General features: G+C 32.9%; 50 protein-coding genes and 3 pseudogenes (2 of these 53 running past the window's edge). 13 read left to right on the plus strand and 40 right to left on the minus strand.

The genetic code is table 11. From position 1 onward, the window contains the following. Both KA824_RS09860 and KA824_RS09865 read left to right on the plus strand, forming a co-directional pair. Positions 1-534 carry the 3' portion of a deoxynucleoside kinase gene (locus tag KA824_RS09860; protein ID WP_107385814.1) on the plus strand. 84 nt of this gene lie to the left of the window's left edge, so the window shows 534 of its 618 coding nt (coding positions 85-618); its start codon lies beyond the left edge, outside the window; it ends in the stop codon at positions 532-534. Then, positions 527-1,189, plus strand: coding sequence for a deoxynucleoside kinase (locus tag KA824_RS09865; RefSeq protein ID WP_107384018.1), 663 nt, complete (start codon positions 527-529; stop codon positions 1,187-1,189). The genes KA824_RS09860 and KA824_RS09865 overlap by 8 nt, the downstream gene beginning before the upstream one ends. Positions 1,190-1,388: 199 nt before the next feature. Here the strand turns inward: KA824_RS09865 and KA824_RS09870 are convergent, their stop codons facing one another. Continuing rightward, entirely contained in the window at positions 1,389-1,778 is a 390-nt protein-coding gene (locus KA824_RS09870) for a hypothetical protein (protein WP_107385815.1), read from the minus strand. A gap of 216 nt (positions 1,779-1,994) precedes the next feature. Continuing rightward, a complete protein-coding gene (locus KA824_RS09875) occupies positions 1,995-2,681 on the minus strand; it encodes an HAD family hydrolase (RefSeq protein ID WP_107385816.1) in 687 nt (228 codons plus the stop codon). Positions 2,682-2,846: 165 nt separating this feature from the next. On the opposite strand from KA824_RS09875, the gene KA824_RS09880 reads away from it, so the two are divergent. After that, on the plus strand, positions 2,847-3,362 hold the full coding sequence (locus KA824_RS09880) for a cupin domain-containing protein (protein ID WP_308811666.1): 516 nt from the start codon (positions 2,847-2,849) through the stop codon (positions 3,360-3,362). A 136-nt stretch (positions 3,363-3,498) separates the two neighbouring features. Here KA824_RS09880 and KA824_RS09885 read toward each other — a convergent pair whose 3' ends face one another. Continuing rightward, positions 3,499-4,575 (minus strand): branched-chain amino acid aminotransferase, encoded by a 1,077-nt coding sequence (locus tag KA824_RS09885; protein ID WP_107384022.1) that lies wholly within the window; start codon positions 4,573-4,575, stop codon positions 3,499-3,501. 549 nt (positions 4,576-5,124) lie between these two features. Further along, entirely contained in the window at positions 5,125-6,081 is a 957-nt protein-coding gene (locus KA824_RS09890; protein WP_107385818.1) for an NAD-dependent epimerase/dehydratase family protein, read from the minus strand. Between the two features lie 406 nt (positions 6,082-6,487). On the opposite strand from KA824_RS09890, the gene fusF reads away from it, so the two are divergent. After that, the gene (fusF, locus tag KA824_RS09895; protein ID WP_107385819.1) at positions 6,488-7,132 is read left to right on the plus strand and encodes a fusidic acid resistance EF-G-binding protein FusF; all 645 of its coding nucleotides are present in this window, start codon (positions 6,488-6,490) and stop codon (positions 7,130-7,132) included. A 191-nt stretch (positions 7,133-7,323) separates the two neighbouring features. Here the strand turns inward: fusF and KA824_RS09900 are convergent, their stop codons facing one another. Further along, positions 7,324-8,214, minus strand: a complete 891-nt coding sequence (locus tag KA824_RS09900; RefSeq protein ID WP_107504830.1) for a LysR family transcriptional regulator — start codon at positions 8,212-8,214, stop codon at positions 7,324-7,326. A 121-nt stretch (positions 8,215-8,335) separates the two neighbouring features. Here KA824_RS09900 and KA824_RS09905 point away from each other — a divergent pair, with 121 nt between their 5' ends. Further along, positions 8,336-9,517 (plus strand): MFS transporter, encoded by a 1,182-nt coding sequence (locus KA824_RS09905; RefSeq protein ID WP_107385821.1) that lies wholly within the window; start codon positions 8,336-8,338, stop codon positions 9,515-9,517. Between the two features lie 162 nt (positions 9,518-9,679). On the opposite strand, the gene KA824_RS09910 is transcribed toward KA824_RS09905, so the two are convergent. Then, positions 9,680-10,156 carry an SRPBCC domain-containing protein gene (locus tag KA824_RS09910; protein WP_181187653.1) on the minus strand — a complete coding sequence of 159 codons (477 nt, stop codon included), beginning with the start codon at positions 10,154-10,156 and terminating at the stop codon, positions 9,680-9,682. Between the two features lie 77 nt (positions 10,157-10,233). Beyond that, the gene (locus KA824_RS09915; RefSeq protein WP_181187652.1) at positions 10,234-11,616 is read right to left on the minus strand and encodes an amino acid permease; all 1,383 of its coding nucleotides are present in this window, start codon (positions 11,614-11,616) and stop codon (positions 10,234-10,236) included. Between the two features lie 829 nt (positions 11,617-12,445). Here KA824_RS09915 and KA824_RS09920 point away from each other — a divergent pair. From KA824_RS09920 to KA824_RS09930, 3 genes are all read left to right on the plus strand, one after another. Beyond that, positions 12,446-13,690, plus strand: a complete 1,245-nt coding sequence (locus KA824_RS09920; protein WP_107384029.1) for a Glu/Leu/Phe/Val family dehydrogenase — start codon at positions 12,446-12,448, stop codon at positions 13,688-13,690. A gap of 221 nt (positions 13,691-13,911) precedes the next feature. After that, complete coding sequence (locus KA824_RS09925; protein WP_181187651.1) at positions 13,912-14,856, plus strand: agmatinase family protein; 945 nt, start codon at positions 13,912-13,914, stop codon at positions 14,854-14,856. 60 nt (positions 14,857-14,916) lie between these two features. Continuing rightward, positions 14,917-16,092, plus strand: coding sequence for an Nramp family divalent metal transporter (locus KA824_RS09930; RefSeq protein WP_394859105.1), 1,176 nt, complete (start codon positions 14,917-14,919; stop codon positions 16,090-16,092). A gap of 71 nt (positions 16,093-16,163) precedes the next feature. Here KA824_RS09930 and KA824_RS09935 read toward each other — a convergent pair whose 3' ends face one another. From KA824_RS09935 to KA824_RS09955, 5 genes and pseudogenes are all read right to left on the minus strand, one after another. Next, positions 16,164-17,237, minus strand: coding sequence for a YkvI family membrane protein (locus KA824_RS09935; RefSeq protein ID WP_107385826.1), 1,074 nt, complete (start codon positions 17,235-17,237; stop codon positions 16,164-16,166). Between the two features lie 289 nt (positions 17,238-17,526). Then, a pseudogene (locus KA824_RS13025) lies at positions 17,527-18,845 on the minus strand (MFS transporter). Positions 18,846-18,877: 32 nt separating this feature from the next. Beyond that, positions 18,878-20,248: a flavin monoamine oxidase family protein gene (locus KA824_RS09945; protein WP_181187649.1), complete on the minus strand. Its 1,371-nt coding sequence runs from the start codon at positions 20,246-20,248 to the stop codon at positions 18,878-18,880. Positions 20,249-20,280: 32 nt separating this feature from the next. Next, positions 20,281-21,162 (minus strand): 4-hydroxy-tetrahydrodipicolinate synthase, encoded by an 882-nt coding sequence (dapA, locus tag KA824_RS09950; RefSeq protein ID WP_107385829.1) that lies wholly within the window; start codon positions 21,160-21,162, stop codon positions 20,281-20,283. A gap of 28 nt (positions 21,163-21,190) precedes the next feature. Further along, a pseudogene (locus KA824_RS09955) lies at positions 21,191-22,688 on the minus strand (aldehyde dehydrogenase family protein). A gap of 171 nt (positions 22,689-22,859) precedes the next feature. On the opposite strand from KA824_RS09955, the gene KA824_RS09960 reads away from it, so the two are divergent. Then, positions 22,860-23,720 carry a MurR/RpiR family transcriptional regulator gene (locus KA824_RS09960; RefSeq protein ID WP_107385831.1) on the plus strand — a complete coding sequence of 287 codons (861 nt, stop codon included), beginning with the start codon at positions 22,860-22,862 and terminating at the stop codon, positions 23,718-23,720. Between the two features lie 96 nt (positions 23,721-23,816). On the opposite strand, the gene KA824_RS09965 is transcribed toward KA824_RS09960, so the two are convergent. From KA824_RS09965 to eda, 8 genes are read right to left on the minus strand one after another with little or no spacing between them, the layout of a single operon-like run. Continuing rightward, positions 23,817-24,638 (minus strand): SDR family oxidoreductase, encoded by an 822-nt coding sequence (locus KA824_RS09965; RefSeq protein ID WP_107385832.1) that lies wholly within the window; start codon positions 24,636-24,638, stop codon positions 23,817-23,819. Next, the gene (gene uxuA, locus KA824_RS09970) at positions 24,638-25,669 is read right to left on the minus strand and encodes a mannonate dehydratase (RefSeq protein WP_181187648.1); all 1,032 of its coding nucleotides are present in this window, start codon (positions 25,667-25,669) and stop codon (positions 24,638-24,640) included. The genes KA824_RS09965 and uxuA overlap by 1 nt, the downstream gene beginning before the upstream one ends. Before the next feature lie 2 nt (positions 25,670-25,671). Then, the gene (gene uxaC / locus KA824_RS09975; RefSeq protein ID WP_107385834.1) at positions 25,672-27,078 is read right to left on the minus strand and encodes a glucuronate isomerase; all 1,407 of its coding nucleotides are present in this window, start codon (positions 27,076-27,078) and stop codon (positions 25,672-25,674) included. Between the two features lie 15 nt (positions 27,079-27,093). Continuing rightward, on the minus strand, positions 27,094-28,389 hold the full coding sequence (locus KA824_RS09980) for a TRAP transporter large permease (protein WP_107384037.1): 1,296 nt from the start codon (positions 28,387-28,389) through the stop codon (positions 27,094-27,096). Then, complete coding sequence (locus KA824_RS09985; protein WP_107385835.1) at positions 28,386-28,895, minus strand: TRAP transporter small permease; 510 nt, start codon at positions 28,893-28,895, stop codon at positions 28,386-28,388. The genes KA824_RS09980 and KA824_RS09985 overlap by 4 nt, the downstream gene beginning before the upstream one ends. Further along, on the minus strand, positions 28,870-29,907 hold the full coding sequence (locus KA824_RS09990; protein ID WP_181187647.1) for a TRAP transporter substrate-binding protein: 1,038 nt from the start codon (positions 29,905-29,907) through the stop codon (positions 28,870-28,872). The genes KA824_RS09985 and KA824_RS09990 overlap by 26 nt, the downstream gene beginning before the upstream one ends. Before the next feature lie 28 nt (positions 29,908-29,935). Next, positions 29,936-30,907: a sugar kinase gene (locus tag KA824_RS09995; protein ID WP_107517880.1), complete on the minus strand. Its 972-nt coding sequence runs from the start codon at positions 30,905-30,907 to the stop codon at positions 29,936-29,938. A 2-nt stretch (positions 30,908-30,909) separates the two neighbouring features. Continuing rightward, complete coding sequence (gene eda, locus KA824_RS10000) at positions 30,910-31,527, minus strand: bifunctional 4-hydroxy-2-oxoglutarate aldolase/2-dehydro-3-deoxy-phosphogluconate aldolase (RefSeq protein ID WP_107385838.1); 618 nt, start codon at positions 31,525-31,527, stop codon at positions 30,910-30,912. A 145-nt stretch (positions 31,528-31,672) separates the two neighbouring features. Here eda and KA824_RS10005 point away from each other — a divergent pair, with 145 nt between their 5' ends. Next, positions 31,673-32,617 (plus strand): LacI family DNA-binding transcriptional regulator, encoded by a 945-nt coding sequence (locus tag KA824_RS10005; RefSeq protein WP_107385839.1) that lies wholly within the window; start codon positions 31,673-31,675, stop codon positions 32,615-32,617. Between the two features lie 443 nt (positions 32,618-33,060). Here KA824_RS10005 and cidR read toward each other — a convergent pair whose 3' ends face one another. The 3 genes from cidR to isaB form a co-directional block, all read right to left on the minus strand. Continuing rightward, positions 33,061-33,936, minus strand: a complete 876-nt coding sequence (cidR, locus tag KA824_RS10010) for a cidABC operon transcriptional activator CidR (RefSeq protein WP_181187646.1) — start codon at positions 33,934-33,936, stop codon at positions 33,061-33,063. Positions 33,937-33,978: 42 nt separating this feature from the next. Then, positions 33,979-34,827, minus strand: coding sequence for a class A beta-lactamase (bla, locus tag KA824_RS10015; RefSeq protein WP_107385841.1), 849 nt, complete (start codon positions 34,825-34,827; stop codon positions 33,979-33,981). A gap of 340 nt (positions 34,828-35,167) precedes the next feature. After that, positions 35,168-35,755 (minus strand): immunodominant staphylococcal antigen IsaB family protein, encoded by a 588-nt coding sequence (gene isaB / locus KA824_RS10020; RefSeq protein ID WP_210133264.1) that lies wholly within the window; start codon positions 35,753-35,755, stop codon positions 35,168-35,170. 272 nt (positions 35,756-36,027) lie between these two features. On the opposite strand from isaB, the gene KA824_RS10025 reads away from it, so the two are divergent. Beyond that, entirely contained in the window at positions 36,028-36,333 is a 306-nt protein-coding gene (locus KA824_RS10025) for a monooxygenase (RefSeq protein ID WP_107385843.1), read from the plus strand. Positions 36,334-36,464: 131 nt separating this feature from the next. Here KA824_RS10025 and KA824_RS10030 read toward each other — a convergent pair whose 3' ends face one another. Next, entirely contained in the window at positions 36,465-37,304 is an 840-nt protein-coding gene (locus tag KA824_RS10030) for a sialate O-acetylesterase (RefSeq protein ID WP_107524079.1), read from the minus strand. Between the two features lie 203 nt (positions 37,305-37,507). Here KA824_RS10030 and KA824_RS10035 point away from each other — a divergent pair, with 203 nt between their 5' ends. After that, entirely contained in the window at positions 37,508-38,575 is a 1,068-nt protein-coding gene (locus KA824_RS10035; protein ID WP_107385845.1) for an acyltransferase family protein, read from the plus strand. A 155-nt stretch (positions 38,576-38,730) separates the two neighbouring features. Here the strand turns inward: KA824_RS10035 and KA824_RS10040 are convergent, their stop codons facing one another. The 13 genes and pseudogenes from KA824_RS10040 to KA824_RS10095 form a co-directional block, all read right to left on the minus strand. After that, a complete protein-coding gene (locus KA824_RS10040) occupies positions 38,731-41,247 on the minus strand; it encodes a glycosyltransferase (protein ID WP_107504782.1) in 2,517 nt (838 codons plus the stop codon). A gap of 11 nt (positions 41,248-41,258) precedes the next feature. Beyond that, positions 41,259-42,200, minus strand: coding sequence for an NAD-dependent epimerase/dehydratase family protein (locus tag KA824_RS10045; RefSeq protein ID WP_107385847.1), 942 nt, complete (start codon positions 42,198-42,200; stop codon positions 41,259-41,261). 470 nt (positions 42,201-42,670) lie between these two features. Next, positions 42,671-43,636 (minus strand): ornithine cyclodeaminase family protein, encoded by a 966-nt coding sequence (locus KA824_RS10050; RefSeq protein WP_107385848.1) that lies wholly within the window; start codon positions 43,634-43,636, stop codon positions 42,671-42,673. A gap of 9 nt (positions 43,637-43,645) precedes the next feature. Beyond that, positions 43,646-44,056 (minus strand): hypothetical protein, encoded by a 411-nt coding sequence (locus KA824_RS10055; RefSeq protein WP_107385849.1) that lies wholly within the window; start codon positions 44,054-44,056, stop codon positions 43,646-43,648. A 145-nt stretch (positions 44,057-44,201) separates the two neighbouring features. Then, complete coding sequence (locus KA824_RS10060) at positions 44,202-44,852, minus strand: 3-oxoacid CoA-transferase subunit B (RefSeq protein WP_107385850.1); 651 nt, start codon at positions 44,850-44,852, stop codon at positions 44,202-44,204. A gap of 1 nt (position 44,853) precedes the next feature. After that, complete coding sequence (locus tag KA824_RS10065) at positions 44,854-45,549, minus strand: CoA transferase subunit A (RefSeq protein WP_107385851.1); 696 nt, start codon at positions 45,547-45,549, stop codon at positions 44,854-44,856. 186 nt (positions 45,550-45,735) lie between these two features. Continuing rightward, positions 45,736-46,551, minus strand: coding sequence for an accessory Sec system protein Asp2 (locus KA824_RS10070; protein ID WP_308811668.1), 816 nt, complete (start codon positions 46,549-46,551; stop codon positions 45,736-45,738). Next, positions 46,458-46,691, minus strand: a complete 234-nt coding sequence (locus tag KA824_RS12910) for a hypothetical protein (protein WP_245335989.1) — start codon at positions 46,689-46,691, stop codon at positions 46,458-46,460. Before KA824_RS12910 ends, KA824_RS10070 begins: the two co-directional genes overlap by 94 nt. A gap of 25 nt (positions 46,692-46,716) precedes the next feature. Further along, a pseudogene (locus KA824_RS10075) lies at positions 46,717-49,057 on the minus strand (CDP-glycerol glycerophosphotransferase family protein). Positions 49,058-49,277: 220 nt separating this feature from the next. Beyond that, entirely contained in the window at positions 49,278-49,784 is a 507-nt protein-coding gene (locus KA824_RS10080; protein ID WP_107385933.1) for a GNAT family N-acetyltransferase, read from the minus strand. A 24-nt stretch (positions 49,785-49,808) separates the two neighbouring features. Next, positions 49,809-50,378 carry a GNAT family N-acetyltransferase gene (locus KA824_RS10085; RefSeq protein WP_181187644.1) on the minus strand — a complete coding sequence of 190 codons (570 nt, stop codon included), beginning with the start codon at positions 50,376-50,378 and terminating at the stop codon, positions 49,809-49,811. A 108-nt stretch (positions 50,379-50,486) separates the two neighbouring features. Next, positions 50,487-50,981: an AAA family ATPase gene (locus KA824_RS10090; protein WP_107385931.1), complete on the minus strand. Its 495-nt coding sequence runs from the start codon at positions 50,979-50,981 to the stop codon at positions 50,487-50,489. 185 nt (positions 50,982-51,166) lie between these two features. Beyond that, entirely contained in the window at positions 51,167-52,354 is a 1,188-nt protein-coding gene (locus tag KA824_RS10095; protein ID WP_107385930.1) for a glycine C-acetyltransferase, read from the minus strand. Positions 52,355-52,544: 190 nt separating this feature from the next. On the opposite strand from KA824_RS10095, the gene KA824_RS10100 reads away from it, so the two are divergent. Next, positions 52,545-53,717: a M20 family metallopeptidase gene (locus KA824_RS10100; protein ID WP_107385929.1), complete on the plus strand. Its 1,173-nt coding sequence runs from the start codon at positions 52,545-52,547 to the stop codon at positions 53,715-53,717. Positions 53,718-53,874: 157 nt separating this feature from the next. On the opposite strand, the gene tuf is transcribed toward KA824_RS10100, so the two are convergent. From tuf to rpsG, 3 genes are all read right to left on the minus strand, one after another. Then, entirely contained in the window at positions 53,875-55,062 is a 1,188-nt protein-coding gene (tuf, locus tag KA824_RS10105) for an elongation factor Tu (RefSeq protein WP_064264070.1), read from the minus strand. Between the two features lie 215 nt (positions 55,063-55,277). After that, a complete protein-coding gene (fusA, locus tag KA824_RS10110; protein WP_107385928.1) occupies positions 55,278-57,371 on the minus strand; it encodes an elongation factor G in 2,094 nt (697 codons plus the stop codon). A 118-nt stretch (positions 57,372-57,489) separates the two neighbouring features. Continuing rightward, a protein-coding gene (gene rpsG, locus KA824_RS10115; protein WP_019468564.1) for a 30S ribosomal protein S7 crosses the window boundary here: on the minus strand, positions 57,490-57,671 show its 3' portion. The gene runs 289 nt beyond the window's last position; the window shows 182 of its 471 coding nt (coding positions 290-471); its start codon lies beyond the right edge, outside the window; it ends in the stop codon at positions 57,490-57,492.

Genomic DNA, 57,671 nt, shown 5'->3' on the forward strand with positions numbered 1-57,671 from the left:
TATTATGAAGAAAAAGAAATTGTAAATGAAAATCCTTTTTTATCCGATTTTTATGAAGACATTTCCAAATGGAGTTTCCAAACAGAAATGTTCTTTTTATGTAATCGTTACAAACAATTTCAAGATCTTGAAGCAATTCATACGGGCATCGTAAGTGATTACCATATTTATAAAAATAAAATATTTGCAAATAATACTTTAACACCTTCTGAATTCGATAAATTTTCTAGAATTTACGATATTTTAACTGAAGATTTGGAAATGCCAAATGTGATTATCTTTCTAGATGCAGATTTAGAAATATTGAAAAAGCGCATCGCATTACGCAATCGTAGCTTCGAACATCAGATAGAAGACGACTACTTACTTAATTTAAAACGTGATTATAATGCATATTATCGTTCATTAAAAGCAGATGGTGAAAGTGTGATTCGAATAGATACGACTGATTTAGATTTCATGAAGCAAGAAAATGATTATAATTATATTTTAAATTTAGTGCAACCATTGATTGGAGGAAAAGATGATGAATAAATACGGTATCCCTCAAGATGCTGTGATAACAATCGCTGGTACAGTCGGCGTTGGAAAATCAACATTAACGAAAGCTTTAGCACAAAGATTAAATTTCAAAACTTCTTTTGAAAATGTAGATCACAATCCTTATTTGGATAAATTTTATAATGATTTTGAAAGATGGAGCTTTCATTTGCAAATATATTTTTTAGCTGAGCGTTTCAAAGAACAAAAACGTATGTTTGAATACGGTGGTGGTTTTATCCAAGACCGCTCAATATACGAAGATGTTGATATTTTTGCTAAGATGCATGAAGAACAAGGCACAATGAGCCCAGAAGACTTCAACACATATTCTGAACTATTTAATGCTATGGTCATGACACCCTACTTCCCAAAACCAGATGTACTTATTTATTTAGAATGTGATTATGATGAAGTGATTGATCGTATCAAACAACGTGGTCGCCAAATGGAAATTGAAACAGATCCAGAATATTGGCAAAAATTATTCAAACGTTATGAAGACTGGATTAGTGAATTCAATGCGTGTCCAGTTGTAAGGGTGAACATTAATGAATATGATTTACATGCAGATCCAGAATCTTTAAACCCTGTCATTGATAAAATCCGTCACATCATTGAAACTTATCGCAATGTAGATCAACGATAATATTTTCACTGTTTGAAAGTATTTAAAAAACAACAATACGTACGCTATAAAACAAATTTTGGAGCACACAATAAAGGGTCGGACAACGAAGTCATTTTAAATAAATTCATTCTGTCCCACTTCAACAAGATAACTCATTCACCTGAGTTAAAAGCCCATGCATAAGTCCCACTAACCCAACAAGTTGGGAAGTGGGACTTTATTCAATATGTTTACGATATATAATCTTTTCTATCTCATCTTCATCAACATATTTACTATAATAATATTCATCTGTTTGGTCGAGATCAAATGTACTTGCTTTATCTTCATCTTCAGTTCCAATATACAATTGACCCTCTACGTCTTGATATAAATCAAAAATAGCACCACTATATCTCGCTTCTTGATATAATTCATAAAGTTCATCAACATCGTCTCTGGCTACATTTTTATAATATAATGTATGCGCAGCGTGACGATATGTTTGTGCTTCAAAACCATGCTCTGTAGCTCGTTCATCTTCAGTAACTAACAATACCTCATTACTTACAATTTCTACCACTTTATATGTTTCCCCACGATAAGTTGCATATCTTCCATCAATCATTCAATCACCCCATATACGTTTTATACAAAAAGAGGCTGAGACATAATGGATTCGTACCAACCTCATTTCATATTGTCAGTAGATGACTGAACTGAAAATGCGCTTTAAATCAAATTTTTTCAATTCTAGTCATCCTTGCTGGGGTTGGACGACAAAATCTATTTAATATAATTAGATTTCTGTCCCACTCCCATATTTTGTGCATCATTTCTATTATTATAATATATCGACGACACTATTTGCAGTTTCAAAAATATAATCCGCTTGAGCAAAAGATTCTCTTAAGCCAACACCAGTTAAAACTGCAACTTTCAACCCTAATTTAGCATTGATGCCAGTTTGGATATCATTCGCAGTATCACCTATAATTGCTACATTTTCAGGTTCTACATTATATCTATAAAAAAGCGGATTCAACACTTCAGGATTTGGTTTTTCAACGGCATCCGCTTCAGTAGAAATTACAATATCGAAGTAATGGTCGAATTGTGTGTATTCCAAAAATTGCTCTACCCCTTTTTTAGAATCACTTGTCACAATACCTAATTTGTAACCTCTTTGTTTCAGCGTATCTAGTGTTTCGCTGATGCCTTCAACTAAAACATTTTCTGGCACCCTATTATCAACAAGTGTTTGACTTCTTTGTTGAGCCCAATTTGTTACATCTTGATTTGCAATTTTACAAAATGCCTCAATCATTTCATCTAATGCTCCTGACGCCATGATCGTACCTGGTTGAATTTCGCCATCTATGATACCTAAATACGCGTAACTTCCATCTATATCAGCAATCGAATCCTTATATGTTTCCATAAAGTCATCAACGAGTTGCAACCCTATTTTCATCCAACTGCGATCAAAATATATGATTGTGCCGTCTTTATCAAATAATATCCATTCCATGTTTTCAACAGCTCCTATGTTAAACAATATGTATCACTCAATTTACTACTTAATTTTAATATAAAAATCGTTCTTAAAACAAATAACTCAACTAACACACTGACTATGCACACCGTTTAAAAAACTAAAATTTAGGTTATGACGTATAGTAATACCACAAAAGAGGTGAATACATTGACGCCTAATCCTAATATTCAAATAGAAACCATTTCTTGCGACAGCGATGATTCGATTCCCAATAACTCCAGATATGCATTACTGCTATATAAAAATGTAATCAAGCCAAAAGAGAGCCCTCTAGATATTTTATCTAAGAACAATTGGTCAAATGCTTGGCGTGGTGGCATATTTCCAACACATCATTATCACAGCAATACACATGAAGTACTTATTGTTGTTTCAGGAAAGGCCACCGTACAACTAGGCGGTGAACTTGGCCCTCATGTAGATATACAACAGGGTGATGTCATTATCATACCAGCTGGTTTTGGCCATAAACTTGTTCATAGTCATCATGATTTTGCAGTAATTGGTGCTTACCCAAATGGTAATGATTATGATTTTTGTACAGGGAAACCTGATGAATGGCCACAAAATTTAGAGAACATCAAAAACATAAGTTTACCTGACACAGATCCAATATATGGCAAGGATGGCCCACTATATAAATATTGGCAATAAGTTGAAACATCGCTGTCTTAATGCTGATGGTTTTCAAACAAAAAAGAAGGAGCAAGACGCTGAAATCTTTGTTAAATTAGATTTCTGACTTGCTCCTTTTATTGTAATAACTATTGTTATCGATTTTTGAAAAAACTTAATATCTTGGTACAACTACTCTCCAGCCGTTCGGATCATCAAGTTTACCACTTTGAATACCAACATAATTATCATATAAATTTTGAGTTACTTCTCCTGTTTCATTATTATTGATAACTATTTCAGTATCGCCGTATTTCAATTGACCAACTGGTGAAATAACCGCTGCTGTTCCAGTACCGAATACTTCAGTTAATGCGCCATTATGGTGTGCTTCAATTAGCTCATCGATAGATACGCGACGTTCTTCTACCTCATAGCCTAGATTTTGCGCTAATTCAATGACTGTTTTTCGTGTAATACCTGGTAAAATACTACCATTTAATTCTGGTGTAACCACTTTGCCATTTTCTACAAAGAAGATATTCATACTGCCGACTTCTTCAACATATTTCTGCTCTACACCATCTAACCATAATACTTGATCATAGCCTTGTGCTGATGCATTTGTTTGTGCTAAAAGGCTAGCTGCATAGTTACCAGCAACTTTTGCATGACCAACACCGCCACGGACAGCACGCACATATTCATCTTCCACATAAATTTTTGTAGGATTTAAAGAGTCCCCGCCGTAATATGAACCTGAAGGTGATAGAATGATTAATAATTTATATGAATATGAAGGTCGTACGCCTAAAATACCTTCAGTAGCAAATACATAGGGTCTTATGTATAATGATTGACCTTCCCCCTCTGGCACCCAATCACGTTCGATATCTACTAATTGTTTTAAACCTTCTAACAAGGTATCTTCATCAACTTTAGGCATATCCAGACGTGCCAAAGAATTGTTAATACGTTTAAAATTTTCAGATGGTCGGAATAAATCTACCTCACCATCATGTTTGTAGGCTTTCAATCCTTCAAATACTGCTTGTCCATAATGTAATGCTTGGGCTGCTGGAGAAAGTTCAATTGGTCCATAAGGCACAATTTTCAAATCATGCCAACCTTGATCAATATCATAATCGAAACTGAGCATATAATCTGTGAAATATTCTCCAAATCCTAAATTACTTGGATCCGGTTTTTCTTTAAGGCTTTCACGCTGTATCAATTTAATTTTTTCTGACATGACTGTTTCCTCCAATGTTCTATTAATAGGTAATACATTAAATTATACCAATCAGAATAGTTTCGTTCAATAATTTTCAAAAAATTTAAAAAATAACAATATCTTTATGTTAGACTAATTAAATTTATTAAATCAAGCTTATCATTATATAAAAAAATAGTACATAAGTGGCTCTGATTAAAGTAAAAACATTCATATTTACTGATATACTTTAGAAATTCACATTTATATATCCAAATTTATTATTAGAAATTAAGCTTAAAGTTTTCATTGATCATATGTATTGAACAATGCGAAAAAAAGGCATATTTTTAGGGTTAAAACTTATCAATTGCATTAAATTGCCACAGTGCTACCGTTGACGTAAATAAGAGGAGTGACAGGCTTACGGGTGTGAAATATGTAACTCACATCCTAGACAAACATGTCCAATCAAAATTGTAAAAATTTAAATACAAAAGAACGCTAACCCACAATGGATTAGCGCTTTTATTTTGAAAAAAGATTATTATGTGTTAGTCACTGCTTCATCAATCATTGCAAAAATAATTATCTGACTTTATCTTTTCTTGAGATTTCTTTAAGCATCACTTCTGTCATTTTAGCCAAATCATATTTAGGGTTAAAGTCCCACTCTGCTCTAGCACAACTAGTGTCGATACTATTTGGCCAACTATCCGCAATTCCTTGTCTGTCTGGGTCAACTTCATAATTTAATTTAAAATCTGGGTAATGTTCTTGAATTGCCGCTTTGACCATTTCTGGTTCAATGCTCATTGCACTCAAATTATACGCATTACGATTAATTAATTTCACACCGTCTGCTTCCATTAGCTTGATAATTGCATCAACCGCATCTTCCATATACATCATATCCATAAATGTATCTTTGGCAATATAGCTTGTATACTGTCCTTCACGAACTGCTTTAAAATAGATATCTACTGCATAATCTGTTGTACCGCCACCAGGCTCTTTAATATGTGATATTAATCCAGGGAATCTAACACTTCTTGTATCTACACCAAATTTATCAAAGTAATATTGACATAATAACTCACCAGCAACCTTATTAACACCATACATAGAAGTTGGTCGTTGAATCGTAACTTGTGGTGTGTTTACTTTCGGTGTTGAAGGTCCAAATGCACCAATTGAACTTGGTGTAAAGAACTGTAAATCATATTCTCGAGCTACTTCTAAAGCATTTAAAAGACCACCCATATTTAAATCCCATGCAAATTGTGGATTTTTCTCAGCCGTTGCAGATAATAGTGCAGCCATATGCATTAAAGTATCTGGTTTAAAAGACTCAACGATTTCTGTCATTCTGTTTTTATCTGTAACATCTAAAATTTCAAATGGGCCATCAGCAATCGCTGAACCTGCTTCTGGCTCTCTAATATCTGTAGCAAGTACATTATCGTTTCCATATAACCCTCTACATTTTACTACAAGCTCCGTACCAATTTGACCTAAAGCACCTGTAATCATTATTTTTTTCATAATCAAAAACTCCCTTGTTTATTACAGAAAATGTAATGTATTTTTGTAGTGGACAAACACCTAGTATTTATAAATATTATACTATAAAAGCGCTTTTTTGTATACCACGAGTGTACATAAATCGATTTGTTATATTTTAATGATATTGTAGGCAAAAACTGAATATTGTTAAGTTTTTTATCTCAATTCACGAGAAAACTTTATCATATATTGCTTTTGACATTTCTTTATGAATTTGATATAAAACAAACAAATACATTACGTGGAGATGATGATATGTTGCATAACAATGCTTCATTATTAATACAAAGCAATTACTGTCTATAGTTTGATGCTTTGTTTAAAATTTCTTTTCACAAAGCATCTTTTGCTTTTAAGAATTATAATGTGAAAGGAATTTAAAAAATTGGAAAAACAACTTTATCCATATCAATTTAACTATATCAAAGAACGCATCGCACATTTACTTAATGCTTATAAATCTGTAAATGACTTAAATACAATTACTTCTATAAAAGAAACAACCAAAGAAGACATTTATCAACAGTTTCATCAAACAGACGATACGCTGATTGAAGCTATTGAAAAATTAATGAATATACGCATTTCTAAAGTTCAAGTAGATAAGATATTAGCAACTTTACAAACATATGTCATACCATTTGAACACCCTTCAAAGAAGCAAGTTGAAAAAACTTTTCGTAAAATTAAAAAGCTTAAATCGCCACTTATTAGTGATGAAATTCTTTTGGAAAGTACTTATATTGGATGGAACGATATCGCTTCAAACAGAAAATTCATCATCTATTATGACGAACAAGGATTACTAACTGGGTTTTATGGTGACATTGCTAACCAAACCGTTAAGGGTTATTGCGCAATTTGTAATAAGGAATCTAATGTCGCTCTATTTATGCGTAAAACTCGTACTTCTAGTGATGGACAATATACCAAAAAAGGTGACTATATTTGTTTTGACAGTATCAAATGTAACCAACAATTGTCAGACATTACACAATTTTATCAATTCGTCGATAAAATACAGTCATAAAATTTATATCTAAACTAACATGTTAGCCGTGCTAGGATATCAAGCACAAAATAAGGGGTAGTGAGACAGAAATCTAATTTTAATAATAAGATTTCGTCCTCCCACCCTTGTAGCGATGACTAAAATTGAAAAACGTAGCGCTCAAGCTCATGCATAAGTCCCACTTCTCAATTTATTGAGTTAGTGGGACTTTATTTTTTTAAATACTCAATAAAAGTACGAATTGTTTGTTCATTAACGCGATCAACATTTGTTAAAGCTGTAAAATAAATATAATAATCAAACGGCGAGCCAATGGGTAACATCTCAATTAAACCATTTAATATAAATGGATCATCTTCTAGCATCAAACTCGATACGATACTTACACCCAATCCTTCAGAAACTGTTTTAATCAATACACTTGGGTTATTCGTTCTAAACACAATTTTTAACGGCCCATTCTCATCTTCAAATGCTTTAAAATTATTATGATAAAAATTGCGATCATACAAGACAAAAGGAAACTGTTTAATCGATTCCATTTCAACCATGCTTTTTAAAGACAGTTTAGATTTTTTAGGTACAATTAGTTTAAAATCAGTAGATAAATTTAATGAATGTGGGACAATACGATGACTAAAAGTTTCATTTTCAGTTTTTCCTATAAGCCCGATGTCTATCTCATTATTTTCAATCATTTTTATAATCTCTTGTCTATCACTTTCAAACACTTCTACGTCAATATGCGCATAGTCCTTTTTAAAGTTTGATAAAGCTTTAGGTACAATTTTATTAAATAAAGTTGGTATGGTAGCTATTTTCAATGAACCTTTGATATTACTATGCAATGCTTCTACTTCAGATAATAAACCCGTCTGAGCTTCTAAAATATCTATAATCAAAGGTATAAGTCGTTTTCCAACTTCCGTCGGCAATGTCCCTTTGCGTGAACGATTAAAAATTTTATATCCTAACTCTGACTCTAAATTAGCAATGGACTGACTCATTGCTGATTGGCTAATATGCATAGCTTCTGAAGCATGAACAATAGATTCTAACTCATAAATCTTTTTTACGTACGATAATTGTTCAAAATTCATTATATCCCCCTTACATTAGTAAAGCTTATGTAAACTTAAAAAATTCTAATTATACATTAGTATATATTATCTATTATAATAAATCATGGTTAAAAATTTATATTAAAGGACGGTATTAAATATGTACGATAAACTCTGGTCAAAAGATTTTATCTTCATTACAATGACAAACTTTTTAATGTATTTAATACATTATACATTAATCGTCACTGTCACTATATTTACGATTGATAAATACCACGCCTCGGAAAGCATGGGTGGTTTAGCAGCTGGTATATTCATCATCGGTATGTTATTTGGACGTTTAGTATCGGGAAGAATTATCGATAATCTGCAACCTAAAAAAGTGTTAATATACGGTATTATTTTCTCAATCATCACTGTTGCTTTATACTTTGCAATCAACAGTCTTCTTATATTAATGATAGTAAGATTATTACATGGCATTGCTTTTGGTCTATCTTCAACTGCAACTGGTACAATTTCATCTAGAATTATTCCAGATAAACGTAAGGGTGAAGGTATTGGTTATTATGCATTAAGTGTAACGACCGCTTCAGCAATCGGACCATTCACTGGTATCATATTAAATCAAAGATTTGGTTTCGAATCTATTTTTATCGTTAGCTTGGCAGTCATTATTTTCGCTTTTGTTATCTCATTATTCATCAAAGGGTTACCAAAACCAGAACCGTCAACAACGGACAATGAATCTAAGCAAAAAGGGCTTAGTGCTTATATCCAAAAAGAAGCATTACCAATATCCTTTGTTATCATATTCGTTGGTATCGCATATTCTAGTGTACTATCGTTTTTAACTGTTTATACAGAACAAATCAACCTTGCTACGGCATCTAGTTTCTTCTTTATTGTATATGCAGTAAGTACCTTTGTTACACGTCCGTTTACTGGAAAAATTTATGATCATTTCGGTGAAAATAAGGTAATGTATCCAGTATTAATTAGCTTCATGGTTGGACTCATACTTTTAAGTGCAACACATACAAGTTTATTATTACTTATTTCAGCAATTTTTATTGGTATCGGTTACGGTACAATCATTCCAAGTGCGCAAGCGATTGCTATACAACAGTCTCCAGTAGAAAAAATTGGACTCGCAACTTCTACTTTCTATATGTTTGCAGATTTTGGTGCTGGTATAGGGCCATTTATTTTAGGTGTGCTTATCCCAATTATGGGTTATCGTAATTTATATATCACTATGGCTGCACTCGTTATTTTATCTATAGTACTTTATTTCATTCTACATGGAAAAAAAGTAGCTAAAAATACCAGTTATTAACGTTAAGCTTATGTAACCTAAACAAACCATTGATATACAAACGATTTCTTTAAATACAAAAGATCAGTTACAATATATTTTGTCGCACTAATAAGGCAAGCAAACGAAATTTGTTTCCGTTTGCTTGCCTTATTTTTTGATAAATTTTTAATGCATTTCACTTTAAATCACCGCTAAACTGGCTTCAATTTCAGTTTTCTTCGCTTCAAAATCACAATCCTGTTGCTCTAACGGCTTACCTGTTTCGGCAATATTTTTGATACTTTCTATTTGAAATTGCCATCCAGCAAAATCTAGTGTAATATGTGGAAATTCAAAAGGTAAATACTCATAAAAAATGAATTCTACATAGGATTGATGTTCATATAATTCAAATTTCACTTTCCCAATATCCCATGTAAAACCAATCCTTTTATTTGCTTCAAAATGTGTAATACGCATTTCTAAATCTTCACTATCATCTAAGTGAAACAACATTTTTCCACCTTCTACGCGTTCTTGAAATGACAATTGAGAAAACCATTGCTGTATCCCTTCCGTGGTACTTAAATAATCAAAAATACTATGTGCATCACTTTTGATCTTCAAATTTATTGTTTGATAAATACCTGATTGATCTTTAGCATACTGTATCGCCATTTTTCTCCTCCTAAAAAAATAGGAATATAACCTATAAGTAATCATTACTTTGGTTATATTCCCTAAAAATATTTTTATTATACTTTTTCTTTGGATTGTGATTGAAGCGCTTTTTCTTTTTTCGTGTAATTAAAATAGATGAGTCCCAATAAGATAAACCATATTGGCGACAACACAACACCCATTCTTGTGTCAGGTACAATAAATAATATCAACAACACAAAGACAAAGAATAATTGTACAAACCTTGCAGTGTGAATACCACCTGGTAACTTGAACTGACTTTCTTTGTGGTGGTTAGGATTTGATTTCGCATATTTTGCATAAGCATGCATGATGAACATCCATACAACAACTAACAAAATAGTTGAAATTGCAGTTACGTAGAAAAATACTTGTGTTGCATTTGGAATAAAATAATTTAAAAGTACAGTTATAGATAATAACGCACAAGTGACAAGTATTGCGACAGAAGGTACACCTCTATGATTCGTTTTCATTAGCAAGTGGTGTGTTTGACCTTTTTCCGACAGTCCAAAGAGTATTCTACTATTTGCAAAAATACCACTATTACAAGCCGATGATGCTGCTGTAAGTACTACAAAATTGATTAAACCAGCTGCAAATGGTACTCCAATTAATGCAAATAAGCTGACAAATGGACTGTTGTTCGGATCTATATCTTGCCAAGGAATAATTGACATCATAACGGCTAAAGCACCCACATAAAATAGTAAAATACGAATAGGTACACTATTGATCGCTTTAGGTATCGTTTTATGTGGATTTCTCGTTTCACCTGCTGTAATACCTAGAATTTCTATACCTGTAAATGAGAAAACAACCATTTGAAATGACATAAAGAATCCAGAAGCACCATGTGTAAATAATCCACCATTACTATAAATATTAGATATACTCGTTTTTCCAAATGGCGTTTGAATCGCAAATATAATCATCACTACACCCACAACTATGAGTGCCAATATCGTTACAACTTTAATAATGGCAAACCAAAATTCTAACTCACCAAACATTTTAGTACTCGTTAAGTTAAAAGTCATGAGTATCAAGATACAAGCTAATGATGTAATCCAATTTGGTAAATCTGGAACCCAATATTCTACATATTTCGCAACAGCTGTAATTTCTGCCATACCTGAAGTTATCCATGTTAACCAATACGTCCATCCTGTTACAAAACCAGCAAAAGGCCCAATTTGATCATGAGCAATATCTGCAAATGTTTTGTATTTCGTATTAGCAAGCAACATTTCCCCCATCGCGCGCATAAATAAAAATAAAACAAAACCTACAATAATGTAAGTGAGTAATATCGATGGTCCAGTCAAACTGATAGACTGACCTGCCCCTAAAAATAGGCCAGTACCAATAGCACCACCAATAGCAATAAGTTGAATGTGTCTATTGCTTAACTCTCTGTTTAATTTATTTGTCATAAATTTGCTCCAATTCCTTTGTTTTAAAACATAATCAACATATAGAACTTAAAATCATACCCCTTAACTTCAAGTTGCAAAATACTATAAATCAAAAATGTTTGATTGTATAATATTATTTATTTCTGAAAATTACAACTATTCCTCAAAATTATTTTAAATAAAATTGTGTTATTACACTATTATTTTATTTATACTATAAAGTTTATGAGTCATTTACTATATGATTTATTTCTATTTTCATTGTGCATTATGTTGATTTCATTCTATATCACTATTGCGAGGTAAAATCTATGTAAAATATAAATATTTAAGACGTATGTTTCTTCATTGTTCATAGCTATAGTAGAGAAGTCTAGTTATGACATAGTCCCAATATAGATGAGCAATACACAATGTAACGTGTCATAAAAAAATATAACTATTATAATAAATATATGGTCTTTAATCATGGCTAGCCATTTTCGTACACCATTAAAAATCACTTTTAACTATCCCATGAGCACTTATATTTTAGTAACATTAAATATAACTATCTACAACATCATTCTCCTTTCAATATCTATTAAGATTTAAGTATAATTAACCAATTTTGTAATGTTGATTTTCACCACTGTAATGTGTTTTCTTGGCGTCCTCTGCAATATTTAATCACTATTTAAGCTTAAAATGAAATATTTGTTCACAAAAAAATTATACACCTTTATATTAATTGAATTTTCTAACTTTTATAAAAATTCAGTTATTATGTATTGATTTTATATCTTATTATCGATAACATTTATATATAAGTAACTTATATATTGAAGTAATGATAGAGGAGATAAACATGACAGAAAATAATAACTTAGTAACTTCGACTCAAGAAATTATGAAGGAAGCCCTACATAAATTAGGTTTTGACGATGGTATGTATGAACTTGTCAAAGAACCTTTAAGGTTTTTAGAAATTCGAATTCCTGTACGCATGGATGATGGCACTGTCAAAACGTTTAAAGGATATCGTGCGCAACACAATCAAGCTGTTGGCCCAACAAAAGGTGGCATCCGTTTCCACCCTGACGTGAATGTAGAAGAAGTCAAAGCATTATCGATGTGGATGACAATGAAATGCGGTATCACAAACTTACCTTTCGGTGGTGGTAAAGGTGGCGTTATATGTGATCCAAGAGAAATGAGTAATTTAGAACTAGAACGTTTATCACGTGGTTATGTCAAAGCTATCTCGCAATTTGTAGGACCTGCCAGTGATATTCCAGCACCAGATGTATATACAAACCCCCAAATTATGTCCTGGATGATGGATGAATATAGTAAAATCAACCGTTCAAATGCATTTGCGTTTATTACAGGTAAACCACTTTCTTTAGGTGGTTCGCAAGGCCGTAATCGTGCTACAGCGCTAGGTGCTGTAATCACAATTGAAGAAGCTGCAAAACGTCGAAATATTAATATTGCAGGTTCTCGTGTAGTGATTCAAGGTTTTGGTAATGCCGGAAGTTTCATTGCTAAAATTTTACATGATAAAGGTGCTAAAATTGTCGCAATATCGGAAAGTCGAGGCGCTTTATATGATCCTGAAGGTCTAGATATTGAACACCTTCTAGCATTGAAGGAACAACATGGTCGTGTAACACCATTGTTTGAAGAAGTCCTTCCTAATGAAAAATTATTTGAACTCGACTGTGATATTTTAATTCCTGCAGCATTATCTAATCAAATTACAGAAACAAACGCACATTTAATTAAAGCTAAAATTGTGGCAGAGGCAGCCAATGGCCCTACGACACAAGAAGCAACTAAAATATTAACGCACCGTGACGTTTTAATCATACCAGATGTACTTGCTAGTGCAGGTGGCGTAACGGTATCTTATTTCGAATGGGTTCAAAATAATCAAGGCTATTATTGGTCTGAAGAAGAAATTATCACGAAACTTGAAGAAAAGATGGTTGAAGCATTTAATAAAATTTATGATTTGGCAGAAAATAGAAAAATGGATATGCGCTTAGCAGCTTATGTTGTAGGTCTAAAACGTACAGCTGAAGCAACACGTTTCCGTGGCTGGGCATAATACTTACTTTCTATTTTATGGCGCAAAAAGCTGATTCAAATTTGAATCAGCTTATTTTTTTACCTTAGTATTCATGATTTAATCAAATTTCAAAACTAAAATACTTTCCTATTGATATATTTACATTTTTAAAAGGTTTAAAAATAGAATTTTCTGAATTTGTTTGAAATTAAAAATTATCCAATATATACTTATTTACAACAAAGGGGAGGTTATACATTATGAAAAACAATATTTATGGTAATGTACCATGTTTTTTAAATGGTAAAAATCTTACATCCACAGATAATTTAGATACAGATGTTATTGTTTATGGTGCACCTTTTGAAGGTGAAAGTACCTGGGGTGACTATACTGGTGTTGAATTAGGTCCAAAACAAATTAGAGTTTGCTCAGCACGTTATAGTCAATATTTACCAGAGTTGAACCATATTGATATTAGCGAACATTTAACAATGGGCGATGTCGGTGATGTACCATTTGTTGCGCACAATAATCAACAAAGCTATGAAAACATTGAAAAATTCACTAAAAGGCTATGGGAAAGCGAGAAATTTTTAGTTGGTTTTGGTGGTGAACATGGTGTCACTTACCCTATTCTTAAGTCACTGACAGAAACGGGTAAAAAAGTGGGCATTATACATTTGGATGCGCATTATGACAACATGCCTGATTATGAAGGAGAAATTTACGCTCGTAATACCCCATTCATGAGATTATATGAAACAGATGGTATACGTAATGAAAGTATCATTCATACAGGTATTCATGGTCCTAGAAACAAACCAGAGACAGGCCGTTATGCTCAAGAAGCTGGTGCAGTAACACTTACGATTAATGATATTAGAGCAGCAAAAGATTTAAAACAATATGCTAGAGACATTTATGCTCAAGCGAGTAAAGATGTAGATGTCGTCTATTTAACAATTTGCAGTGATGTACTAGACTTTGCCTTTAATCCAGGCGGTCCTGTAGATGGCAATGGACTAAGTTCTTATGAACTATTAACAATGATATATGAGTTTGGTGCGTTAGGCTTATGCGGTATGGATTATGTAGAAGTTTATCCAATGCAAGACGCAAACCAGAACTCTGCACACTTCGTTTCAACAGCTGTATTACATGTACTTGCGGGTCATGTAAATTATTTAAATAAAACGAAATAATGAGGGGTGATGACATTGGTCAAAAATGTAAGGAAGATTATTAAATCTCTTGGTCCTGGTATGATTATCACCGCTTCATTTATTGGTCCTGGAACCGTAACAACAATGACACAAGGTGGCGCTGGTTTTGGTTATAGTCTATTATGGGCTGTTGTTTTCTCAATTGTTGCAACCATCGTACTCCAAGAAATGATTATTCGACTGTCACTCGTAACAAGAGAAGGTTTAGGGGAAGCAATACAAGAATTGTTTGCCCATAAAGTAGGTAAACTGATTATTGTATGGTTTACCTTAATAGCTGTAACCATTGGTTGTGCTGCTTATATTAGTGGCGATTTAATTGGAACTTCACTTGGTGCAGCATATCTATTAAATTTACCAGAAAATCTAGTAGCGCCTATCATCGGCTTTATTATTTTACTTATCGGGTTATTTGGTAATTATAAATTTTTGGAAAAAATAATGATTTTCCTTATGGTAATCATGGGCATCATCTTTATTACAACTATGGTTGTGATTAAGCCAGATATTTTTGGTATTTTAAAGGGTGTATTTGTACCTACGATTCCGAATGGCTCTATTATAACTGTCATAGCATTAATTGGAACAACAGTAGTCCCTTATAATTTCTTCATCCACTCTACAGCGGTACACGAACGTTTTAATGGTATAAAAGAACTCAAATTTGCGCGTTGGGATACTATTATTTCAATAACTGTTGGCGGTATTATTTCGGCAGCTATTCTTATTGCCGCTGCCACATTAATTCGAGGTGATGAAGTCAAAAGTATTATTCAACTTTCTGGACCACTTAAACCAGTTTTAGGCGATGCTGCACCCTTTGCAATTAGCATTGGTTTGTTTGCAGCTGGGCTTTCATCAGCGATTGCTTCCCCTACTGGTGCGGCAGCTACAATAAGTAGCTTATTAGGATGGAAAGGTGGCATGGAAAGTAAAAAATACAAGATTGTATTTACAGTCATTATCCTTATTGGTATTACAACATCCTCACTCGGATTTGAACCATTAGAAGTATTGTTAGTGGCACAAGCTTTAAATGGTATTATATTACCTATCGTTGCCATACTAATCTTTATTATCATCAACAAGAAAAATCTAATGGGCCGTTTCGTCAATAACATTTGGCTTAATATTATCGGTTTTATCGTTGTTTTAATCGTCACATTCTTAGGCCTTTATAGTCTAGTTGACGCAATTACAAGTTTCTTGTCTTAAATTAAAAAGACGTATAGTCCAATTGTCTACAAAATTGGTTACTATACGTCTTTTATTTACATTTTTAGCGATTACATTAAACGTTTTTCACTAAATTTATTATAAACCCATCTAATTAATAATGCAGCACTGATAAACAGACCAATATAGCCAAATGTTTTAAACACAAAGTTCACAAGATCTACAAAGCCAATAAAACTTAAGATAAAAGCTACAATTAAAGAAATTGCCAAAAGTGCAACGTAGCCTTTACTACTTGGTCGTGTAAATCTACTTAAAAATGGATACAACATACCAATACAGCTATTGAAAATAACACCAATCATTACTGCTGACATAAATACACCTATATAAGGATGTATATCATTGGCCAATAATAATGTAGGAATATCTACACTATTAGCATTTTGGATGTTAGCCATTAATCCACACGTCATAATTAATAACAATATACTAAATGACAGGCCACCGTAAAACGCTCCCCTACGCGCTGTTTTATGACTCATAGCATCACTACCAACGATGGTTAGGAAACTAAAGCTATTTCCAATAATTAATCCTCCATAAACAATTGCATCCCACCACCATATGGAACTAGACGTTTTAGATGGTTTTGTATATTGTGCTACCTCTGAAAATGGAATTGTAGGATTGATAATGTTATAGCCCGCAATCACTAAAACTGCGATTACTAAAAACGGCGTAACTACGCTTAATATTGTCATGATCTTATTAAATTTAAGTTGCAGTACAATAAAAAGTAAAATTACAATCGCTAATGAACCTGTCCACATCGGAAGTCCAAACCCTTGATAAAGTGCAGAGCCTCCACCAGCAATCATGACCACAGTTAAACCAAATAAAAAGAAAATTGTTAAATAATCAATTACCTTACCGACATATTTTCCGAAAATATGGTTCAATGAAATTTCATATGTATTCGCGTCCAAACGATAACCAATTTTTGAAATTTGTCTAGTTGCAAACGTTACAATAATACCTGTAAGAATTACTGCAATATATGCATAGTTTCCATGGTTAACAAAGAATTGTAATAGTTCTTGGCCCGTTGTAAATCCTGCGCCAACTATAAAACTAAGATAAGCGAGCGCAGTCTTAACTGCAGCCTTATTATCTTTACTCATTTATCATACATCCCCTTCAAAGTTAGTTACTATGTACTATTTATCAGGTTTTCAAAATAAATAATAGTTGTGCCAATAGATTAAAAATACAAAAATCGAAACAAACGGGAGCGAGACAAATATCATACTTTCATAGTAGATGCTTTTGTCTCGCCCCAGCAAAAGTAACTAGGGTTAATAAACAATTTATCTAGTCAACTTTTTCACTTCATTCAGCTCATAACAACCGTATTCAATTAAATCAAAGCCATTCATTTATACCTAGACTCAAAAAACTTTAAAATTTAACCTAAATAGCTCCTGCCTCTTCTAAATTTTTCCCTTTCGTTTCCGGTGCCATATAGATTGACAGTATAAAACCAATAAATAATAGGGTTGATGAAATATACATTGTTATACTCAACCCATAATTTTCTAAAATCATCGGAAAGAAAAATGTACTTAAAGCAGATGCTAATCGACTCACAGTAGTAGTAAATCCTCCACCTGTACCACGTACATAAGTTGGGAATAGTTCATATGGATAAATCCATTGGTGGCTTCCCATAGCTGTATTGAAAATACCGTAAATAATAAATAGTACAAGTATAATTAGAAATGGAGCGTTTCCTCCAGATACTATACCTAATGATAACAAAGCTAGTGCAGTAATCAAGAAGGGCCATATCAAAGTTGGTCTTCTTCCATACTTTTCAACTAAGTATAATGCTGGAAAAATACCTATTAAATAAAACATATTAATAACAGCAGATCCTAAATATTTTTGTGAGCCTTCATGGAATCCAAATTGTGAAAGAATCTCAGGGATATACGTTCCAATAGCAAATGTAGTCATCACTTGTAATGACCAAAATACAGAAACAAAAAATGTACGTCTGCCATAACCATTTTTAAAAATATCTGCCAAATTTGTTTTCTTATGCTCATGAATTGTATTTGAAACAACCACGTCGTCACCAAATATTTTTTTTACAATTTGTGCTGCTTCTACACTTTTCCTTGTTTTGTTAACCAGTGTGGAGATTCTGGCATATTAAGTCGAGCTAATAATAAAAAGATAATTGGTAAAGCCCCGCTTAATAACATCCATCTCCAACTCTCTGTGCCTAATGGGAGCATAAAATAACCAACAAGATACGAAATAGCATAGCCAATAAACCAAAATGTATTAATGCCACCTAACAATGCTCCCCTATGCTTTCTGGGTGCAAATTCGCTCATAAGCGAACCAGCTATTGGATAATCTGTACCTAGTGCAATACCAATCAACAGTCTCAATACTACTAACTGCATTGGATCTGCAACAAAAAATTGTGCGGTGGTGAAAACACCTAATAACAACATATCAATAATAAACATTTTTTTCCGTCCTAATATGTCAGTAAAATAACCGCCAACTAACCCGCCAATGACCATACCTGCTAATGTCCCCATACCTAGTAAACCAATCATCGTCACAGACATTTCAAAATCATTTTGCATTACTGAAAGTGCGATGGCTATAATTCCTAAACTATAGCCATCAACAAAAGAACTGCCACTAGCATAAGAAAAAATTTTCATGTGAAACTTACAAAAGGGCATATCCTCCATAGATTTATTTGTCATAAAATAGCCTCCACATCGTTTTTTGTAAACGCTTACAAAACTTCTCGCAAATCTTCATTTTTGGTAAAACCTAATAAGCTATTAATATTTTGAGCAGCAGTATACCCAGTTTGAATTGCTGTTTCAGTATAAAACGTGCCTAAATAATCGCCTGCTAAAAACAAACGCCCTTCTGGTTCTATTAATGTTGATTGTATATCAGCACGTCCAGGATACACATACGCTGATCCATATGGAAATTTATTCACCTTAGCTTCTACGACATAATCTCTAAACCCAGGAAGAATCTCTTCTAAATCATTCAGGTATATTTCTAATATTTCGTCTTCAGATTTGTCAATTAATGCTTTACCTCTATTCGCAGGTGAAAATGTCATAAAGCTACTGCCCTGTTCACGATTTTTCTGCTGTGCATGAATGACATTTGAATTGTGTATTAAGATATCGAATGATCTCTTGGGAGTAGCAAATGCGTACACATCATCCCAAATTTGTTTACCTTGTTCATTTGTTAAGAATGATGCACTCACATGTGGGCCATATTTAATTTGGCTAAGTGCATAATCTAGCTTTGCACTTAAATTTTTTGTGATTTTACGTGTGATTGGTGCTGGTGTAGTTATGATGGCATACTTTGCAGTTTCTACAAACTCAGTTCCATTTTGTTGATATTTCACTGTTACAAAGTCTTGATTATGAATGATTTCTTGGACGTGTGCATTGATTTCAACTTTATTTTTTAAATGGTTGGCAATTGTGTTCGTTAATGTCGATGGACCTCCCATTATGTTTTGGGATAAACCGCCTTTTTTATTCCAAATCATATGAAAGTAACCGATGCCTGCACCAGCTGAAATTTGTTCAGGTTCACCTGTTGACCTACTTACTGTAGGCCTAAAAATAGCATCTGCGTCAACTGGTAATTTTCCTGTAAACTCCGAAAATGTTTTATTATTCATAAAATCTAAAATGCGTTGTTGTTGTACACTATAATCTTCAACTTCTTTCTTTTGAGCAACCTTCGCATATTTCATCACTGCAGCTCTTACTTTTGCACCTGCAGTCAACATTGCTAGTCTAGATTTCCATGACATAGGCACTCTAAATGGGTACAATTCTACTCGTCCATCTAACAAAAGTTTTCCATTTAAATGCATAGCAGAAAGTTTTCCAAGCACTGGTAATGACTTAACACCTACAGATTTTAATAAATCATCTGTTGCTGATCCTTCGCCTGCATAAACATGCCCGCCCCAATTCATCCAATAGTTACCACGTCTTTCAGACATCACGCGTCCACCAACACGATTTTCTGATTCTAATAATAGTATATCGTGGTTACTTAATCTCCATGCCGCTGATAATCCTGCCAATCCACCACCGATAATAATGACATCTTTCATATTAGCACCTTCTTATTCTAATTTTCTTGCACTTAGTTATTTATTTCATTCAATAATTGTGTCATTTTCTTTTCAAAAGATTCAGATGCTGGTTGTAACGGCAAGCGGCACGCAGTTCCTGAGATACCTAATGCTTTCAAACCAGCTTTAACTGTTCCAGGTACAGTTTCTTCTTCTAATAAGTTAAATAAAGGTAGTAATTTCTTATTTAATTCAGCTGCTTCTTTTACATTATTTTCTTGAACTAACTCATACAGTTTTGCAATTTTATCCGGAACTAAATTATGTACAAGCCCTATTGCACCATTTGCTCCTATTGATAATGAAGGTAAAAATAGATCTTCAAAACCATTTAACAAAGCAAAATCTGTATTATCTTTCACTAAGTTAAGTAATTTAGATGTATGAATACCGTCTGCAGTATTTTTAATACCGATCACACCTTCAATTTGACTAATTTCATGTATTAATTCAGGTGAAAGTTCAACGCCTGTTGCATCTGGATAATGATAAATAACGATGCCAATGTCAGCATTTTTAGCCACAGCTTTATAATGATCTAATATCCCTTCGTCACTTGTAACCATATAATATGGATTGATGACTAATGCTGAGTCTGCACCAACATGTTCTGCATAATTCGTCAATTCAATTGTATCAAGCGTTCTATGACAACCAGTTCCTGCCATTACTTGGACTCTTTTATTCACTTGGGATGTTACAAATGCTATGATTTTTTTTCGCTCTTCGAAAGTCATCAGTGAGTATTCTCCAGTACTCCCCCCTACTAGCACGCCGTGAATTCCTCCTGCAATTACATGTTCGATTAATTTTTCAAACGATTCAAAATCAATATCTCCATTTTCTAACATTGGTGTTGGTAAAGCTGCTATCATTCCATATGGTTTATACATAATATTATGCTCCTTATCTTTTTTTATTTTAATCTATATTAATCATGACGCTTTTAACTGACGTATAGCTTTCTAATCCATACTCGCCGCCCATTTCTCTACCGATACCAGATTGTTTATATCCACCAAAAGGCATTGTTTCTATTTCAAGACCGACTGTGTTAATCCATACTGTGCCAGCTTCTAACTTTTTGGATATATAATGACCTTGTTTAATATTTTGTGTCCAAACACTTGAAGCTAAACCATACTGACTATCATTAGCTCTATCAATGACTTCATCAATATCATCAAATACAAAGACAGACATGACTGGACCAAATATTTCTTCTCTCGCAATGGTCATATCATCTTCCACATCTGCAAAAATAGTAGGTTCAACATAATACCCCTGTTCATATGCTTGATTACCACCAAATATTAATCTGGCACCTTCTTTTTTTCCTTTCTCTATATAATCTATTACTTTGTCTTGTTGTCTCTTTGAAATCAACGGCCCCATATCATAACTGTCATCCATACTTGGACCTAATTTTATTGACGCTGCTTTTTCCTTTAATCCCTCTAAAACAGTTTCATAAATATCTCTATGCACATAAACACGCGTACAAGCGCTACAATTCTGTCCTTGGTTATACATTGTGCCACTAAATGCGCCTTCAATCGCTTCATCTAAGTCAGCATCTTTTAATAAAATAGCTGGAGATTTACCGCCTAATTCTAACGTGACATTTTTTATTTCATCTGCTGCACTTTTCATTACATTCTTACCTACATTTGTAGAACCAGTAAATGCGATTTTATCTATTTTCGAATGATTAACGATTGCCTCACCTGCTGTTTTACCTGGGCCAGGAACAATATTAACTACCCCATCAGGAAAGCCAGCCTGCTTAAATAACTGAGCTGCATATAATAACGATAATGGCGTTTCAGTCGCTGGTTTTATAACAATCGTACAACCCACGGCCAATGCAGCACCTAATTTCCAGGAAGCCATTAATAATGGAAAATTCCAAGGAATAATTTGTCCAACAACACCAATAGGTTCGTGAACCGTGTAACTGACCAAGTCATTTGAAATTTGAGTGGTTTTACCACTAATTTTTGTTGCAAATCCAGCATAATATTCAAATTGTTGAATTGTTCCATCTATATCATCCACTAATGCAACATCATATGGTTTGCCACTATCAATAGATTCAAGTTGAGCCAACTCTTCTCGATGTGCTTTTAACAACTGTGCAAAATCATAAATAATATTACTTCTTGTATGCGCTTCCATTTTTTGTCCATTCACCATTATCAAAAGCTGCTCTTGCTGAATCAACTGCATAATCAATATCTACATGATTAGCTTCATGTACATTAGTTATGACCTTTTCAGTAGAAGGATCCAAAACTTCAAATACCTTTCCTTCATTAGCATTACAATAAGAGCCATTAATATAAAGTTGGATATCTTCTTTCAAAAATGATTGCACTTTTGGTTTTAAATTTTCAAATTTATAATTTAGCAATTTTATACCCCCTTGTTTTTATTAAATAGAATATTATCACTTGAATGAACAAATGTAAACCCTTACATTTATAAAAGGAATATTTTTGTTCTTTTTCAGAATTTTTATTTGCTATAAACCTTTGTTATGATATAGATAAAGTTATTTGAATGAACAGAAACGAGGCGCTTGGTTTTTATGAATCAAAATCCAGATTTAAAATCAAAAATTGTAAAAGTTAAAAAAAGTTTACCCAAAAAACAGCAAAAACTCTGCGACTTTATACTTAAACATTTTGAAGACTTAGGGTTAATAACGATTAAAGAATTGTCTCAACAAGCTGAAGTGGGAATTTCTACAGTTATGCGTACCATACACGCTTTAGATTATGAAAATTTCAATGATTTTCGTAAAGATATTTACAATGAAGCCTTGCCAAATGAAACTAAATTCTCTCTTAAAAATGCTTTTGGTGACATCAATCATGAACAAGGTTTTGCATTGACTGATGTTTGGGATAAAAGCGTCGATTTATTAAATCAATCATTAAAACCTGACTTAATAGAAAACTTTGCTACTGCTGTTGAATATATAGAAAATGCAACGAGTGTATGTATCCTTGGTACACGTCCTTATAGGGCGACTGCTTTATATTTTGAGCATTTACTAAACGAATTTTATTTAAATATTCATCAGCTTAGTAATGATACTGATGCTATTTTTGATAAAATTACCAAAATGACTAAAAATGATATATTGATTGTCTTCGCTTTTGAACCCTACACAAATTCAGTGATTCAAGCTGTAAAAGAAACAAAGCGTCAAGGCAACCGTGTTATTTTAATCACAGATTATGACTCTTCACCAGTTTTAGAATATGCAACTATTACTTTAAAACTTTCTGTTAGAAAGGATCATTTTTCAATCATTCCAATTATTGCGCTGATTGATGCATTAGTGTTGGAACTTGGCAGACGTACTTCAGATAATGCACTATCCAATTTAGAAAAATTAGAAGATGTATTATATCGCAACAATATTACTTATAATGACGAATAGAATCACTGCTATTTTAATCAACTAGTGATGCAACAAAAAAATCAACACTTTCATCTTATAAAAATGAAAGTGTTGATTTTTATTTGATTATTTTATTTATACGCCAGAATATGATGAGAAGCCACCATCAACTGGAACTACAATACCTGTGACAAAACCACTCATATCGTGATCCATTAACCAGTATAATGTGCCTAAAATATCTTCAGGTACACCAAAACGATCCATTGGTGTTTGTGAAAGTATTTTTTGAGCACGTTCTGAATATGAACCGTCTTCATTTCTTAGCAATGCCTTATTTTGATTTGTTTCGAAAAATCCTGGTGCAATTGCATTAACACGAATTTGTCCCGCAAAGTAAGTGCTTAACCATTGTGTAAAGTTACTTACTGAAGCTTTTGCACCACTGTACGCTGGAATTTTTGTCAACGGTGTAAATGCGTTCATAGATGAAATATTGATAATTGTTCCTGTTTCAGACGCCACAACATCTTTGCCGAATACTTGTGATGGTAAAAATGTGCCAGTATAGTTTAATTTAAAAACTTTATCTACACCTTCTTCTGTAAGATCAAAGAACGTTTTGTCGCCTGCTTTGTCGTACATTTCATCATTCGTTGTCGCATCAGGATGATTGCCACCTGCGCCATTGATAAGTATCGTAATTGCGCCAAACTTATCATTGAATGTTTGTTTCGCTTGCTCTAAAGCTGATTTATCTAGCACATCTGCTACTAACCCTACCGTTTGCGCTCTGTCTTTATCAATTTCATCTTGCAATTCCACAATTTTGTCTTCGGAACGACCTAGTATTCCCACATTCGCGCCTTTCTCTACAAGTGCTTTGACAAAAGTAGAACCAATGACACCTGTCGCACCTGTAATAACGACATTAACATCTTTGAATTGTGTTGCCATTATTTACTCACTCCTTCTATTAAGCCATTAATATAAGTTGCACCTAAAGCTCTATCGAACAAGCCATAACCAGCTTTACCTGTTTCTCCCCAAATCATACGTCCATGGTCAGGTCTGATGGTACCTTTGTAATCAATGTCTCTCAGCGCTTCAGTAACGGCTTTCATATCTACTGAACCATGTTTAGATAAATGGCCTGTTTCTATAAATGAATATTCACCAATACGTTTAACATTTCTCATGTGTACAAAATGAATGTGATCACCAAATGTTCGAATCATGCTCGGTAAATCATTTTCTGCTAATGCGCCTAATGAACCAGTACAGAAACAAATGCCATTATGTGTATCATTGCTAATGGATAATAAACGTTCGTAACTTTCTTTATTTTTAATGATACGTGGTATACCAAATATCGACCAAGGTGGATCGTCCGGATGTATAGCCAGATCCACATCATGTTCGATAGCAGTTGGTAATACAGCATCTAAGAAGTATTTTAAGTTATCCCATAGTTGATCATCAGATGTTTCTCGATAAGATGCAATCAGTTGATTCATCTCTTCACGTGTGTAACTTTCATCCCAACCTGGTAGATTTAAATTCGTCGTTAGTGGATCAATATCTTTAATTTGATCATGATTATAGATCAGTGTATTGGAGCCATCTGATAAATCATAATCTAATTGCGAACGTGTCCAATCAAATACCGGCATAAAGTTATAAGTTACCGTTTTAACACCATTTTCAGCGAGATTAATCAGTGAAGTTTTATAGTTTTCAATGAGTTGATCTCGTTTATCTGTACCAAGCTTTATTTCCTCACTGACAGGTAAACTTTCTACAACTTCAAATTTCAAACCCGCATCTTCAATTGACTGTTTTAATGCTGCAATTCTTTCTTTAGTCCAAACTTCTCCAACAGGAATGTCATAAATAGCTGTAACAATTTGTTTCATATCTGGAATTTGTCTAATATTATTTAATGTTACTGGGTCATCTTCTCCATACCAACGAAATGATAATTCCATGGTTATACCTCCTCAACGCCTTCTATTTTGAATAATTTTACTGCATTGTTATAACAAATATCTTTCACTATTTTAGTGATGGTTTCTTCTGATAATTGAATCTCACCTTTTTCAATTCTATCTCCTAAGAAATTACATAATATTCTTCTAAAGTACTCATGACGTGTATACGAAATCATGCTACGTGAATCAGTAAGCATACCTACAAATTTAGATAATAAACCGACATTAGCATACTCTACTAAGTGTTGCTCCATACCTTCTTTTGTATCATTAAACCACCATGCAGCACCGAGTTGGACTTTGTGATTACTATTGGTAAAATTCCCTGCAGTTGCTTGTACCATTAAATGGTCATTACCATTATTTGGATAAATAATCGTATCTGATAACGCATGATTTTGTTCTAGATGATCTAGTAAGGCATTTAATTTTTTAGCACTTAGCTGTTCGCCTACACTATCAAAGCCACTATCTGGTCCTGTCATTTTAAACATACTTGAGTTATTATTTCTTGTTGGTCCAAGGTGGAATTGTACAACCCAACCTAATTCTTCATAAACCTTACTAATTTCAGTTAATATATAACCTGCTAATTCATATTGTTCAGTTTCTGTTACTTGTTCACCACGTTTTAGCGCATTATAAATTTCAGTTGCTTTTTCAACAGTTGCTGTTACTAACGGTGTCTTTTCAAAGCTTTGATCTGAACTACGTGCACCTTGTCTATCAAAATAATGTACACGCGCTTTTAACGCATCAATGTAAGTATTTAAATCTAGAACGTCACAATCCGTCGCTTGATTTAATTGGTCGATTTTTGTATGGATAGACTCATTATTTAAGAAAACATAACTGTCTGGTCTAAACGTAGGGATGACTTTAAATGTAACGTTGCTATCTTCATTTAATAACTTATGATATTTCAAGTCATCACATGGATCATCCGTCGTACATACCACTTTAACATTACTTTGTTTAATTAAATTTTGTGGTGTGTGTGAAGGTTTTGCTAACTTTTTATTTAGTGATTTATATAATTTACTGATATTCACTTTATCTAAATCTGTATCTTCATTAAAATAGCGTTTTAATTCTAATGCACACCAATGATACATTGGATTCACAATTGCAAACGGTAACATATGCATAAATGCTTGGAATTTATCAAAATCATCAACACTGCCTGTAATAAAAGCTTCCTCAATGCCATAAGCTCTCATTAAACGCCATTTATAATGATCTCCACCTAACCATAATTGTGTAATATTGTCATAATTTTTATTTTCGTAAATTTCTTTTGGGTCTAAATGACAATGGAAGTCATAAATTGGTAAATCTTTAACCTTTTGGTATAGCTTTACTGCTGTTTTACTATTTAATAAAAAATTATCATTAATTAAAGTCATATAATTGCTCCTTTTCTATAATCCTAGTAATTTCGGAAGGAATAGTGATAATTGTGGAATAAAAGTAATGATTAGCATTAAAATAATTAATGCCACAAAATATGGAATTAAATATTTAAATACTGATTCAACACGCACACCGCCTACACTTGCTCCCACAAACAACGCACTACCAACTGGTGGTGTGATATTACCAATACATAAGTTAAACGCGATAATGATACCAAAATGAATTGGATCAAGACCTAATACTTCTGAAATCGGTAAAAAGATAGGTGTAAATATAAGTACTGCTGGTGTAATATCCATAAAAGTACCAATGACTAATAAAATAACGTTGATTAATAATAACAATGCAATTGGATTGTCAGTCATTGAGATAATGCCATTGGATATCGCTTCCGGTAAACCGGTATAACTCATCACAAGTGAAAATAATGCCGAAGCGGTGATTAAGAATAAAATCATTCCGCTAATTTCAGCTGTTTCTTTGATAACGTTGGATAATTGTTTGATTTTTAAACTTTTATAAATCAACGAAAGTACTACAGAATATAAAACCGCGACTGCTGCACCTTCTGTTGCTGTAAAGATACCTCCGACAATACCGCCGATAACCACTACAATTAAAAACAAACTTGGTAATGCATCCAATGTTAAGAATAATCTATCTTTCCAACTTATTTTCTCTGATACTTTATAACCTTGTTTTTTCGCCATTACATAAGCAACGATCATACACGCAATACCCCATAAAATTCCTGGAATATAACCCGCGATAAATAGCGCTGCAATGGATGTCCCGCCGCTGACTAATGAATAAACAATCAATAGTGAACTCGGTGGGATAAGTAAACCTGAAGGTGCTGATGCGATATTTGCTGCTGCTGAGTATTCTTTTTTATAACCTTGTGTTTTTTCCATAGGTCCCATAATACGACCCATGGCAGCTGCTGCAGCTACACTAGAACCAGAAATAGAACCAAAAAGCATATTACCAACAATATTTGTATGAGCTAATGATCCTGGTAATCTGCCAACGAGCACCTTCGCAAAGTTAACTAATCTAAATGCAATACCGCCGTTGTTCATGATGATACCCGCTAGCACAAATAACGGAATCGCTAACATCGTAAAATCATCAATGCCGGTTACCATACGCTGCGCTGCAGTTACGATAGTGACATCGAATGGTAAAATCAATAACAGCGTAATAATAGAACTTAAAATAATCGCTAATGCAATAGGTAAACCAATGATAAGAAAAATGAAGAAAGTGATGAATAATACTAATCCTGCAATCGTTGTCATAAGCCATCACCGCCTTCAAGCTCATCACGCTCTTGAACTGCAGTCATTTCCTCTGTATTTAATAAATTATAAAATGCATAGAATATAATAAATACTCCTGAAACAGGCAATGCGCCATACATCGCGGCCATTGATAAACCTGTTGACGGTGCGATTTGAGACCAAGTCAATTTCACAACTTCAAAACCGCCCCAAATCATGAGCACGAGTGCCACGATAATTAATATAATGTCCGAAATCTTTTCCAAGTATAGCTGTACTTTTTCAGGTAATTTTTCTCTGATAAATACAATGGCAATATGCTGTTTAATCCCAAAGACATAACTAGCACTCAATAGCCCAAACCATATCAACAAGAATCTAACAATTTCTTCACTCGTCGTACTTGGTGTGTTAAAAATAAAGCGTGTTGCGACTTGATAAATCGATAAGATAACCATTACAAAAAGCGTAATACCAGCTAGCGTTAACAACAATTTATCAATGATTTGTTTTGCTTTTTTCATAGCGCTGTTCCTCCTTCTCGATTAGTTTATAATCCTCTTTCGTATCAGGATTATTTTTAAATTCATCTTGAAGAGGTTTAGAAGTCGCTTTAAATGTAGACTTGTCTACATCATGAAACTTCACGCCCATTTTTTCTGTCGCTGTTTTTTTAGCATCGCTCACTGCTTTATCCCAAATAACTTCATGTTTTTTTGTGGAATAATCCGCAGCATCTTCTAACCATTTTTGTTGTTGTTTCGTCAAGCTGTCATAGGTTTCTTTGTTCATAATTAAAATATCGGGCACGGTTGCATGTTCTGTGTAGTAATAATTTTTAGCAACTTCACCATGGTTATTCGTTGTTAAAGAAGTTTCATTATTTTCTGCTGCATCAATAACACCTGATTGTATTGCAGTGTACACTTCACCATAATCCATCGGTGTTGGCGTACCACCTAACGATTTAATTAAATCTACGCTTGTTTTTCCTGGTTGAACACGAATCTTCAAGCCTTTCAAATCTTTGTTGTCTTTAATCTTCTTATCTTTCGTGTAGATATTACGCATACCAGCATCATAGTAAGTAATACCTAAAAATCCTTGGTCGTCTGTCGATTTAAAGAAAGCATCTTGTACGTTTTTACGTTTCATTACGTGTCGATAATTATCTTCAGACTCAAATAAATATGGCATATTAAATAATGAATACGTTGGCGAAAAACTTTCCAGTGCGCCAGCCGAAACTTTAGTCATTTGAATTGCATTCGTTTGTGTCATTTCTATCGCTTCACGCTCACTACCGAGCTGACCATTCGGATAAATATTCACCTTTATTTGACCATGTGATTCTTTTTCTAATCTATCTTTAAAAATTTTTAATGATTTATGAACAGGATGTTCCGTTGGCTGATTATGCGCTAACATGATTTCTTTGGTCTTTGTTTTAGCAATCGTCTCCTCATTTGTAAGCATCATCGATACCATCCCCATCGCAAAGAATGCGCTTACAAGAAGGAGTGTAAATTTCCTCATAAAGATTAATCCCCTTGTATTGCAGTTTTTATCGCTTCAGTTCTCCAAAATGCGTTGATAAATTAAAAACATCACTTTCTTGTACACTTAGTGCATCTTCATTTGTTGTATGTTGTAGAACAGAACATTTTGTTGCAAAATCTACTGTATCTTCTGGTTGCCATTCTTTATTCAGTCCATGTAATACCCCCGCCATAAATGCATCACCAGCACCAATTCTGTTTAAAACGGTGTAAGTATATGCTTGGCCTTCAATATATTTTTCTTTTGTCAGCATAATACCTTGTAATGTACTTTGTTCTATATTTCTATTACTTGATGCCATCAATTCGATGTCGTATTTGGATTGAATTGCTTTTGCACATGTCTGAATGTCATCTTCTAAATCGTTCGTTTCAAGTAGATGTGTAGCATCTTTTTTTCCAAAAAATAGAACATCGACAAATGGTAAAATAGACTTGATTATTGGTACTGCTGTTTCTTTTGACCATAAATTACTTCTAAAATTAATATCGAACACTATCTTAACGCCTTGTTGCTTTAGTTTCTTTAATACATCGACAATTTGATGACGAATCATTTTATTTACAGCTAACGTAATACCTGTAAATACAAAGAAATCACCGCTTTGAGCATTGATTCCTTCCATTACATCTTCACCATGATTAGCAAACGTTGAATGTTCACGATCATAAATGACTTTGCCACTACGAAATCCGAAACTTTCTTCCATATAATATGTGCCAATTCTGCCGTTATTATATTTCACTGAAGCAGTACCTACACGTGTTTGAAACATTTTTTGTAATGCTAAATGACCAAGCGCGTGATTAGGTAATACCGTCAACATTTCAGTCTCGTGTCCAAATTGTGCTAGTGTCACAAGTGCGTTTAATTCTGCACCACCAACATTAACTTTAAACATATTGGCATCTTTCAACTGTTCATAATTTGGTGGTGTGTAACGTAATAATACTTCACCAAAACCATAGACCGTCATTGTTATACCTCGCTTTTTATTTCTGAAATATATCTTTCTAAAGCATCTTTTCCTTCTTGTTGATAAATTTTTGTGATTTCGCTTCCAATGCCAACTGCAAAACTACCAGCATCTAACCATTCTTTATGGTTTGCTTTACCAACACCACCTGTAGGCACAATTTCAATTTGTGGTAATGGCCCTTTGAAATCTTTAATTGACTTAGGTGTGAATTGTGTCGCTGGGAATAGTTTAAGGACTTTGCAACCATAACGTAATGACTCAACCATTTCTTTAACTGTCATACAGCCTGGAATATATGGCACATCATATAAGTTAGCAATTTTCGCTGTTTCTTTATCAAAGGATGGGCTAACGATAAATTTTGCACCATTTAAAATGGCAGTACGTGCAGAAATGCTATCTAATACTGTTCCTGCTCCAATCAATGCGTCCTCCCTTTTTGATAGTTCAGCTATAATTTCTATAGCGTTCGGCGTAGTTAAAGTTACCTCAATCGTATGAATGCCCTTGTCAATAATGGTATGTGCAATATCTAAAAATGATTTTGCATCTTCTGTGCGCATGACAGCAATGTGTTTACCTTGTTGAATCTCTTTCATTGTATTCATTGAATCCATGTCTTCAACCCCTCAAATATGATATCAATTACAATACCTTTAAAAATAACAACGTTGTTATTTTTGTACAAAAAAATATTGTAATGCTTATCTCTATGGTATAATTAATTTGCATTTAAATCAATCAATTTCAAGGAGAAATTTTATGGCTGTAACTTTAAAAGATGTTGCTGAAGCCTGTGGTGTCAGCTATTCCACAGTTAGTAAAGCACTTAAAAATTCTCATCTCGTAAAACCAAAAACAAAAAATATGATTCAACAAAAAGCTCTAGAAATGAATTATATACCTAATCACTCCGCTAGAGCACTTGTCTCAAAGAAAAGCGGCACAATAGGATTAATCTGGCCTTCTGTAGATCGTGTAGCCGTGACACATCTTATTTCAGAAATCAATCATGCCATTAAAGATTTAGGTTATGTCATGTTTGTGTCTATCGACGATGTCGCTGCCGCTTCAAAAAAATTTGTTGAATTCGGCTGTGATGGTATCGTCATTTTTGATGAAGGTGATGCAACAAACTTATCTCCAGAAATTTATAATAACGTTCCTGTCGTTGCCTATGGTGTCAATCGTGATATTCCTTATCCGATCATAAATGTAAATCATTCAGAAGCGATGATTATGGCAATTAAAGCATTGGTTGATCAGGGCATAGACCATATTGATTATATTGGTGATATACATACAAACGATACACGACAAATCGCTAAAAAAGAGGCGATTGCTCAATATTGTAACGAACACAAAATAGATTATCGTATCATTGATTCTACAAGTTTGAATGCAATTGAAACAGAATCTTCCGTCAAACAATTTTTACAAGCACATGCACTTGCACCAGGGGTTATCTGTGGTAGCTATGATATTACAGTCGGCACCATTAATGCACTTGGACCACAAGATCACCCTACCCTATATTCATATGACAATATACCACAAATTAAAAAATTAGATTACCCTGTCAACGCGATTGGCGTGCCAACCGCTGAAATTGCTCAAACGATTGTAGCTACTTTAGACAAAGTTATTAAAAATGAAGTCACAGCGCCCGCATATCATCTTCATCCTAAAATTCAAAAAAACATTTAAAATAAACATGCCCAAACCTATTTCTAAGGCTTGGGCATGTTTATATGTTTGTTTGATGTTTGACAAGAGGTTCGTTTATATTAACTGTACTGATTTAGAAGGTAAGCTTAGTTTTTTAATATCATTGCTCAATAATATAATAATGAATAAGAATAGGGTGTCCTTATTTTAGTGAATGAATGGGGAGAGTTATTATATTAGTTAAATTCTAGATAAATTTGTTATGAGCTTTAAATTATGAAACGCATATATAGTTAATATTTTGGCGCTAGGGATTATCATAAATGTTTTAACTTTTACTCTTCTATTAATAATCAGTACTTACTACCTCTATATCTCTATTATATTACGTACTGAAATATGATTAAAATACATAGTTAGAATATATAATATTCTGTTATGGAATACATATTTCACAACCATGAACACCTTGTTAACCACTATTACTGTGTATCTTTTAAAAATTTAATCCATTCGTGTGTTACATAATTCATATAGCTATCTTTTTTCCAAATAACTCCCAAATTCCACGATACATCTGCGCCAGAAATTTCTATACCTATGAGGTCATCATTTAAAATATCTACGATACTTTCTGGTAATATACTCACACCGATACCATCTCGAATCATATTTTCAATAAATGTAATTTGAGACATTTTTGCAACTGTTTTTGGATAAAAGCCAACTTTTCTACAACTTTCAATAATTTGATCTTTTAAATAATAATCATCATGAAACATAATAAAGCGCTCATTTTTTAAATCGCCTAGATAGACCGATGCTTGTTTAGCAAGCATCGCATCTCTGTTTACAACTAACAATAATTTCTCATTATATAATGGAATGGCATGGTAAATATCATTATCTACAGGCAACGTAGTAATACCCACGTCTATTTCATCATTATTCAAATAAGACTCTACAGCTTTCCCGCCACCTTCAATCACTTCGTAAGTTACTTTTGGATATTTACTATGAAAGTGATTTAAACTTTCTGTAAAAAGTCTCACATTCATAATCGCAGATATACCTACTCTAATATGACCTTTTTCTAAATTTGTTACATCTCCCATTTCTAATGATAAATCATCTAGAACCGCTAATGCTTCCACACATTTATCATAAAAAATCTGACCGATATCTGTTAAAATAATATGCTTTTTTCGTCTATCAAATAAAGTAATATTAAATTCGTCTTCAATACTTTTAATATTTTTACTTATTGTAGATTGCGCAATATATAAATGCTCGGATGCTTGTGTCATCCCACCATTTTTTACGACTTCTACAAAATATTTCATTTGCTTTATTTCCATGTTAAACCCCTCTGTACCAATCTATATTTCATTTGACTGAATCTATTTCAATGACTTAATAGCTTTTTCCGCTGCTGTTTGAATCACTTTATCATCAGGTTTCGCATCTTTATCTGTTTTTTTCGTGTAAATAGCAAGAATAATTGGCTTACTTTGGTTTTCTGGATAAACAAAAGCTAAATCATTTCGACTACCATATGTTAATCCCTGGCCACTCTTATCACCTACAACATCATCTTTTGACGCACCTGCTTTAATTAATGTATCTCCAGTTTCATTATGGATCATTGTATGTTTTAGTAGCTCAAGGTTGGGTCTACTCATGTTCTCACTCGCTAAAAGATGGTTCAACGTTGTTGCAGCCATTTTAGGTGTGGTTGTATCGGCTGTACTTTGCGGATCATATAAATTTAAGTCTGGTTCAAGTCTTTGCGGGTTTGAGATATTGTCTCCGCGTTGTTTTAGTGCTTGTTGAAATCCTTTAATACCACCTATTTCTTCGATAATTTTATTATTTGCTGTATTATCACTTTGCAACATAGAAGCTTTAATTAACGCTCTTAAGGTCATTTGCTTGCCGACATATTTTTCAGTAACAGGTGAATAAGCGACAATGTCATCTTTTGAAATAGTTATTTTTTTATTTAGTTCTGATGTTGGCGTATTTTGTAATAATATGCCACTTGAAATTGCTTTATATGTAGATGCAAATGCAAATCGTTCATCTGATCTGTGCTGTATCACTTTACCATTAGAGGTATTGATGCCATAGACCCCTACAATTGTATCATTATCTTGTTCAATTTGATCAAAACTTTTTGCCGCAGCGACGTTCCCTGTGACTGCTAACAAAATAAGACCAACCAAAACACTTAAATATAATTTTTTCATATTTTTCCCCCTATTCATATGTGAACGAAACGCTCTATACTTACGTTTAACTATAATCATAAATATAACAAAACACAATTATCTTTATTAAACATACGCATTAAATTATAGATATAATTCAATTGACGGTATATCTTCAATAACAATAATCAGCAAAAATGCTGATACATTTGCTAAATGAAAACTATTTTTTAATGGCTATACAACAAGATAAGCTGAGACATTTAATATGCCCCAGCCTAGAGTACACTTTCATTTAAATTAAATGTTACTACAATCAAAAACATACCATTTCAAAGCTTCTCTTAGTTGTATCCTATTTTTATAAACATCATTCTAATTACTGACCAATTGTTATTTCTACCAAATTATCATTTTGATCAAAGAATGCAGTATAAAAACCATTATTTGTCGCGTATTTTACATAAGTGCCATCTCCATTGCCTAATTTTCCATCTTCTATGATTTCATTTGAAGCATGTGCTTTCTTAAACGTTGCTTTAGATACAGAATCAGGTTTCGTGAAGAAAGTGAGTTGTACTACTTCATTGTCACTGTTAAATTCTACGCTTGTATCATAAACTTTCTTAGAATGATCAAATTCTTTTTTGGCATCAGTGTCAACTTTATAACCATCGATCGTGACATTATCATATTTCAAAGCGCGTACGAAGTTATAATCTTGTGTAAATGACGGGTCATATGTTGTATAACCTTCGTAATTATACCAAGGTGTTGTTTGTGCTTGAGAACGAACACCATTTTCACTATTTGCACCGCTTGCGCCACCTTCACCGTGTCCCCATTTTTGGACTTGTTCTGCTGCTTGCGCTGTTGGACTACTCGTTGAGATATATGGTGCTGAAGAACCAACGACCAGTGTAGATACTACGACAGTTGCTGAAATTAACTTTCCGACTTTACGCATAATAAATCACTCCTTATTTGTAGTCTCCTATATGCAAAGTGTAATTATTCACTTTCATCATACACCTCTCTATTTTATTTGCAAGTAAATTTACACTTTCTTTACAAAATAATGGGAATTATATATGAAAATGCTTTATTGATATACCAATAAGATCATTCAAAAAGTTGTGATAATACCTATCAGAAAACGATTTGAGCCAAAAGTTTATGCGATTTAACATAAATTGATATAGTAAGCGTAATAAATAATTTAAAAGGGATGGGTTTATCATGATTTATATTTTACAAGTTGATTTTCCAATCGATGGCCCTTTTGGCCAAGAAATGTCCACACAATTCGCTGATTTAGCGAAATCTATAAATGAGGAACCAGGTTTTTTATGGAAGATATGGACAGAAAATACTGATGAAAAAGAAGCGGGTGGCATTTATGCATTTGATAGCTACGAAAATGCCGAAAACTATTTAAATATGCATAGTGAACGCCTTAAATCCATGGGTGTACCCAATGTAAATGCTAAAATATTTGCTACGAATGACACACTTACTAAAATCACACATGGAAGATTAACATAGCCGAACTTGAACGATAAAATACAACTAGCCTTTCAAATCCACACAAAAGAAGTGCGTTTTGAAAGGCTTTTTTAGGCGTTAATGAAGCGAATAAAATGAATACTTTAAAATGATGACTTCTCAGGTGATTACTAGTTCAGTTGAGACATTTCATTGATAAAATCTTGATACGTTATTTTATTTTTAGATAACCTAGCAACAAGCATATATATTTGTTCATTTTTTGTGAATTCACTTTTATATAAATCTTTTTCAATTTCGCTCTCATTCTCTAAACGATTTACGACGTTCTTTGCGCTTGAAAATGCTTCATAATATCTAATTCCAAACAATCGTTGAGAGAAACCATCTATATGAATGCCATCTGGATTTGCTGTTAAGCCTTCTGCTGTAACAAAGTAGCAATGATGCTCTTTCTGCGCTATATTTTTTATTATTTTATTAATTTCTTGATACTCTGTAGCACTAGCGCCAAATCCTTCTTTTCCTAAAAACGTTCCTAACAATCCAATGACAAAGGGAAGTTTAGGTAATTCCAGTTCTGTCCTAAAAAATTGAATTAAATGTGATAGTTTTGCTTCATATGTTTGATATTTATTATTTTGACTATCACTTTCACCTTGATGCCATAAAACACCTATCAATTCAGAAGTTTCCATGGCAAATCTAGCTTCACTTAAAGCATGCCGTGTCAACATGCTTTTATCCGACCATTCTTCAATGGAAGTACCCCCATCAGCACATGGAATTAATCCAATTGTTTCATCTGGATGATCATCTAGCCATCGCTTTGCAAACGATGCTGCTGGTCCAATACCTGCTACAGAACGATCACTATGTATCGGTTCTTCCATCATTTGCCATCTACCATTTCTAAGCATAAAAATACGTTCATCAATGATTGGCTTTACACCATCTAAAAAACCTCGTCCTGCCATATTTGATTGACCAATAAGTAAAATTGATTTCATAAACCGATTCCTTTCACTATTTAAGGTTTTAAATGATTATTTTAAATATATGTAATCATATCATTCTTTATTAATCTTACTCAATTACTATATTATGAGTTGCCACGCTTTATATAAAATGATTATAAAACTAAATTCATATAAACTTTACTTTTAATACTAATTATCATATTATGGAATGGATTTTGAGAGGAATTTTGATTTTGGAAAGGAAAATGGAACTCACCTATGCTAGGGCGATATTTTGTATCGCAATAGTCATCGTCCATTGTTTAACCGGTTTAGTAAACGATTATCATATTTCACAATTTGAAAAATCACTTTTTAGTTTTTTACAAGTTATTTTATTATTTGCAACACCGTGTTTTATTATTTTGTCGGAAACATTATTAGGCATGCGGTATTCAAATAAAATTCCGCAAAACTTTTTACTTAAACGTATGAAATTTATTTTAATTCCTTATGCTTTATTTGGTTTATTTGTCACTTTCAGGCTATTTCTTGGTGATAGTTCAGATAAATCATTTTGGGAAATCTTTTTAAATATCGTCTTAGAAGGTAAATTTTTCGGTTGGTTTGTACTCGTTATTTTTCAGTTTTACATATTACATCGCTTATTTTATAAATTATTGAGTAAGGCCAATCCTATAGTTGTACTTGTCATTACTTTTATCATTAGTTTTGGACATTCTTATTTAATGTATTACAGTAATGATTATCTTGCATTCTGGGATTTTTATCCATTATTTAGTAGAACGATTATTTTATATTGGTTATTTTACTTTGTTGTCGGTTTCTATTTCGGTAAATATTATGACACTGTTATTCAATTTTTAAAACGTCATTTAGTTTGGTTGCTATTGATATGGCTATTGGCTTTATGTTATATGGCATTTAACTTTTCTTATTTAGATGTACATCTGAATGAATCTAATCGATTTGACTTAGTCTTATTTTCTGCAATCAGTTTTGTATTTATCGTCTATATATCGAAATTTTTAACTCGATTTAATTTAGTGTTTGTGTTTTTAATTAGTGAAATATCATTTTTCATTTATTTAGCACATCAGATTATTGTAGACTTTATTTCTAGATCGTTGGCATCATTTGTTACGTTCCCAACACTATTTTTAATTCTAAGTACTATTTTCACACTTGGATTTTGTATTGGATTAGCGATAATACTATCTTTTATTCCATATGTAAGAATTATTGTAGGAAGAAATACGCTACATCCTATGGTTGTTAATAACTATAAACATCATAGTTAATGTGCAAAAGTTGCTGTATAAACAAAGCATTTCAAATTAACAAGCCAGTATAAATCGAACGATTTTAAATATATAAAGGACGCATCCACTTCATATGGATGCGTCCTTTATTTTGGGCTTGAGCATTATTGCTCATCCCTTAGTTATTTGATATTTTAATCATCTAATAAATGATAAAATTGTTCAATTGCTTCTTTATTATATAACTCCGGATCAAATTTAGCATAAGCAGGTGTTTCCTTATTAATAAACTGTTGTATGCTTGTTTGTAATGATTCAGCATCGTTAAAACTCAACATACCGTATTTACCATAGTCAAGGACATATTGATTGGCTGGTATATCTGATGCCAAAATATCTATGCCTACAGTTAACGCTTCTAATAAGACCATTGATTGTCCTTCGTAATAAGATGGTAAAACAAATAAATCACAGTCTCTCATAATATTAAATGGGTTTCTTTTTTGCCCCATTAAAAATACATGTTCTGATAAATCTAATGAGTCAATTAACTTACTTAATTGGTTTTTGAGTGGACCATCTCCTAAAATATATAATTTCGCATTAGGATTTGCTTCCACGACACCGCTAAACGCTTGAATTAAATTATCAAATCCTTTTTCAGGTGATAATCTTCCCATAGTCATCACTTTAAAATCAGCTTTATGGAATGGCACGCTTGTAATTTGCTTATCCTGTTCTCTAACGATGACACGCTCACCATTTTTCATAAAGATATCATTATCTTCATCCACCAAATTATAAATTCTATCCAAATTAATTGTATTCATCGATGATTTAAATTTTTCTTTTGTTTTTCTATTTGCTATTTTTTTAACATTTTCTTGCTTGGTCACTTCAGAAACACTTACGAGCTTATCATAATAAGGATACAAGGACATTACACCTTTTAAATTGGCATAATGTGGTCTCACACCGTTCACTTTACGCTCCATATCCATTTTCATATCACTGTGTAAGTAGATTAATTTTCTTTTAGCATTACTTGCTAACAAGATTTCAGACCAAAACATCGCATAACCACTAAAATCCATAACTACATCAAACTCTGAATTACCAAACACTTTTCTAAATTCGCGTTGATACATTGCTTCAGGATAAATTTTTTCTTCAATTTTCGATTTGATACCTCTATTGCGAACCAATAGATTACGATAGTATTCTGAAGTGTTGGCTAACAATGGGCCTCTTCTTAAAATAACTCTCACATTGTCATTTAAGCTATATAAATTATCTATGACGTCTTTATTTCTATTAAATCCAAGGTAAACTGTAATATCATATCTATCATAATCAACATTTTCTAATAAATTTAGAATCGATGTTGTTATGCCATTAGGTTTCATACCACCCGGATATATTAAAATACGCTCTTTTCTATTATTTTGATCACCTTTTTTGGGTGCGTCGTGATGAAACACTTGGTTGACGACTCTTTCCGTGACTTGACCATCATCATAATTCACAAATTTTTGTTTATATTTTTGATAGTTTCCTTGATATTGCGCTAACATATTTTGTGATTCTTTGACAGTAGCTACCAATGCTTCAATTGAGTGTACACTTGGCCCTGGGAGACTATCCACAGAAAGATAAAATCCTCTGTCTTCTTCATAGGCTTTATAATCAGGTGTATAAAAAATTATAGGTTTATCTGTAACTAAATAATCAAAAAAGATACTTGAATAATCAGTTACGAGCAAATCAACAATACTGAGTAATTCATTCGTATCAAATGTATCCTCTACTAAGTATTTCTTTAATTTTTTATTACCTACTGCTTTTTTATAAATAAACGGATGCACTTTTAATAATACTTGGTAACGTGTTTGTTTATTTAATGCTTCAATCAGCGCTTCAATTTCTTCAATATTATCTTCTGGTGAACTCACTGTTTGGCCACGCCACGTTGGTGAAAAGAGTAAAATCGGTGCATCTGTTAATTTAATGCCTTGTTTTTTTAATTTTTGTATAACTTCTTTTGACTGTGCATTTAATGTAGCATCTATTCTAGGATAACCAATTTCTAAAATTGCTTCATCGTTTAAACCGTCTAATTTAAATGCTTTTTTAAAAATATCTGTCGTATGTTGGTTAGGTGAAATGATATAATCAGAACTTAAAAAATTGCGAATTGTATTTTGTGATTCTAATAAATTTTGATTGATATCTAAACCCATTGCCTTTAATGGCGTACCATGCCAAGTGTTTACATATATCTGATTTGGCTTTTTCGTAAAATACGTTGGAAATGTCGCATTATTAATAAGATATTTACACTTTGTTAAATAATGTAAATAGTCTTCACTTTCTTTTACAATAAATTTTACATTTTTATATTTACTATATTTTTTAGAAAATGCTTTTTGCATTTTTTGAGATGCCACGACCCAAATATGTATATATTTTTGATAATCCGGATGGTTCATTAAATATTTAAATATCGCATAAGGACTATCCGTCATGCTTTGTCCGTCTCTAACTTGATACAAAATATGCTTGTTATCTACTTCAATCGTTTTATAAAGATTTGCATAATGCATAATATTTTTTGTGTACTTACTTCTTAGTTGTAATTTCAATGGTTCAGAAATGAATTTTAATTTTCTTTTCGTTTGATTTAATACAAACTTTTTCGTTTTACCAATCATTCTTCCACCTCTTAGTTTATCTTATCTGTATTCGAGTATTTAATATATTCAGTTAAACCTGACACAATATCATATTGTGGCTTAAATCCTAGCGCTTCTAAACCTTTGATATCAGCACAAGAATGTTTGATGTCCCCACTTCTTGATTCAGCAAACTGATAGTCTATAGATTTATTATAAACTATTTTGAATTTATCGAAAATTTCTAATAGTGATATTTGTTTACCAGTAGCTAAATTATATATTTGGCCATTCGTTGTTGCGTTATACATCACGATCGAAACCGCTTGCACTAAGTCTTTTACGTATACAAAATCTCTTGTTTGTTCTCCATCCCCAAAAAATGTGAATGTTTCATTATTTTTAAATTTTTTATCTATAATAGATAATACACCAGAGTATGGTGAATGAGGATCTTGTCTCGGTCCATAAATATTAAAGAATCTTAAAGCAGTTGTTGGTAGGTTGTATAGCGTATTGTAAATTTTTGTATATTGTTCCCCAGCATATTTTTCGACAGCATAAGGTGATTCCGGATCGATAAATGTTTCAACTTGTTTTGGCAACCCCTCAGTATTGCCATATACAGCTGCTGATGAAGCAAAAATAAACTTCTTCAAATTATGGTTATATTGACGATTGGCTTCTAAGAGATTCAATGTACCATTTATATTGACAGATTGAGACTTTATAGGATCATTTATTGTTTCTACAACGCTAACTACTGCTGCTAAATGAATAACAATATCAAATTGTTCTTGCTCTACTAATGATGTCACAAAAGATGTATTAACCACATCATTTTCAATGAAATGTGCATCATCTATAAATTTAACATTCGAACGATGGCCTGTGCTTAAATTGTCTAATATAAACACCTCATTATCATTATTAAAATGTTCTGCTAAATGTGAGCCAATAAATCCAGCACCACCTGTAATTAGTATTTTCATTTTTTCTCCTCCTATATATTCAAGTCATAAGATATTTATCGTCAATGCTTTTAATAAAATATATTACTTCATACAACTAACTTTTATTATAAAAAAACGCAATAGTATCACAAATAAAATTATAATTTTAGTTAATTAACATTTTCTATATATTAATACAAGTTTAACAATTTTGAAGAACAAATCAAAAGAAATTGAGGTAAAAACTTAATAATAATTGAATAATAAAACCATGCCCTTTGCAAAAATTCTTTTCCCCCAATAAATGAAATGAGTTATAATATGTTCTGCTATTAGTGCAAATGGTGTTTAAAACGTTCAACTTAGAAAACTATCATAAAAAGCGTTCCACCATAAGTTTCCTTTAAAGGATAAAATAATACCTACATTATACTATAAAGCGATATGGCGAAACGCTTAAGAATTTTACTATAAACTATCAAAATTTTACTCTGTCGACCTTATATAACTTAAAGTGCATCATTGTTTTCTTGTGCTTTTTGATAAAAATAATTAGCAACAATAATATCTACAATGGCTACACCTACAGATTTAAAAACGGTAATTTCATCATCACTTTCACGTCCAGCTAAATTAGAACCGACGATTTCACCTAATTCTCCATATAAATCTTTTTCTCCAAATAAACCTTCATCCATAGGGGTAATTAAATCTCCTGTTTCTTCTAACGCCGCTTCCGATGCTTCTACAACTACTTTATCGGCATTGGCTATAGCGTGTGAAGGTAACTCTTGCATGTCTGGTTTAAAAGAGCCCACAGCATTCACATGCACCCCAGCATCTAATGGTTTATTAAAAATAGGTTGTGTGGCGTTGGTTGCTGTGACAATAACATCGGCATTGGCTATCGCATCATCAACATTTTCCATCACTGTCACATCTACAGATTGATATTGCTGTTGTACTGTTTCTGCAAATGTCACAGCTTTACGATATGTTCTGTTATAAAGTTGAATACGCTTGATATCTCTAACAGCTAGTACAGCTTCAATTAATCCCTGTGCTTGGTCACCTGTGCCTATGACACATAATGTTTCTGCATTTTCACGGGCAAGGTATTTTGTAGCTACGCCAGAAATTGCACCTGTACGAATTTTGGTTAAGTATGAACCTTCTAATACAGCTAATGTTTCACCGGTTTCATAATCAGATAATATAACAGATCCGACGATAGTATTTTTACCTATCTTTGTATTGTTAGGTGCAACTGTTACTGTTTTAAGACCCACAACTTTCAATTCATCAGATAGGGCCGGCATAACCAGATAACGATTATCTTCATTAAAAGGAAGTACATAACGTAAAGGAGTATCCGTTTTCCCTTCAGAATAGGCCTGTAAAGATTCTGCGACCGCTTCAACGACTTCTTCCATGTTTAATAATTCTGCTTGTTCATGTGCATCAATAAATTGCATAAGCCACCTCTATTCTTCTACATTTTCTGACTCTAAAATATTACTCTTCTTTTCCATTTTATTTTCAAATAGGATTAATCCTATAAATCCAACGATAAGTAAAGGAATGATAATCCAAGCCATATGATTATTGACATACACAGACACACAATATATCGCTAATAATAGCGTTATGGCCACCATATTTTTAATAAAAAGCAACCAATAATCCATTTTCACACTAAACCATGTTTGTTGCTGATTATCTTCTATTTTAATATGATATAACGTAAACTTTAAATGTGTAATCAACATATAAATAAATGCTAAAATGCCCATTAGCAACAATATTTTATGAAATATTCCATCAGGAACCACATCTGCAGCCGCTGCAAATATAATAGCAATAACAATACTTTTCAGTTCTGCATTTTGCTTCATATCAATCTTCGCACCTTTGTAATCAATTCAAGCTATAATGTTACAATAACATACTTAAACCGAATTTTAAGCTTGGCTAAAGATTAATTTTTTAATATAACAAATGCCTATCTAGGAATACATCGTATGACATCTCGAAAAACACCTAACGATTCAAACAATTTTCAAAATAAGCATCTGTATACTTTTGTACTTGTTCAAGTGTGGCACCTTCTTGAAGTTCAACCAATTTCATAACTTTATCTTCAAATTTAAAAACAGCTAAATCTGTAATTAACGTGTTAACAACACCTGCGCCAGTTAATGGCAAATCACATTTTGCTTTTATTTTAGATTCACCGTGCTTATTCATATGATCCATGATAACGACTACTTTCTGAGCACCAACTACTAAATCCATAGCGCCGCCCATACCTTTTACTAGCTTGCCTGGTATCATATAGTTTGCTAAATCTCCTGTTTCCGAAACTTCCATGCCTCCAAGAATTGCTAAATCAATATGCCCCCCGCGTATCATGGCAAATGATTCTGCATTGTCAAAATAAGATGCACCTTTAGCAGCAGTAACCGTTTCTTTACCTGCATTAATTAAGTCAGGATCAACCTCATCTTCAGTAGGATATGGACCAATACCAAGCAAACCATTTTCAGATTGGAAAAAAACATTTTCCACATGATCATTGAGCTCATTTGCTACAAGCGTTGGCATACCAATACCTAAATTAATCACCATATCACTTTGAATTTCTTGTGCTGCACGTTGAATAATCTTCTTACGCTGTGTTTGTTTATCCATGTTATGCCTCCTTCACTGTACGTTTTTCTATACGTTTTTCAAAATGCTTGCCTAGATAGATATAATCCACATATACACCTGATAGATGTACATCATCTGGATCAATTTCACCTAATTCAACAATTTCTTCTACTTCAACGACAGTAGTTTTAGCTGCCATGGCACATAAAGGATTAAAATTACGCGCTGTTTTTTCAAATACTAAATTACCAAATGTATCTGCTTTTTGAGCTTTCACAATACCAAAATCACCTGTAATGGCACGTTCCATAATGTACGTTTCACCGTCAAATTCACGTGTTTCTTTACCTTCAGCAATTAAAGTACCCACACCTGTTTTGGTGTAAAATGCTGGAATACCCGCACCTCCTGCACGTAGTTTTTCAGCTAACGTACCTTGTGGTGTAAGTGCTACATCTAACTCACCATTAATCAGCTGTTGTTCAAATATTTTATTTTCACCAACATATGAGCTGACCATTTTATCTATTTGTTTTTTCTCTAGTAAGCGACCTAGTCCAAAATCATCAACACCACAGTTATTACTCACTACGGTTAACCCTTTTGTACCTTTTGTCCGAATTGCTTCAATAGCATGCTCTGGTATCCCGCATAGTCCAAAACCACCGGCGAGCACTGTCATGCCATCATCTAAATGCTCAAACGCTGTATGTATATCTTGAATGACCTTTGACATGTTATAACCTCACTTCTTTTTTAAAATTAATACCTAGTATTAAAAACAATTATACTTGAAATTTTTTGCGAAGTCTTTTATTTCATGTTGGCGTTTTCATAAATATGAATTTTTACTTTACTTTTAAAATTAGTTTAAAAAAAATTATAAAAAAGCAAGTTTCAAATATGAAACTTGCTTTTTTAGTTAATCGAATTTTTTATTTAGTAACATTTTATTTAGTAACATCAATTGTTCAGGAACACTATTTCTTGAAACATCAGGATGATTTACAATCATATTATCTTTCATACGTATTTTATTTATTAGATTTTCTTCTATTCTATTTGTTTGATCATAATATAATTTTACATTTTCACAACAAATAATATGTTTTTCAAAATGATTACTTTCTTTTAAGCTTGTATTAATTATCGGTACTAAATCTTCCTGTCTCAAACCCTTCATAAACCTTCTATCATTTTGTTCTAGTGCCCCACCAATATTTACTATTGGATCAACAGCTAAAGTTTTCAAGTCAAGCGCTGCTCCATGATAAAGTGCACCTGTACCACCTTTAGATCCTCCATAAAGAACAACATTTTCTTTTTTTATATCCAATTTTTTTATTAAATTTAAAATTGAAAGCTGGATATCTTTTTCATAATCAGGATAGTTTGATGTACTGATATAATGTGAACCATGTGACACATTTAGATCCATTATTCTCATTGTATATACATTTTTAACCAGATTTCTTTCTATTCCATTAAAAAACTTTGGAAACATTCTCTTAGGCATTAACGAGCTATCATAATCACTTAAATTTGGCATACAAGTAAATATTACTAAAAGTTTTTTAGGAACTTCATTATTTACTTTTCTATCTATAGGTTTATCCAAAGTATAAAAAATTTCGTTGAATTTTATTAAATCTTTCCTCTGAAATAATTCCTCAGCATGTGTTCTTTTATAAAATTTTGATATTGTACCTTGATGAAAATATAATCGTTTTTTAATAATTCTTTGTACTTTGCATGTATTTCATTATTTTTTCTTGCCATTTCTATATAATTAAATTTACTTTCTGTATCAATTAGTATTCGTTTCTCACCATTAAAGATTATTTCTTCATTCAATTTATATATATAACCATTATCCATAAGTTCAATTCCTTTTATTTAATTTTTACTTATAAAATATTTCGTTTAATATTTTATAGGTACTATCATCACTGTCTAAACTCATTAACCTATTAATTAATTTAGAGTAATCAATCTTTTTAATATTTTTTATCTGTAAAGCTAATTTATACTCATTTAATGATGCAATCGGAAAATCACCTAATTCAAATATATTGAAATAAAAGCCAACACTATTGTTATAATCTTCTGTGTCTTCCTGCAATAACAATATTGGTTTATTTAAATGTGCAAAATCAAAAATTGTTGATGAATAATCTGTAATCATAATATCTGAAAGAATGTATAGTTCTTGTATATCTACAAATTCATTATAAAAGCAATGTATTCTATGATCTAAATTATTATATTGAGGTCTTAACGAACTTTCATTTGGATGTAGCTTAACTATAATCTCATATTCATTTGGTAAATAGGCTAATAATTGCTTTAAATCAATGCTAGTCACTTGACTACGTTTGTGCTTTCGCCAAGTAGGACAGTATAAAATATATTTTTTATTCGAATCTTGCATGGATAGGTATTTTCTTTGTAACCTTCTCCATTCTTCATCTGTTTGAAATTTTAGTAAATATTCATTTTTAGGAGCTCCATATTCCAATATTTTCAATTCGTTATTATCGTGTAATTGAAATGCAGAACTTAACAGCATACTATTTATATTTGAAGATGTAATCAGATAATCCCATTTATACATTCTTGGTTTAAATTGTGATAACTGATAATTTCTTTCTTTTTCATCACCCAAATCACTAACCATTTTTTTTAAGAGGAAAACCATGCCATGTTTGAATAAACACTTGATCCTCATGTTTATATACTCTATCCCATGAGTTACCATTTATAAATATATATTTAGACATTCTAAATTTTTCTATATAATCTCTACTTCCAAATCTGACCGGCTTAAATCCATGATTTCTAATTTCTATATCTACAAGTGAGTTAGTAGAACTTACAAAAATTTCTTTATCTTTATAGTTGTTTTTAATGCCTAAAGCTAAATACTTTGGGTCACCGCTAAAATTATTACCATGGAATGATTCAATGAACACTTTATTTTCTTGAGGAATGATTTCATTTAGCTTTTGTTTATACAAAGTCGTTTCTTTTCGTTTATAACGTTCTTTTAATTTGTTATTCAAATACTTATTTGAAAAAATTTTGTTTAAAATAGGTAAAGCTTTCATTTTTTTAAATTGTTCTTTTTTCTTGTTTAATTTTTTTAATTCATTCTTTTCTCTTGATTTAAGCACAAATTTTTCCCCATATTTATTTTTGAAGAAAAATTCTTTTGACATATTTTTACTATTGGTAATATTTTTAAAATTATTAACGTAATCATTGCTATAATTTGAATTTAGAAATGTGGTTTTTAATTTCTGAACATCTTCTTCTCGAGCTGTCTTGGTATATTTACTGTCTAATATTGAAGTGATTAACACGCTATCTTTTCGAATGTTCTTTTCCAGAAATTCAATACCATTATACTGTGAATATACTTCTTCTAAAACATTATCATCACCAGGATAAATAAGTGCTCTATTACCTCTAGCTAATGTTTCTAATATTGAATAGCCTAACGTTTCATATGGCGAAGATGAAATGTATATATAATTAAGTGGTTCTTTTTCATTAATATGAACATTATTTTGTAAATTATAATATTTAACTAAATTCTTATACAATAATTCTGACGGGCCGTAGCCTATTATATACAGTTGTATATCATTTCTACTCGTGTTTTTTACTATATAGTTTATTAATTTTATTACATAAGAAATATCTTTAATATTATCTTCAAACCTTGCTTTTATTAAAAAGTTTCTTTTTGTATTTATAGGTTTTTTCTTGAGATCAATATGTTCAGCATTCACATACTGAGAAAAAACTGAATAATATTTGTATTTCTCTATAAATTTTTCTTTTATAGTATCAGTACTTACTCTTATACTATCAATATATTCTAAACCTAAATCAAGTGAGTCATCTATATACTCTAATGGGCCATGGATTTCACCAATTATTTTAATCTTTTTGTTTTTTTGCTTAATCTCTTTGGCATAAATAAATAATTCTTCTCTAGTGATAATTAGTAAATCTCCTGTTGCAATTTTAATAAAATCATCAAATTTATAAAACTGAACATTACTACTATTTATGCCTTCATGTATAATTAAACGAGTAATATCATCACTTTCAAAATCTAATATATTAAAGTAATTCACATTATTACCATTCTTCAAAAATGATTTTATTAAATTTATGTTGCTTCTTGATGTGCCTCCTTTGGCAAAGATATTGTATCCCAATATATTAATATTCATTTTCTCACCTTTCGTTCCCTAATCTTTTTACTTTTAAAAATTCCCTAAATTTAATAAAAGTTATTTTCGAAATAAACTAAACTCTGCTAATTATACATTATTATTTTATTTATATCTATGTTATATTACATTTTTGAATTAGTTTTTCAATTTTTTAATATTTTAGGCATAAAAAAAGTTGCCAATATCTTACTTGGCAACTTTTAATAATTATGTTCTTTTATGCGATTTCTATCTGGAAGCGACGGACAATTGTGCCATCATCTAATGTTGAAGATTCTATTTCTTCTCCACCATTGTGTAAGATGACAGCTGCAGAGGCTTCATTATCTTTTTTACAGGTAATCAATGCTTCTTGTACACCAATGCGTGATAAATAATCTAATGACTTTTTCAAGATTTTGTTACCAAAGCCTTTACCTCGGTAGCTCTTACGAATACCGTAGCCAACATGGCCGCCAATGATTTTTAGCTTTTCATTCAAATTATGGCGAATATTGGCAGCACCAATAATCTTATCATCGTCAATTAAAAACAATGTCGTATTATCTACTGTTTCATCATTAGATTTGTTGTCTGCTAATGCATGAACAATTTCTTCAAAATTATTATACTTGGTAATATTCGTAATCTCAGGCACTACCTTTTCATCGTGATCTATCCATTCTTTCATATAATCACAATATAATGTTTCGTCAGCCATTGTTAACTCTCTAAATTCAACCATGTTGACACTCCTTCCTTTTATTTACTATCCCATTGGTTCGTCATGTGTATTGAGATAATACACGTAGTTGTCAGTCCATTGTCCTTGTTCGAAAATAAATCCTTTTCGAATACATTCAAACTCAAAACCTAATTTTTCAATTAACTGAATAGAAGGTTGATTATCCAAATTGATATGTGCTTCTATTCTATGAAACTTTAATGTTTCTTTCGTTTGTTTCACAAGTTCTATTAAAGCTTCATAAGCATACCCTTGATGCCAGTATTGATTATGGATAAAATAACCGATTTCAGCCCATTGAAATTGGTCTCGGCTTAAATTTTTAATATTAAGCATGCCAAGATGACGTCCTGTTTTATCAAAGATGCCGAATATATACAAATCATCATCTTTAATAGCTTGTTGATGCTTTGAAACCATTGCTGCAAACCATGGTTCTGTGGCATCTGACATATCAACTTGGCCCTTATCATGCTTGTATTGCGCAGGATGACGATTAACAAATCCTGACAACCATGATTCATAATCATTTTCTTCTAACGGTCTAATGATAAGCCGTTGTGTGGTGAATTGCAACCCTAAATTATTTTTCATTCAAAAACCCCTTAACATAAGGCGTCAGCACCCAAAACTATAACATCATTTGGCATAAAATCAACCTTTTAATTTATTAAAAATATGAACTGATGCTAATGACGATTTTCACTCATTATTTAGGTCATTCAAGATCATCGTGAGTATATCATTTTGTGTCATCGTTTCAGGAATCAATTTCTCATTTTTTACATTTAATGTATCTTTTTCAACAAACCAGCTTGCAAGTTTTTCTGCACTAAAATTGGTATATGCTTTTGAGTGATGTCTTCTCACAGTTTCTGCATAAGGTAAGTCAAAATAATAAATATAACTTTTAATATGAGCACTTGAAATAATGCCCTGTAACATATTACCATATTTTTCTTTATTGAAAATACCTTCTAAAATAACATATTCACAATGCGCTATACCATATGCAGTAATGTGTTTTATTAGCTCAATTGATAAATTCCCAGGGCTATCAGGAACATTTAACATATGGCGTCTTATTGCATCTTGACCCACGAGCATGACACCATTGCCTAACGTGTTTTGCAATTTATGGGCAATGGTCGTTTTACCACTGCCAGAGTTTCCTCTTAATAATATCAGTTTTGTTATTGTATCACCCTAAACCCAAGAAAAATTGTAATTTATGTATATGTTTTCATAAGTGTTAAACCTATACCCTATTAAAATGATTAATATCAAAAAAGCTAGACAACTCATACCCATACAAATAGGACATAAGCGGTCTAGCAGTTTGTTGCTTCATTTATATTCGTTTAATATCTAGCTAGTTAGCGTTAAATTGTACCTAGTTCTTTACCTACTTTTTCATATGCCGCTAATGCTTGATCAAGCATTTCTTTTGTATGTGCAGCTGTAGGCATATTACGAACACGACCTGTACCTTTTGGCACTGTCGGAAAGACGATAGATTTCACATATATACCTTCATCTTTTAAGCGACTACTAAATGCTTGTGTTTCTTTTTCGTCACCTATGATTACTGGTGTAATTGGTGATTCAGAATTACCAATGTCAAAACCTAATTTTTTCAGTCCATCTTTTAAGTAATTACCATTTTCCCAAAGTTTATCGTGTAATTCTGTTGATGCCATTAATTTCTTAACAGCTTCAGTGATGGCTTTTGTATCACCAGGCGCTAGTGATGTTGAGAATAAGAATGGTCTTGATTGTGCTTTCAACCAATCGATTAATGATTGTGTACCAGCTACATAGCCACCTACAACACCAATCGCTTTAGATAATGTACCGATTTGGAAATCAATTTTGTCTTGAAGGCCAAAATGTTTCACTGTACCTGCACCATTACCCATGACACCAGAGCCATGTGCGTCATCAACATATGTGATTAAACCGAACTCTTCTGCAATTTCTACGATTTCTGGTAATTTGGCAACATCGCCATCCATACTAAATACACCGTCAGTAATATACATTACTTTATTGTATTGTCCAGATTCAACAGCTTCTTTTGCCTTAGCACGTAAATCATCCATATCTGAATGATTGACACGAATGATTTTCGCTTTAGATAAGCGACATCCATCAATAATTGATGCGTGGTTTAATTCGTCTGATAGAATAGCATCATTTTTATTCATAACAGCTGAAATTGCTGCCATATTACAATTAAAACCTGATTGGTATGCAATTGCAGCTTCTGTACCTTTAAATTTCGCAAGTGTTTCTTCCAATTCATCATGAAGGTCTAATGTACCATTAATAGATCTTACTGCACCTGCACCTACACCATGTGTATCAATAGCATCCTTAGCAGCTTGTTTTAAATCTTCATCTGTTGCAAGTCCTAAATAGTTATTTGAAGATAAATTGACATAATTTTTCCCGTTAATCTTAATCTCTGGTCCATTCGCACCTTCAATTGTATCAATTTCGTTATAAAGTCCATTTTCTTTCAAATACTGAATATTTTCATCTAAAAAGCCATGTAATGACTGTACCACTGAAAATCCCCCTTTGAGTTATCTACTATTTAATCTTATCATAACCCATTTTCTTGTATCAGGAAAGTAGAATCCCACGAATCGTTAAAGCGTTTTCTGCAATTTAATTAAAGTCATAATAATTGTCTCTACAGTAAAGTCATTTAAAATGATATAATAGAATAATCATTTTAAGGAAGAAGGGTTGAAGTTGTTTGATTGGTTTCAACTAGCAAGAGAAAAGGAAAACAGAATGATTCAAATTCGTCGCTATTTGCATCAATATCCTGAATTATCATTTGAGGAGTATCACACACGTGACTACATCCTAAATCAACTCAGCCAACTATCATGTGAAGTACGTTCACCCGTCGGACGAAATGGCATCGTCGCAACATTTAGCGGACAAGGAGACGGTCCAACGATTGCATTGCGTGCTGATTTTGATGCTTTACCGATCAATGAATTAACAGAGGTGGATTACAAGTCTAAAAATCCTGGTGCGATGCATGCATGTGGACATGATGGCCATACCGCAACATTATTAGCGGTTGCTGAAATAATTGAAGCACATAAAAACAAATTAAATGGTGATGTCGTACTGATTTTCCAATACGGTGAGGAAATTATGCCGGGTGGCTCACAAGAAATGATTGATGATGGTTGCTTACAAAATGTAGATAGAGTATATGGAAACCATTTGTGGAGTGGCTATCCTACGGGCACAATTTATTCTCGTCCTGGTGCAATGATGGCTTCTCCTGATGAATTCAATGTAACAATTCATGGTCAAGGTGGGCACGGTGCAAAACCACACGAAACAATCGATCCAGTGGTTATTATGGCTGAATTTATCATTAGTGCACAAAAGATTGTTTCTAGAACAATAGATCCCGTAAAACAAGCCGTTATTAGCTTCGGTATGGTACAGTCTGGTTCAGCAGATAATGTCATTCCAGATGTAGCATTTTGTAAAGGCACCGTGCGTACTTTCGATACAGAAGTACAAGCACATGTGATGCACAAAATGGATAAGCTCTTACAAGGCTTAGCTGTTGCGAACGACATCACTTATGATTTTGATTATATCAAAGGCTATTTACCTGTCCATAATAATCCAAAATGTTTTGATATTGTTAAACAAGCTACAAATGATATGAATTTAAGATTTAACGAATCAGAATTAATGATGATTGGCGAAGACTTTTCACATTATCAAAAAGTACGTCCTGGCGCATTCTTTTTAACAGGTTGCGGCAATCCTGAAAAAGGTACCACACACCCACATCATAGTCCGTATTTTAATCTTGATGAAAAAGCGTTAAAATATAGTGCCAGCCAGTTTTTAAAAATATTAGAGTTAGAAAATGTAATAACGCCTTAGGCTTTTAATGCCTAAGGCGTTTTCTATAACCAAAGATTTCAATTTTTGAACGGTGACCTCATTTGTTCTAATAAATAGTTAAAAAAGATTAACACGAATATAAAAAAGAGCCTCCAAAAATTGGAGACTCTTCAAATCTATATCAAGATAAAATATCTTATTTGTAGATTTCAGTTACAACGCCTGATCCAACAGTACGTCCACCTTCACGGATAGAGAAACGTGTACCGTCTTCGATAGCGATTGGAGAAATTAATTCAACTTCCATTTCTACGTTGTCGCCAGGCATAACCATTTCAGTACCTTCTGGTAAAGTAACAACACCTGTTACGTCAGTAGTACGGAAATAGAATTGTGGGCGGTAGTTACTGAAGAATGGCGTATGACGGCCACCTTCATCTTTTGATAAAACGTAAACTTCCGCTTTAAAGTTTGTATGTGGTGTAATTGAACCAGGAGCAGCTAAAACTTGACCACGTTGGATGTCTTCACGTGCAACACCACGTAATAACGCACCAATGTTGTCACCAGCTTCAGCGTAGTCTAATAATTTACGGAACATTTCTACACCAGTAACAGTTGTTTTGCTTGAATCTTCTTGCATACCGATGATTTCAACTTCTTCACCGACTTTGATTTGACCACGTTCAACACGGCCTGTAGCAACAGTACCACGACCAGTGATTGAGAATACGTCCTCAACTGGCATCATGAATGGTTTGTCAGAATCACGTTCTGGTGTTGGAATGAAGTCATCAACAGCTTGCATTAAGTCTAAGATTTTTTGCTCATAGTCAGCGTCGCCTTCAAGTGCTTTTAATGCTGAACCAGAGATTACAGGTACATCGTCACCTGGGAAGTCATATTCGCTTAATAAGTCACGAACTTCCATTTCTACTAATTCTAATAATTCTTCATCGTCAACCATGTCAACTTTGTTTAAGAATACAACTAATGCTGGAACACCAACGTTACGTGATAAAAGGATATGTTCACGAGTTTGTGGCATTGGGCCATCAGCAGCAGATACTACTAAGATAGCTCCGTCCATTTGAGCAGCACCAGTGATCATGTTTTTAACATAGTCAGCGTGTCCTGGGCAGTCAACGTGAGCATAGTGACGTTTTTCAGTTGTATACTCGATGTGTGAAGTATTGATTGTGATACCACGTTCTTTTTCTTCTGGAGCGTTATCAATCATGTCGTATGATTGTGCAACAGAGTCACCATTTTTTGCTAAAACAGTTGCGATAGCAGCTGTTAAAGTAGTTTTACCATGGTCAACGTGTCCGATTGTACCAATATTGGCATGTTCTTTTGAGCGATCGAATTTTTCTTTAGCCATTATAAAATCTCTCCTATTCGTTAGAAAATTAATTGTTAAATTTATCTCTCATGACAGTTTCTCACCATCATGAGAAGATGATTTATTTAGGTTAAAAGTACCATACAGTACCTTTATAATGCATTTTCCCTAAAAAATCAATCAATAAAACTGTAAGCCATATAATTATGCTTTACATGTATTGTACAGACTGTCACTGCACAATACAAGTTTAATTATTCAGCTGATTTATTACCAGTGTTTTTCTTGATAATTTCTTCAGAAATTGATTTTGGAACTTCTGCATAGTGATCGAAGTACATAGTGTATGTTCCACGACCTTGTGTATTAGAACGTAATGATGTTGCATAACCGAACATTTCTGAAAGTGGTACAAAGGCATTTACAACTTGTGCATTACCACGAGGTTCCATACCATCAACACGTCCACGACGAGATGTTACGTCACCCATGATGTCACCCATGTATTCTTCAGGCATTTCAATTGTTACTTTCATCATTGGTTCTAAGATAACAGGTTCACATTTTTTAGCAGCTTCTTTAAGTGCTAATGATGCAGCAATTTTGAAGGCCATTTCTGATGAATCGACATCATGGTATGAACCATCAAATAATTTAGCTTTAACATCAATTAATGGATAACCAGCTAATACACCGTTTTCCATAGCATCTTTAAGTCCAGCTTCAACTGATGGAATGTATTCACGAGGAACTACACCACCAACGATAGCGTTTTCGAATTCGAAACCGCCACCTGTTTCGTTTGGTTCGAATTCAATTTTAACGTCACCATATTGTCCACGACCACCAGATTGACGCGCGAATTTACCTTGAACTTGTGCTGATTGCTTAAATGTTTCACGGTATGAAACCATTGGCGCACCAACATTACATTCAACGTTAAATTCTTTTTTCATACGGTCAACTAAGATGTCTAAGTGAAGCTCACCCATACCACCGATGATAACTTGTCCAGTTTCTTCGTCAGTGTGTGCATGGAATGTTGGGTCTTCTTCTTGTAACTTAACTAAAGCTGTAGTCATTTTGTCTTGGTCAGCTTTAGATTTTGGTTCAACTGATAGGTGAATAACAGGTTCTGGGAAGTCCATTGATTCCAAGATAATGTCATTTTTCTCACCACATAAAGTATCACCAGTACCAGTTTCTTTCAGACCTACCGCAGCAGCGATATCTCCTGAGTAAACTGTGTTAAGCTCTTGACGAGAGTTAGCGTGCATTTGTAGTAAACGACCTACACGTTCACGTTTATTCTTCGTAGAGTTTTTAACATAAGAACCTGATGTTAATGTACCTGAGTACACACGGAAGAATGTTAACTTACCAACATAAGGGTCAGTCATTACTTTGAACGCTAACGCAGCGAACTCAGCACTGTCATCTGCTTTTGCGATAACTTCTTCTTCTGGATCATCAGCACGGTGGCCGACGATTGGTTTAACATCTAATGGTGATGGTAAATAATCAATTACTGCGTTAAGCATTAATTGAACACCTTTGTTTTTGAAGGCAGTACCAACAAGAACTGGGTAGAATTCAATATTATTAGTTGCTTCACGAATAGCGTCTTTTAATTCAGCTACAGTAATTTCTTCGTCACCAAGATATTTTTCCATTAATTCATCACTTGTTTCAGCTACTGCTTCAATAAGTGTTGCGCGAGCTTCTTCAGCTCTTTCTTTTTGATCTTCAGGAATTTCAATTTCTTCAATTTCAGTTCCTAAGTCATTGTTGTATTTGAAACATTTCATTTCAACTAAGTCGATGATTGCTTCAAATTCATCTTCCGCACCAATTGGTAATTGGATTGGTTGTGCATTCGCTTGTAGGCGATCATGAATTGTGCTTACAGCATATTCAAAGTTAGCACCTAATTTGTCCATTTTGTTTACGAAAACAATACGAGGAACGCTGTAAGTTGTTGCTTGACGCCAAACTGTTTCAGTTTGAGGTTCAACACCTGATTGCGCATCAAGTACTGTTACCGCACCATCAAGTACACGTAATGAACGTTCAACTTCAACAGTGAAGTCTACGTGTCCTGGTGTATCGATGATATTTACACGGTGATCATCCCATGAAGCTGTTGTTGCAGCTGATGTGATTGTGATACCGCGGTCTTGCTCCTGTTCCATCCAGTCCATTTGTGAAGCTCCTTCATGAGTTTCACCAATTTTATGGATACGTCCAGTATAGTAAAGAATACGTTCAGTCGTAGTTGTTTTACCAGCATCGATGTGAGCCATGATACCGATATTACGAGTTCTTTCTAAACTAAAATCTCTAGCCATGTATTTTTCTCCTTCCAGTATAACTGCGAATAAATACTATAAATATGGCGATGCCCTAAGCATGCACCTAGATAGTAAACTATCAGTGTGGAACATGCTCAGGGAAAAACCTACTATCCTACCAACGATAGTGAGCGAAGGCTTTGTTAGCTTCAGCCATTTTATGAACGTCTTCACGTTTCTTAACTGCACCACCAGTGTTGTTTGCAGCATCTAAAATTTCGTTAGCTAAACGTTCTTCCATCGTTTTTTCACCACGAAGACGTGAATAGTTAACTAACCAACGAAGGCCTAAAGTAG

Origin of the sequence: Staphylococcus sp. GDY8P198P (assembly GCF_017891615.1) — a bacterium.
Lineage (GTDB): Bacteria > Bacillota > Bacilli > Staphylococcales > Staphylococcaceae > Staphylococcus > Staphylococcus cohnii.

Bases quoted from the DNA above. Each gene is read 5' to 3' on its own strand.
- KA824_RS09865 (WP_107384018.1), top strand. From the start codon at position 527: ATGAATAAATACGGTATCCCTCAAGATGCTGTGATAACAATCGCTGGT.
- KA824_RS09870 (WP_107385815.1), bottom strand. From the start codon at position 1,778: ATGATTGATGGAAGATATGCAACTTATCGTGGGGAAACATATAAAGTG.
- KA824_RS09875 (WP_107385816.1), bottom strand. From the start codon at position 2,681: ATGGAATGGATATTATTTGATAAAGACGGCACAATCATATATTTTGAT.
- KA824_RS09885 (WP_107384022.1), bottom strand. From the start codon at position 4,575: ATGTCAGAAAAAATTAAATTGATACAGCGTGAAAGCCTTAAAGAAAAA.
- KA824_RS09890 (WP_107385818.1), bottom strand. From the start codon at position 6,081: ATGAAAAAAATAATGATTACAGGTGCTTTAGGTCAAATTGGTACGGAG.
- KA824_RS09900 (WP_107504830.1), bottom strand. From the start codon at position 8,214: ATGAATTTTGAACAATTATCGTACGTAAAAAAGATTTATGAGTTAGAA.
- KA824_RS09905 (WP_107385821.1), top strand. From the start codon at position 8,336: ATGTACGATAAACTCTGGTCAAAAGATTTTATCTTCATTACAATGACA.
- KA824_RS09910 (WP_181187653.1), bottom strand. From the start codon at position 10,156: ATGGCGATACAGTATGCTAAAGATCAATCAGGTATTTATCAAACAATA.
- KA824_RS09915 (WP_181187652.1), bottom strand. From the start codon at position 11,616: ATGACAAATAAATTAAACAGAGAGTTAAGCAATAGACACATTCAACTT.
- KA824_RS09920 (WP_107384029.1), top strand. From the start codon at position 12,446: ATGACAGAAAATAATAACTTAGTAACTTCGACTCAAGAAATTATGAAG.
- KA824_RS09925 (WP_181187651.1), top strand. From the start codon at position 13,912: ATGAAAAACAATATTTATGGTAATGTACCATGTTTTTTAAATGGTAAA.
- KA824_RS09930 (WP_394859105.1), top strand. From the start codon at position 14,917: ATGATTATCACCGCTTCATTTATTGGTCCTGGAACCGTAACAACAATG.
- KA824_RS09935 (WP_107385826.1), bottom strand. From the start codon at position 17,237: ATGAGTAAAGATAATAAGGCTGCAGTTAAGACTGCGCTCGCTTATCTT.
- KA824_RS09945 (WP_181187649.1), bottom strand. From the start codon at position 20,248: ATGAAAGATGTCATTATTATCGGTGGTGGATTGGCAGGATTATCAGCG.
- dapA (WP_107385829.1), bottom strand. From the start codon at position 21,162: ATGTATAAACCATATGGAATGATAGCAGCTTTACCAACACCAATGTTA.
- KA824_RS09960 (WP_107385831.1), top strand. From the start codon at position 22,860: ATGAATCAAAATCCAGATTTAAAATCAAAAATTGTAAAAGTTAAAAAA.
- KA824_RS09965 (WP_107385832.1), bottom strand. From the start codon at position 24,638: ATGGCAACACAATTCAAAGATGTTAATGTCGTTATTACAGGTGCGACA.
- uxuA (WP_181187648.1), bottom strand. From the start codon at position 25,669: ATGGAATTATCATTTCGTTGGTATGGAGAAGATGACCCAGTAACATTA.
- uxaC (WP_107385834.1), bottom strand. From the start codon at position 27,078: ATGACTTTAATTAATGATAATTTTTTATTAAATAGTAAAACAGCAGTA.
- KA824_RS09980 (WP_107384037.1), bottom strand. From the start codon at position 28,389: ATGACAACGATTGCAGGATTAGTATTATTCATCACTTTCTTCATTTTT.
- KA824_RS09985 (WP_107385835.1), bottom strand. From the start codon at position 28,895: ATGAAAAAAGCAAAACAAATCATTGATAAATTGTTGTTAACGCTAGCT.
- KA824_RS09990 (WP_181187647.1), bottom strand. From the start codon at position 29,907: ATGAGGAAATTTACACTCCTTCTTGTAAGCGCATTCTTTGCGATGGGG.
- KA824_RS09995 (WP_107517880.1), bottom strand. From the start codon at position 30,907: ATGACGGTCTATGGTTTTGGTGAAGTATTATTACGTTACACACCACCA.
- eda (WP_107385838.1), bottom strand. From the start codon at position 31,527: ATGGATTCAATGAATACAATGAAAGAGATTCAACAAGGTAAACACATT.
- KA824_RS10005 (WP_107385839.1), top strand. From the start codon at position 31,673: ATGGCTGTAACTTTAAAAGATGTTGCTGAAGCCTGTGGTGTCAGCTAT.
- cidR (WP_181187646.1), bottom strand. From the start codon at position 33,936: ATGGAAATAAAGCAAATGAAATATTTTGTAGAAGTCGTAAAAAATGGT.
- bla (WP_107385841.1), bottom strand. From the start codon at position 34,827: ATGAAAAAATTATATTTAAGTGTTTTGGTTGGTCTTATTTTGTTAGCA.
- isaB (WP_210133264.1), bottom strand. From the start codon at position 35,755: ATGCGTAAAGTCGGAAAGTTAATTTCAGCAACTGTCGTAGTATCTACA.
- KA824_RS10025 (WP_107385843.1), top strand. From the start codon at position 36,028: ATGATTTATATTTTACAAGTTGATTTTCCAATCGATGGCCCTTTTGGC.
- KA824_RS10030 (WP_107524079.1), bottom strand. From the start codon at position 37,304: ATGAAATCAATTTTACTTATTGGTCAATCAAATATGGCAGGACGAGGT.
- KA824_RS10040 (WP_107504782.1), bottom strand. From the start codon at position 41,247: ATGATTGGTAAAACGAAAAAGTTTGTATTAAATCAAACGAAAAGAAAA.
- KA824_RS10045 (WP_107385847.1), bottom strand. From the start codon at position 42,200: ATGAAAATACTAATTACAGGTGGTGCTGGATTTATTGGCTCACATTTA.
- KA824_RS10050 (WP_107385848.1), bottom strand. From the start codon at position 43,636: ATGCAATTTATTGATGCACATGAACAAGCAGAATTATTAAACATGGAA.
- KA824_RS10055 (WP_107385849.1), bottom strand. From the start codon at position 44,056: ATGAAGCAAAATGCAGAACTGAAAAGTATTGTTATTGCTATTATATTT.
- KA824_RS10060 (WP_107385850.1), bottom strand. From the start codon at position 44,852: ATGGATAAACAAACACAGCGTAAGAAGATTATTCAACGTGCAGCACAA.
- KA824_RS10065 (WP_107385851.1), bottom strand. From the start codon at position 45,549: ATGTCAAAGGTCATTCAAGATATACATACAGCGTTTGAGCATTTAGAT.
- KA824_RS12910 (WP_245335989.1), bottom strand. From the start codon at position 46,691: ATGGATAATGGTTATATATATAAATTGAATGAAGAAATAATCTTTAAT.
- KA824_RS10080 (WP_107385933.1), bottom strand. From the start codon at position 49,784: ATGGTTGAATTTAGAGAGTTAACAATGGCTGACGAAACATTATATTGT.
- KA824_RS10085 (WP_181187644.1), bottom strand. From the start codon at position 50,378: ATGAAAAATAATTTAGGGTTGCAATTCACCACACAACGGCTTATCATT.
- tuf (WP_064264070.1), bottom strand. From the start codon at position 55,062: ATGGCTAAAGAAAAATTCGATCGCTCAAAAGAACATGCCAATATTGGT.
- fusA (WP_107385928.1), bottom strand. From the start codon at position 57,371: ATGGCTAGAGATTTTAGTTTAGAAAGAACTCGTAATATCGGTATCATG.